This is a genomic window from Streptomyces enissocaesilis, assembly GCF_039533765.1.
GTDB classification, from domain to species: domain Bacteria; phylum Actinomycetota; class Actinomycetes; order Streptomycetales; family Streptomycetaceae; genus Streptomyces; species Streptomyces enissocaesilis.
In genome coordinates, this window is sequence record NZ_BAAAUD010000116.1 from 1 (window position 1) to 57101 (window position 57101).

Consider the following 57101-nt stretch of genomic DNA (forward strand, 5'->3'; position numbering starts at 1 on the left):
GCATGAAGAACAAGCACCGTGCACGCGAACGCACCGTCGGAAAACAGGGCCAACCGGACCTCACGGCAACCCTCACAAGCAGCAGAGCTGGATAAACGTCAAGCTTAGGCCACCCGTGCCCAGTCCATACCGAGATCGGCGAGCGCGGTGAGCTGGGAGGTGCCGAGCCGGTCGCGGCGGGCCTCGATGTTCCCGATCCAGATTCCGGTGCGATGCTCGGTCCCATCGGGGAGGACCTGGACGACGGCGCGCCCCGGCAGGCGGCCCTCCCGCGCCACGCACTGCGCGAGGGCCGCAAGGCCCGTCCGGAACGCCTCACCGCCCTTGCCCGGCCGGGGGACGGACGAAGCCGCTTTCGCCGGGGCCTTACGCGCCCGTACGGCCTTTCACGCCCAGCCCCGCTGCTCGGTGTTCAGCCGGTTCCAGTCCCGCCGCTGGGGGCCCGGCGGACGCCACGGCTGGCGCAGACGGCACCGGGTCGTGCCGGCGAGGCCGCGTACGACCCGGTTCTTCCTGCGGGCACCGCATCGCGCGGATGACACGAACAGCGAAGACGAAGGACGAAGGGGGAGCGGGTAACCATGGGGGAGAGGCAGCCGATGAAGGAGGACCTCCAGGAGACTCTGGGCTGGGCACGTCAGCGTCTTGAGGAGCTGGGCGTTTTCGCAACGGAGGACGGGCTGCGGTGGGCAGCGGCCCACGGGCTCGTCCTGTCCGTGTGGCACAACGGCCCGATTGAGGATGCGCACGCCTCCCCTCCGACCAGCCGGCGCGAGGCATTGCACGACGGGACGATGTTCGCCCACAACACCTGGCTCACCCGGTAGGCATTCGACGTCCTGGGCTCCGACGACCGGTTCCGCCTCCATGCGCTGGAGGACCTGGTCCTGGACCGGGACATGGTCTGGCCGGGATGCGAGGAGACCCTGACGGACTCCGGCCGGGAATTCCTCGGAGAGATCAAGAAGCAGGTGAAACAGCGTATCGACATGTTCAGGCACTTCGAGAAAAGACTGCCGCCGGACGACTTCCTCGTCTTCGCCGGCGCTCCCCGGATCGGGACCTGCGACGGCCATTGCGGTATGCCGAAATGGCCTGCCTGCGTGGAAGCGGCGATGCGCCGGCTGCGCGGCGAGGACGAGGAGTTTCTTCACGAATGGGGCGACTTGATGACCCGTATCGGTCCCGCTCCCGCTCCCGTCACCGCGGACCTTGAGGGAACCCGGAAACTGCTGCTGGAGTCGCCGTGGGAACTGAACGCCGGGAACCTGAACTGGTTCGCCTGGAACCCGGTCCTGCAAACCACCTGGCACGACACCGTAGGCGCGGCGGCAGCAGTTGCCGCGGCGGCACACGGCCAGATACAGCGATAGCGAGATCGCGCCGGGAGAATCCACTCGCGGAGTGCCAGTACGTCATGTCTCGCAACTTCCGTACCGCACCCCTGCGGTGGTCGAGGACATGGTGGTTGTTGCTTTGCGCGTGCGAGTCGGCGCGGTCACCAGGCGGCGGGCTGGGACAACCGTTGTCACGGACAGGGGGGCTCATCTATGCCGATCCGGGCCCGGGCACCGCACGACGCAGACGGTCCACGATCTGCCGCCACTGGCGGGCATGGTCGTGTGACGGGAACCACGCCTCGGCCCGCTCGTGGTCCAGGCCGGTGAATTCCTCCAGTTTGGCCACCACGTCCGGCTCGCCGGAGCCTGCCCCGAGATGACCGCACTGACCGGCCAGATCCGCACCTTCGCCGGCCTCCTCGTCCCTGCCGCGGGTAACACCGAGCAGCTGACCACCCGGATCACCCGGGCCCGTGCTGCCGACCTGCCCTTCCTGCACTCCTTCGCCACCGGCCTCGAGCGCGACCGCACCGCCGTCGACGCCGCCCTCACCCTGCCCCACCACAACGACCGCACCGAGGGTGTCAACTGCAAGATCGAACTCCTCGAGCACCAACGGTACGGCCGCGTCGGTCACCCCCTCCTGCGCCGGCTCATACTGCTCAACTGACCGACAGCGGCACCGATCAACGCCTACGAAGATCTTGGAAGGCCCGAACGATTTACAGTCCCGGCTGTCCAGGTCAAGGTTCTGCGCGGAAGACTCGTCACAGCGGCCGTTTCCTCGCGCTCCGTTGCTCGATATCTCGAAGCGCGAGGACGGCCGCACCTGCCATCCGGGGAATGGCGAACCCCGGCGTGAGACAAACGCGCCGGGGTTCAACGACAGGTTCAGTACCGCGTGGGGAACAGTTGGAGTTTGGCCTTGTTGCCGGAGACCGACTTCACCCAGATCTTCAGGTTGTTGAACTTGACGGTACCGCCCGGGCTGGTGCTGCCGCTGAGGCGCCCGTCGGCGGCCGACATCTTCACGGATCGGGAGCTGATGCTCGTGATTTTCAACTTCCCGAACCCGAACTTGCGGCTGTCGACCTTGATGGTCTTGGGCGCCGACACGGTGGTCTTGCACCGCCCGTCATAGCAGGGCCCGTTGGCGGCAGACGCCACCGGCGTCATCACGCCGAACCCGAGGGTGCCCGCCACGGTCAGCGTCACGGCAGTCGTTACGGCCCGCCGGCGCATACCGGCGGTGGTCACCAGAGTGACTGCTGTCAGTCGGTGGGTACGGTTCACGTCATCGCCCTTCGGTCGGTCGGAAACGGTACGGCGGGGAGTTCCTGCGCCACCGGAGCCCAGGCATTCTGTGCGCTCGGATCCGAGTCGGCCGGCCGGTGCCCCGCTGCACCGATTCCAGCACCCGCCTGGTTGTTCAGTAACCTGATCCATCCCCCTGAACAAATCGCGGTTGCGCCCGTGACGGGGCGGCGCTGGCAAGCGCGCGACAGCACCCAGGGTGGGAGAGGACGTCACACGGTCCCGCCCCGCCCCACCTCGTCCCGTCTCGTGCCGTTCTGTGCTCAACCTCCCCTACGTTCTTCTGCGGGACCGGGCGAGCCTTTCGTACGGTTGGCCCACCCAGAGGCGTCGGGTGTGGTTTTCAACCTTGTGCCGCTTGTGTCTTCCATCGATTGGCCGCCCGACGCCCCACGACGACTCGGCTGCCCATGAGGGACTGCGAATGACGCGGGGCCTCCTCCTGAGTGGTGGACACGCTGATACTGGATCTGCTTGATCCTGAGAAAGCGAGAAGACCGCCGACGACGAAGGACTACTCGGACGAGTTCAAGGCCGATGCCGTGGCCCTGTATGCGTCCACACCCGGGGCGACGTACAAGAGCATCGCGGCTGACCTGGGCGCCAACCGGGCGACCCTGCGTGAGTGGGTGCTGCGGGACCGTGAACGCCGTGGCGTCACCGCCGCGGGTGCGAAGCCGGCCGCCGGATACCGGGCGGCGGTGCCGTCCGGTATCCGGACGAGCGGGTCTGGAAGCTGGAGGCACGGGTGGCCGAGCTCGAGGCCAGTGAGCGCAAGCTCGCCACCGAGCGGGACATCCTCCGCAGGGCGGCCAAGTATTTCGCCGGGGAAACGAACTGGTGAGGATCCGCTTCCAGTTCGCCCGCGACCACCGGGACGCCTACGAGGTGAAGCGGCTCTGCCAGATCCTGGACGTGAACCGATGGAGCTACTGCAAGCGGCTCGCCGGCGCCGAGGCCGCCTGGAAGGTGCGGTTGAACGCGGGCGCATCCTGATGGAAGCGGCCGAAGTGCCTGGTGCCGAACGCTCGGCCGTACTCGGAGTTGACCTTGGCGACGAGTTCAACCAACACCTCAGGGCATCGACGCAGGCCACCGTCGATGTGCACAAAGCACAGGTGGCGGCCGCAGCCAAGTTGTGGCGCACAGCGGCAGCGCTCAAGGACCGCGGCCTGTCCGGCAGGGACATCGCGCACGTCTTGGGAGTCTCGCCCCCAGCGCGTCCCGCAACTTTTCAACGACCCGCACGCTCGTGGTTGGAATCGCAGCGGCAGGCCGTCCTCATGGGTACGCCGACCTTCCCCCAGAAGATGCCCACGCCACGTCCCTGGCCCAATCGCAGGAGTGCTTGTGACCTAGATCGGTCACCAGGAACCCTCCCCGTCCCGCGATCGCTTCCTGGGTGCGTTCCGGGAGCTGGAGCACGGCAGCCCGGACGGGCCGTCCTTGCACGCCTGTGTGCGCAGCAAGGGGGTTCCGCACGAAGCGGACCTTGTGAGCTATCTGCGTGTCGGCTCGGTATTTGCCGCGACCGGATCAGGTGTCTATGACGTTCTCAGCCCGGCGAACGAGCTGATGGACCACCTTCGAGCTGATAGACCACCTTCACCTGCTCACCGATGGTGAGTGGTCGCGACGGCCGGGCCCTTCGGTGGGCACCTGGGCTCTCTGTCGCTGCCGGGGCCGATTACCTCGCCGCCGGACACGCGGAAATCTGTGACGACCGGAGTAGACATTGAGTGGTGGTGTGGTTATGGTTTCTCTCGTAACGCAGAGAGACCGCAGGGCCTGGCAGAGACGAACTGCCGGGAAGCATTACCGCAGTTGTAGTTCGCAGGGCGGTGCGGTGGTGGAGTTTCGAAGCCAGGGTTGTTGCAGGACGGCGACGGGACTGACGACCGGACCGGGTGGCCCGCAGTGATCAGGGGCGGCCGTGAGCAGGACCGCAGTGGCAGTACCCGCAAGTGCAGTTCGCAGTACCCAGCAGTGAAGTTGGTGCGCAGTACCTCGGTGAAGGCGTCGGCTGCGGGCGCGCGCTCCGGGAGGTTCGGCAGTGGGGTTCTAAGCCAGAGCAGACGCAGGAGGGGCGACGGGGCTGACTGCCGAAGAGTGGCGCTTTGACAGGCCACCGAGCAGGTCGAATCACCAGCAGTACGCAGTACCCGCTTGGTAAGCAGTTGATCCCAGAGGGAAGAAACGGAGGAACGAGGCGCCATCAGGATCGCCCGGGCGGAAGTCTTGGGCCCGGGTACCGCAGGACATCGATAGTGAGGTGGTCTCCGGTCAAGCAACCGCGATCCCCGCACCCCCGACAGCAACTCGGTCGGGCGGGCGGACACAGAAGGCCGGCGCAGTACCAGAACCGGCAGATGGTGTAGCAGTTCCTTCGGGGCCCTGGTGCCAATGGCGCCAGGGCCCCTCCATGCGTCCCACCGAGAGGTGTGATGACCGCAGGCGACTCCTCCGGCCGTCTCGACGACGACTACCCCGCCTGCACCACGGGCCGTGCCGCCGACATGCTCGGCACCACCCAGGTCTTCCTCCGCGCCATCGCCGGGGCCCGCCTCATCACCCCTCTGCGCTCAGAGGGGGGTCACCACCGCTACTCCCGCTACCAGTTCCGTATCGCCGCCCGGGCCCGGGAGCCCGTCGATCAGGGCATCCCCATCGAGGCCGCGTGCCGCATCACCGTCCTCAAGGACCAGCTCGAAGAAGCCCGGCGCATCGACGCCGAACACCGCCGCACCGCCGAAGTGCCGAGCCCAACGGCCGCGGTCTGATAGGCCTGAGACCCGCAAACCTGTCCCAGTGCTTCTCGGCTGACGCCCGCACCGTCTGCCCGGGACGCAAATCGTTCCGGGCACCGGGGGGTCAGGTCCCGGGCCGCCCGCACCTTCTCCTCGGCCGTCACCGGCTGGTCCAGAAAAGATCGGTGTTTGAAAACCTCCACACGGTGCAGACGATCGTTAACACCGACTTTATTCACCGAGGTAGGAGACACATCATGGGCATTCTGGCTTGGATCCTCATAGGTCTGCTCGCGGGCTTCATCGCCAAGGCACTGATGCCGGGCAAGGACCCGGGCGGCGTCATCATCACCATGCTCATCGGCGTCGCCGGCGGTCTGCTCGGCGGCTTCCTCGGCAAGGTCATCTTCGGCGTCGACTCCATCGATGGCTTCTTCGACCTCTCCACCTGGATCGCCGCCATCATCGGCTCCGTCATCCTCCTCGCCGTCTACCGACTGGTCACCGGCAACAAGCGCCACCACAGCCACGCCTGACGCAGCCTCACCCCGGACGGAAAACGGCTCCCCCTCTGCCGAGGGCGGAGCCGTTCCGCTGCTGTGACCCTCAGGCCGGCGCCGGACACCAGGTGAAGGAACGGCCGCGTCAAGTTGCGGCGACGGCAGCGGTGCCGGCTGGAGACGAGCAGGCCCAGTCGCCGTCCTTCTGCCTGACCCGCGGACATGGGGTGAACCGTTCCGGTTTCGGTGGAGATTCGATCGTTTGAGAGGATCGAGTCATGGCACGTTCTTCCCAGTACCTGCTGGAGCTGCGCCGTCGTGCGGTGCGGATGGTCACCGAGGTGCGGCCTGACTATGACACCGAGTGGGCCGTGATGAAAGTGGTCGCTGTGAAGCCCGGTAGCGGTACGACCGAGACGCTGCGCATGGGGACTCCCCTGCTCGAACGTAGTTGAGAGCTTGGGGGAGGGGTCGGTCAGGACGAGATCGACGCGGGGAATCGCCCGGGGGCGACGACGGAGGAGTCGGCCGAGCTGAAGCGGCTGAAGAAGGAGAACGCCGAACTGAAGAGGGCGAACGAGCCCCTGAAGTCCGCAGCGAGTTTCTCCGCGGCCGAGCTCGACCGGCCACATACACGCTCGTAGCGTTCATCGACGAGCACAGGGGCCGCTTCGGCGGCGTTGCACCCGTTCCCCGCGACTCCGGCAAGATCAGCGGCAACCTCCGCCGCCCACGCCGTTACAACCGCCGGCTCCAACGCGTCTTCTCCATCTCCGCGTTGTTCAGCATCCGTCACTGCGAGGACTCCCGCCGGTTTTACGAACGCAAGCGCGCCGAAGGCAAGCACCACATCCAGGCCGTCCTGGCCCTGGCCCGCCGTCGCGTCAACATCCTCTGGGCCCTCCTACGCGACGGACGGCCCTACGAGGCCGTGCCTCCCACTGCCCAGGCGGCTTGACGATCGGCATGAGGAATCAGTGTCCGAGAAAACGCGCTCGGCCGACCGAGCAGCCGGTACTCAGGGAAAGAGGGAGGCGCCGCGACTCAGGGACCATCCAGGCACCGGGTCCTGTCGCGCGTGTTCGGCTCCGCCGCCGGTGCGCTGTGAACGCCTGTCCGGCACCGCGGGTGACAGGGGTCAGTTGCGGGGTGCGGGAACCATCTCCCCCTCGAAGGCGGCCGTGGGGGCTGGGAGCTCCTCGGCGGACACAAATGAGTGTCGGCAGTCGGGTGCCTGGCCCTGGCGCAGGCCGAACGCGAAAGTGTCGGCATAGGCGGTGCCCTCGGCCGGACGGGGGAAGAGGATCTCCAGGTGAGTGCCTGCCGGGATCTGGCTAGGGTGGATGGAGGCGGTGATGGCGCCGTTGCGGTGCTGGAAGCCGATGGCTTTGAGAGTGGTGTTGCCGAGTTCGGGATCCTCGCCCTTGTCCAGCGGGCAGGTGGGGTCGTCCTGGTAGACGCGGGCCGGCACCCCCATGCGCTCCAGATCGCGCTGGAGCTGGGGCAGGTCGGGCTGCGCACCGGCTTCGCGAATGGTCACCGTGACAGTTCCGCGGCGCTCACGGTTCAGGGTGTAGGCCACGGTGGAGATCCGCTCGGGGAGGCTACCCGCGCTGGCACGGTCGGTGGCCGCGACCGGGGATGCCGTGTGCGAGCTGCCCTGGTAGACAGCGAGCGAGATCCCGGCCAGGCAAGCGGCCAGGGCCACAGGGGCTGCCAGGCGCACGGCCAGGCCGCGGTGCGGGCGGACGGGACGGGGGTCCTCGGTGACGTTGCTCATCAGGAAGTCCTCAAGCAGGCGTTGGCGGTCGTTGGAGAGAACCGGATCGCCGGGCGCCGGCAGCAGCCGGGCCAACTCCGTGTGATCCAGCGGTTTCTGCCGCCGCCACGGATTGAAGATCATCGGTTCCTCTCCTTGTTCGACCGGGCCGCTTCGGTGCGGCCACCCCGTACTTGTCCGCCTCCTGCCGCCGGTTCCCACTTTTCTCGCTCGGCCCGCCTCTTCCTCAGCTCCAGCTCGGCAAGCTTGCGCAGTCTCGACCGCGCACGGGCAAGCCGGGAACGGACCGTTCCCACCGGAACGCCCAGGGCCTGTGCCGCCTCCGCATAGCTGAGGCCGGACCACACGCACAGCGTGAACACCTCCCGTTCGGCCCGGCGCAGCTGCGCCAGCACTGCCTGTGCCGCGGCAAGCTGCTCAGCATCCGCCATCCGGCCGATCAGCTCGTCGGCAAAGTCCGGCACGGTCTCCGTCGCCGGCATACGTGCCACCGCGCGATCATGCCGCCGCGCCGCACGTGCCGTGTTACGCAGCACATTCGTCGCAATGCCCATCAGCCAGGGCCGCGGGGTGTCTCCCTCGTCCCGCAGCTTGCCACGAAGCCGCCACGCCTCCAGAAACGTCAGAGAGACGACGTCCTGGGCCACCGCCCAGTCACCGCTCGCCCGCACCGCATGGCGATACACCATCTGCGCATGATCTTGGAACAGCTCCCTGAACGCCTCAGGGTCTCCCGCCCGGATCCGGGCGTGCAAAGAAAAATCCACACCTTGTCTTGTCCGCCACCCCTCGGGCGTCCCAGTGATCCGCACCACATGCCTCCCGATGGAACCACCGCAGTTCATCATCCCGGTCGACTCCTGCTTCCGAGTGGGGCCGGCGCCGCTCCCCGCCACCTTGCCGTAGTTGTACGAGAGCCCGCCCGGGAGATCCTGGGCGGCCTTCGTGCTGTCCAGGCTCCCTGAGCGCGGACTGTGCCCTATGGCCTGGTGCCCAGCAGGTCGCGGCGGGCGGTGACCAGCTGATGCCACCGTGCACGGGTGGCCGGTTCGCCGTCCAGCCAGCGGGGCGGGGTGTGACCGGAGGGGAGAGGGAGGCCGGCCATGAAGTGGGCGATGTCGGTGTAGTAGCTGTGGTCGCCGCTCTGGGTGAGGTCGCGCAGTCGGGCGATGGCGGCGGTGAGTGCGTCGTGGTCGCCCAGGACGGCGTGGTGGAGAGCAGCGGCCAGCTCGAGGGTGGGTGCCGTGGAGGTGAGGCCGGCACTGTCGAGTTCGGTCCCGCGGGGCGCTGACGCGGTCGTCGACGGCAGGGCTGCCGGCATCGCGGAGCAGGGCGGCGATGTGCGTGGTGAGGGTGGTCGCGCGCAGGTCGAGGCATGGGAGGAGCTGGTGGGCCAGCTCGATCTCGTCGTCGGCTTGGCGGGGGTCGTAGAGGGCGGTGGCGAAGGCGAGCAGCGCCTGGTTGTGGGCGGATTCGTCGGCCTTCGTGTGCTGTTCGGCCTCAAGGCGTCCGACGAGGTAGGCGGCTGCGCGTTCCGGCTGCCCCTGGGGCCACCCACCGACCCCGCCCTGAAAACCTCAGTGACAGGCCTGCGCGAGAGCGCGGTGCGGCTCGCCGTGCCCCAGTGCACGTAACGTTGGTCAGCGGCGCATCGGAGAATCTACGCACAAGAGCGGTGGACCTTGGGTACAAGTGGAAGGCAGTGCGGTGAGCAACTCGCCGACACCTGCGCTGAAGCCGGACGGTGCTGGCTGCATCCCATCGGCCGGCTCCGGAGCACCGCCTCCCGCACACCCCATGCCGCCACGACGTATGCGCGTAGCCTGCCCGGCCGGCATGACATCGCCACCGCGCTGCGGCGGACACCGGCATCGGTGTGGAACGACAATGTGACGGACTGCGCCGCCGCGCTCACCTATTACGCGGTGCTCGCGCTTTTCCCCACCCTCCTGGTCACGGTCTCGTTGATCGGGATCGTCGGCCCCTCGGCCACAGAGAACCTCATCAGCAATGTGATCGCTGTTGTCCCGGCCGAGTCACGCCCGGTAATGCACAGCACGCTCAGGAGCATGGCCGACCAGCGCACAGCTGCCTGGGTTCTGGCGGTCTTCGGCACGATCGGAGCTCTGTGGTCTTCCTCCAGCTACCTGGGAGTCTTCCGCCGGGCCCTGCACGCGATGCACGGCGTCGAGGACCTCCGCCCCGCATGGAGGACCGCACCACGACTGGTGATCACCGCTCTGGTATTGCTGGCGCTCCTGGTCACCAGCGCCCTGGTGCTCATCCTGACCGCCGAAGCGGCCCCCGCCCTCGGCCGGCTCGTGGGCATGGACAGCATCATGGCCGGCACCGCATGGAACGTACTGAAATGGCCACTCCTGCTGGGCCTGGTCGCCGTCCTGGTGCTGGTGTTGTTCCGCTCGGGCCCGGCCCAGACGCGCGGCGTGCGGCAAAGACTTCTGGGAGACGCTCTGGCCATAACCCTGTGGCTCGCCGCCTCCGCCGGCTTCGCCCTCTATGCCTCGCAGGTCGGCAACTACAATCGGCTGTACGGCTCCCTCGCCGGAATCGTCGTCTTCCTGGTGTGGGTCTGGCTGACCAACCTCGCCCTGCTCATCGGTGCCCAGTTCAACGCCGAACTAGCCAAGATCCACCGCTGACAAGAACCTGCACGCCCCAGGGAAATCCGATGGCTGTGCGGTTCGGCCCAGGGTTATCAAGGCGGTCCGACTGGAGAATGCCGACCGTGTTGCTCGCTTCAGGCTATGGGGTGGCCAGGTCCGTTGTGGCAGCTGTCGCGGTCGCCGCTGTTGTCGAGTGTCACACTGCCGTACTCTCCGTCGGCCACCCACTCGACCTTGGCCGAGATCCGGATATCCCGCTCATCGGGATGGAGCCTGAGGCGTAGTTGTTCTGGGGTGTCGGCCGAAGGTATGAAGGAGAAGCCTCTCCGGCCGGGCTCAGCGTTCTTGGCTGCTGGCTCTACGGGGCGAGCGCCTCCAGCCGCTCCGCCAGGGTCACCGCGCGCTCCGGGTCCTTCCCCGGGCCGGGGTTCGCCGACCAGTTCGGTCTCGATGCCCTGGGACCGCGACCCCCAGCGTCACACGGTGCCCAATCGAGGCTCGTCGAAGGCGACAGCGACCTTGCGCCATCCTGACGCGTGCACGAGGCGGTCGTGATCCCGTCTCCACTGGCTGGGCCACCGGCTGCGGTCGCCAACAGGAAAGACCAAAACCACCCGGGCGTCGCGCCCGTGAACCCGGCCATGACACAATCAAAACTGATCCGTAGGTGGTCAATCTCCGCCACGGTCTCTGAGGTACCCGACGACGCGCTGTTGCGCCGCCTGCTCGCCCACCGTCTCCTGGGCGGGTCGACCTGTACGGACACGCCGGCGGGCAGGGTACGGTCCCTGCGTGAACCGCCGCGAAGCGCGCCGTTCCACAACGCGGGTATCGGAACGTCCAAGCAAACTACCCCTGGCTGGGAGCTCGTAATGGCGCGGATAGTCCTGCGTAACAAGAACGCGAAGAATTCTGGGGAGCGGGTTCCCGGAGAACCTCCCCTGTCTACGCTCGGCCGGGTGCTGGCCATGATGCTGGCCTTCGCGGGGACGGTCGTATTTGCGGTGATTCTGGCCCGGCTGACTCTGGAATCCTCGGCAGCATCCGTGCCGTTGACGCACACCAATCTGCGCCCTGGTGACTCCATCCGTGCTTATCTGGCACATCCCATGGCCCCTGACACAGTCAAGCAGCTCGGCGGCAATATCGTGATGGGGATACCGTTCGGTGTGCTGCTGCCGGTACTGGTACCCCGAACGCGAGGACTGGTCCGCGTAGCGGCCTCCACCGCCCTCGTGATGATCCTCGTCGAACTCGTCCAAGGCGCCCTCATTACCGGGCGCGCCTTCGACGTCGATGATGTTCTGCTCAACACCTCGGGTGCCCTCATTGGTTACCTGCTGATCGGCCGCCGGCTGGGTCGCGCAGTGCATCCCCGACGCCACCACTGGTGGCACCGGTTCACCAAACGCCAGGTGACTGCCGAAGACCCGGCATAGGTACGCCGTGCCGCGCCGCCTGTTCCGCCGCCCCTCGCCGGGCGCACCATGGCGTCATGGCGTCATGGCGTCATGGCGTCATGGCGTCGAGGAGCGAGCCGGGCGAGGATCCGGCCAGGCAGGTGGTTGGCCGGGCGGATGCGGTACGACTGACCGAGCAACTGTGGGCGGCGAGGGCCGCAGTGGTCCTGACACAGCGGGTACGGGACGCGCGCCGGGCGCGAGTGTGGATACCGCTTGGGCATAGCGGCGGGTGGGGTTGGGCACGCGCAAGCCGAACTCGGGATCAGCAGGGCGCAGGCGTACCGGCCCCAGGACCGCGAGTGCTGCCGCGCGGCCAAGGCCCCCGACGGCCGGAAGTTCGCCACCAAGGGCGAACTGGCCCGGCGCATGGCGCTGCGTGCCCTCGCCTCGCCGCTGCCCGTCCGCCTGGGTCACTGCGGATTCCGCCTACGGACAGGAGAGCCGTTTCCGCCGGCTACTGGAGCAGTCGGGCATCGGCTATGTGCCGGCCGTGCCCAAGTCGCAGTCCACCGTGGGGTGTCCGCGCATCGAGGGGCTGTTCGCGCAGGCCCCGGCCGAGGCGTGGGAGAAGGTCTCATGCGGCAACGGCGCGAAGGGACCGCGCGTCTGCCACCGGGTGGCGGTGCGACTGCCGGCTGTCGCCGAGTTCGACCACCAGGGCGAGGGCCCTCATCGGATGCGGTGGGCGCTGACCCGTCGCAGCATCCGCAAGCCCGACGAGATCGCCTACTACCTCGCCTACGCCCCCTTGGAGGCCACCGCCCAGGAGCTGGTGCGGATCGCCGGGACGCGCTGGGCGATCGAGGAGAGTTTCCAGGCCGCGAAGAACGAGTGCGGCCTGGATCAGTACGAAGTCCGCCGTTGCCCGGGACGGTACCGGCACATCACCCTGGCGATGCTCGCGCACGCCTTCCTGGCAGCCACCGCGTACCGGGCCCGGGAAAAGGGGGCACAACCGGTGAGGCAGCCGGGACCATCGAGCTCACAGTGGTGGAGGTTCGGCGACTCCTGGCAACTTGTCGGCCCGGGCCCCCCGCGCCTGCGCGGACGTCGAGGCCGACACCACGCGGTGAGTTGGTCGGACTGGTGCCGGCGACGCCAAGCAATCGCTCGCCGCTGTCATTACCTGCGGCGTTGTCGCACGGTCGGGGAGCGGCAACCATGAAACCGCCCCTGACCACTCCACCCCCGCTGCACTCCAGCTGCCCAGCGAAACCCGCAGGTCAGACGGCGAGATCCTGCTGGAGTGCTAGCCCCATTCCTGCTGGGTTGGGTGACAGTAGCGCCGCCCAGAGGTGGGGAGTATGCGCCGTCTGCGCGGGGGTGGTGCGCTAATCGAGGGTGGTTGCGCCCCCTTAGGACGAGAATGGCGGGCAATTCTTAGAAAGACCGGATCGGTTGCTCTGGCGAAGCTGTGACCAGGGAGCCGGACGCTGTCGATGACGCGCTATCGGCGGAGGCTGTGAGGACTCCTCCTTGCAGCCGTAGCACAGGAGCCGCAGCATGACCACATACCTGCTCACTCCACCGGACGCCCCTCTCGCGCCGGTTCCCTGGACCCGCACCTGCCGGCCAGGCATGGCAGGGTTACCCCACAGGTGCTGGCCGAGTCGGCGCAGCGGGAGCATCTCCATTTCGAGGAATACGGCTTCACGAACCTGAAGTTCGCCGTCAAACACCACGATCCGCTGACGGCACTGCCGGTCGGCCAGGCCAGAGCCGGCTGCCACAGCTTGTCCTCGCTCGGCCCGCCCCCGCGGATTGTCGATCATTTCCTGTCACGGCTGCGGACACCCAGGCCGGCATCGACCGGCTCACCGCCCGTGGCGAGGCCGTCTTCGAGGATTTCCCGCACCCGCGCGTTGACGTCATGGGCCGCGTCGTCAACGGTCCCGGCAAGGTGCGTGATACGGCCATCGATGTCTCCTGCGGCAACGGCAAGGGACAGGTCATCGTACGGGGCGAGGTAGTGGCCAACGTTCACGAATCCGCGTCGTTGCAGCCCCTCGGACGAGGGACTCAAACTGACCGGCACCCCCGCCGCCCCCTGCCTGCACCCGTCCCGTCGGCCATGGCCGGAAGAACGGAGGAGCGATGACCACCACCGTCCCACGGCCGCCCACCGCACAGCACAGCAGTATCGAGAAGATCCTGCACACCTTCCTCAGTTCCCCCCACTTCACCGACCCCGAACTCGTTCGAGCCTCCAGCCTGTTGCGCGACTTCGTCCTGAACGGTGGCACGCGGATCCGGCCGACCCTGTGCTGCATCGGCTACAGCGCGGTCACCGGCCGGGACCCGACGGTGCCGGTCCTGCGCGCGGCAGCCTCCCTCGAACTCTTCCACGCCTTCGCCCTCATCCACGACGACGTCATGGACCAGTCCGCCGTCCGCCGCGGCGCCCCCACTCTCCAGCACAGCCTCAGCCCGGACGGCACCGTGCACGACGGGATCTCCCGGGCCATCCTGGTCGGCGACATCGCCTTCGCCTGGTCCGACCAGATCCTGCACTCCAGTGGCCTGAGCCCCCAGCAACTGCAGGACGTGCGGCCCATCGTGAACGCAATGCGCACCGAAGTCATGGGCGGCCAGTACCTCGATGTGGCCGCTGCGGGCCAGGACGGCCGTGACCTGTCGGCGGCGGTGCGCGTCATCCGCCACAAGACCGCCAAGTACACCATCGAGCGCCCGCTTCACCTCGGTGCCGCCCTGGGGGGTGCCACCTCGCAGCAGCTGCAGACGCTGAGCGACTGCGCCCTCCCGCTGGGTGAGACTTTCCAACTGCGCGACGACCTGCTGGGCGTGTTCGGCGACCCGGCCGTCACAGGGAAATCCCGCCTGGACGACCTGCGCGAGGGCAAACGCACCGTGCTGATGGCGCTCGCCCTGCGCGACGCCGCCCCCGCCCACCAGCTGCGCTTGCAGGCCCTGTGGGGAAAATCGGACCTGACCGAGGGCGAAGCCGAACAGATCCGCAACATCCTCATCGTCTGCCACACCCGCAAGCAGGTCGAAGCCATGATCGAGCAGCGGCGGCGGCAGGTCCTCACCGGCCACGACGGATGCAGCTCCCTGACGCCGGAGGGGCTCGCCCAGTTGTGCCAGCTCGCCGACTCGGCCACCCGGAGGACCTGGTGAACAACCACCACGTGCGACCGCCCCATGGGCAAGGAGTGATGAGCGTGCGCACCGTCGAAGGATCCGCCGAGCACGTCGTGGTCATCGGGGCGGGACTGGCAGGACTTGCGAGTGCTCTGCACCTGGCCGGAGCCGGCCGCACGGTCACCGTCCTGGAGCAGGGCTCCCAGCCCGGCGGCAAAGCAGGGGTGTTCACCCGGGGCGGCTACACCTTCGACAACGGGCCCACCGTCCTCACCATGCCCGACCTCATCCGCCAGACCTTCACCGCGGTCGGCGAGAACATGGACGACCACCTGGAGCTCCTGCCCGTCCACCCCGCCTACCGGGCCCGCTACCACGACGGGAGCGGCCTCGACGTCCACACCGATCCCGAGGCGATGGCCCAGGAGATCGCCACGGTGTGCGGGGCCCGCGAAGCAGCCGGCTACCGGCGCCTGCACAGCTTCCTCCACGACCTGTACACCGCGGAGTTCGACCACTTCATCGACCGCAACATCGACAGCCCCCTGCACCTGTCCCTGCCCGCACTGGGGCGCCTGGCCGCCATGGGGGCGTTCCGCACCATGGAAGGCAAGATCCGCCAGTACCTTCACGATCCCCGTACGGTAAGGCTGTTCTCCTTCCAGGCCCTGTACGCAGGAGTCGCCCCGCACCGGGCTCGTGCCCTGTACGCGATCATCTCCTACATGGACACCGTCGCCGGGGTGTTCTTCCCCAAGGGTGGCATGCACGCCGTGCCCCGGGCCATGGCGCAGGCAGCCGAACGCCACGGCGCCACCATCCGCTACGACACCGCCGTCGAACGCGTCGAGACGACCCTGCACGGCCGTGCCCGCGCGGTCCTCACCACAGACGGAGAACGCATTCCCGCCGACGCGGTCGTCGTCACCGCCGATCCCTCCCTGGCCTTCCCCCAGCTCCTGGGCCGCACCCCGGCCAGGGTGCGGAGGCTGCGCCACGCACCGTCGTGTGTTTTGCTGCTGGCAGGCGCCGCGGACCACGGCCCGCGTCCGTCCCGGCCCCCGGCCCACCACACGATCCACTTCGCACGTTCCTGGAGGCGCGGATTCCAGGAGATCATCCGCGACGGCCGCCCCATGAGCGACCCCTCGTTCCTGGTCAGTACGCCCACCCTCACCGACCCCACCCTGGCACCCGAGGGGCACCACAGCCACTACGTGCTCTTCCCCACCCCCAACCTGAGCACCGGGCCGGTGAACTGGGAGCGCCACAGCCCCCGTTACCGCGAGGAGATCCTGGCCACCCTGGACGCCCACGGCTACCACGACCTGGCCCGACACCCGCAGGCGGAACACCTGATCACCCCCCGTGAGTGGGCGCAGCGAGGTTGCCCGGCCGGTACTCCCTTCAGCGCCGCCCACACCTTCTTCCAGACCGGCCCCTTCCGCACCCGCAACCTCGTGGGCGAGAACATCGTGCTCGCCGGAGCGGGCACCCACCCGGGCGTCGGCATCCCCATGGCCCTCATCAGCGGCCGTCTGGCAGCCGAGCGCGTCACCGGCCCCGTCCGCCGGCGCCCGCACACCCCGGCAGGAGCCATCCGGTGAACCCCGACCGGTACCCCGTCGACCGGCGCATCCTGGACGCCGCAGGCATCCACACCCCCCAGCTCCGCAGGGCCTACGCCTACTGCCGTCGCCTGCACGCCCGCCACGGGCGCACCTACTACCTCGCCACGCTGCTCCTGCCGCCGGCCAAACGCCCCTACGTACACGCCCTGTACGGGTTCGCCCGTTACGCGGACGAGATCGTCGACAACGAACCGAACGCCACCCGCGGCCCTCACTTCGCGCGCTGGTCCGCACAGGCCCTGGAGAGCGTCACCGCGGGCACCACCACCGATCCCGCCGTCCTGGCGCTGCGGGACACCATGCGCCGCTGGGACATCCCCCTCGCACACATCACCGCGTTCATCACGTCGATGGAAGCGGACCTGACCGTCACCGACTATCCGACCATCGAGGACCTCAACGGGTACATGTACGGGTCGGCGGCAGTCATCGGCCTGCAGATGGTGCCCCTGCTGGAGCCGCTGTGCCCCGAGGCGTACCCCCGCGCACCGGCGATGGGGGAGGCATTCCAGCTCAGCAACTTCATCCGCGACGTCGCCGAGGACCTCGCCCGTGGCCGCGTCTACCTCCCCGCCCAGGACCTCGTCCAGTACGGAGTCACCCGCGCCGACCTCGCCCGCATCAGGACCAACCGGGCCGTGCGCGAACTCCTTCGCTTCGAGATCGACCGCACCCGCAAGCGGTACGCCTACGCCGTCGGCGGCATCCGCATGCTCCACCCCTCTAGCCGCCCCTGCATCGAAACCGCCTACACCCTCTACAGCGGCATCCTCGAAGCCGTCGAGGACGCCGACTACGAAATCCTCGACCGACGCGTCCACGTCGGCCTGTCCACCCGGCTCAAAGTGGCCCTGCCCGCCTACGCCCGGGCCCGCCGACTGCGGAGGAGCGCGGCATGACGTACCTGCAGTTCCTCGCCATCTTCCTCGCACCCCCGCTGCTGGTCACCGCACTTCTCGCCAGGTACGCGCGCCGGTCCCCGGCAGCCGACCCTCGGCTGTGGCGGACAGGTCTGAGCGTCCTGGCCCTGCTGTGGGTGGCCGCCTGGATCTGGACCACTCCCTGGGACAGCTGGATCATCCACCGCGGCGTGTGGACCTACCCCGAGGGCCGTGTGTTGGCCACGCTCTTCCGTATCCCGCTGGAGGAGTACGTGTTCATGGCCGCCCAGACCCTGACGGTGGGGCTGTGGACCCTGTGCCGCATCTCTGTCACCCCGGCCACCACCCGCGGGAGTGGCAACAGCCGCCGCCCGCGCGCGCTTTGGGGCGGCGCCTGGCTGCTCGCTGCCGCGGTCGGCACGGTCCTGGCCCTCCAACACCCCTCCGGCACCTACCTCGGCTCGATGCTCCTGTGGTTCGGGCCCCTCCTCACCGTGCAGAACCTGGTCGGCGCCGATGTCCTGCGCGACTGCCGCCGGGTGCGCCTGAGCAGTCTGCTGCCCGTCGTCGGCTACCTCTGGGTGGCCGACCGCATCGCGATCGGACTCGACATCTGGCGCATCTCCACCACCCGTACCTACGGCCCCACCATGCTCGGCCTGCCGCTGGAAGAAGCCGCCTTCTTCCTCCTCACCAGCCTGCTCGTGACCAACGGCCTCGTCCTGGCCGCCCACCCCCGGATCCAGCAGCGCATCCACCTCGCTCCGGCGGCCCGCGACCTGCGAGTGCAGGTGGCGCCATGACACCTCTCGACTCCGCCGTCCCGCGTACGAGCCCGTTCCTGCAAGGCGCCTTCGCTCCCGTCCACCACGAGAGCACCGCACACCACCTCCCTCACACGGGGCACCTGCCGCCTCAGCTCGACGGCCTGTTCACGCAGATTGGCCCCACCCCGTTGCGTCCGCCCCGGCACACGGCCATCGACCGTTATCCGTGGTTCACCCAGGACGGACTGGTCTGCGGAGTACGGATCGAGAACGGCCGGGCACGGTGGTACCGCAATCGCTGGATCCGTTCCCGGCGCGCCAGCCGCGCCCTGGGCGAGAAGCGTCCGCCCGGGCCCCGGCACTTTCCCATTGACACCGTCCACACCAACCTGGTCGCCCACAACGGCCTGCTCCTGGCACTCGTCGAAACCGGTTGCCTGCCCGCCCGCCTCAACAGCCACCTCGACACGGTCGAGTACACCGATCTCGCCGGGCGCCTGCCCCGCGGGTTCTCCGCCCACCCCAAACTCGACCCCGCCACCGGCGACCTGCATGTCGTGGCGTACTCACCCCTGCGCACCTGGGCCGAGTACCTGGTCCTCGCCCCCGACAGCACCGTCCTGCACACCACCCGCATCCCGCTGGGCGGCCGGCCGATGCTCCACGACATCGCGCTCGCCCCGCACCACGTCCTGTTCTTCGACGCCCCCGTCCGCTTCACCTACACCGCCGCCGTCCGCGGTGCCTTCCCGTACCGCTGGCACGAGGCACACCAGACCCGCATCGGCGTCCTGCCACGCCCCGGCACACCCGGCGGCCTGCGCTGGTTCGACGTCCCCTCCGGGTTCGTCTTCCACACCGTGAGCGCCCATGAACCCACCCCCACCACAATCGAACTCACCGCGATCCGCTACGACCGGCTCTTCGACGGCACCACAGAGGACCCGCTCACCGGGCAGGGCAACCTCTGGGTCTGGACCCTGGACCTGACCACCGGACACGTTCGCGAATCCCAGCTCGCCGAACGCCCCCACGAACTGCCCCGCAGCGACCCCCGACGGCTGGGACAGGCACCCCGCTACTACTACGCCGTCACCGCGGACAGCCGCCACGCCCTCGACACCCACCAACCGGACGCCCTCCTCAAGCACGACTTCGGGACGGGCACCCTCCAGCTGCGCAAGCTCCCGTACGGAAGTACCGCGGCGGAGGCCGTCTTCGTCCCCGCCGACGGGAGCACCGCCGAGGACAACGGCTGGCTCCTCTACTTCGAACACCACGAAACGTCCGCCACCAGCACTCTGGTGTGCCTCAACGCCCAGGACATGGCGGGCGATCCGGTGGCCGTCATCGATCTTCCCGCCCGCGTTCCCCTGGGCTGCCACAGTTCCTGGATCTCCACGAGCGACCTCACCCACACCGACACGGCCGCGCGGACCTGGCCGCTCCCGCCCGCCGACTGACCCCTTCCCCTCTCCGCCAAGGAGCGGCATGAGCACAGCCATCAAAATCGCGCAACGAGTCATGAGCGGAAAGACTTTCAGGACCTTCGCCCCCTCCATGGCCCCCGCCCTGGACCGGCTCGTCTTCCGCCTCACCCGCGGCAAACGCATGTTCCTCACCTCCGCACGCCCCGAGGTAGGCATCATGCTCACCACCGTGGGCGCCCGCAGCGGCGGGCCGCGCACCACGCCGCTGGTCTGCATGCCGGAAGGCCCCGACGGCCCCTGGATCGTCGTCGGCAGCAACTTCGGCAAGGCCCACCACCCGGCCTGGACCGCGAACCTCATCAAGACCCCCCGGGCCACCATCGGCTGGAAGGGACGCTCCCACACCGTGGAGGCCCTTCTCCTGCAAGGAGCCGAGCGCGAGGCGACCTGGCAGGCCGTCACCGAGTCCTGGCCGCCCTACGCCGTGTACCAGCAACGCTCCGGCAGGCAGCTGCGCCTCTTCCGCCTGCGACCTCTTGCTCCCGTGCGGACGGAGCAGCCGTGAAGCAGCGAGTACCGGTGTCCGTAGCCGTCATCGGCGCCGGGGTTTCCGGCCTGTGCATGGGCCTGAAACTCAAGGCGGCCGGCATCGAGGACTTCGTCATCTACGAGAAGGCCGACGACATCGGGGGAGTCTGGCGCGACAACACCTACCCCGGGCTGTCCTGCGACGTCCCCTCCCGCACCTACTCCTACTCCTTCGCCCCCAACCCCCAATGGAGCGCCTACTTCTCCGACGGGTCCGAAATCCTCCAGTACCTGCGGACGGTCGCCGCCGATCACGGACTGCGCCCCCACCTGCGTACGGGCACCGAAGTCACCAAAGCGACTTTCGTCGGCAGCCGATGGATCCTGGAGACCTCCACCGGTGAGACGCGGGAGGTCGACTTCCTCCTGTGCGCCACCGGGCTGCTCGTCCAGCCGACCGTGCCGGACCTGCCAGGGCTCGACTCGTTCCGGGGCCGGCTCTTCCACTCGGCCCGCTGGGACCACTCCGCACCCACCGCCGGCCAGAAGATCGCCGTCATCGGCACCGGCTCCACCGGCGTCCAACTCACCTGCGCACTCACCCCTCAGGCACAACGGCTCATGCTCTTCCAGCGCACCCCCCAGTGGGTCTTCCCGAAGCCCAACAAACGCATCTCGGCCGTGGCGAAGGCAGCTCACCGGCGATGGCCCGTCATCGCCCGCCTCACCGACCCCCTCTGGCGTCTCGCCTTCGAGAAGACCGTCAGCCAGGCGACCGTCGCACCCGGCTGGCAGCGCACCCTCCTCACCCACGGCTGCCGCCTCGTCCTGCGGCAGATCCGTTCCCCCGACCTGCGCCGGCGCATGACCCCCGACCACCCACCGCTGTGCAAACGCCTCGTGGTCGCCAGCGGCTTCCACCGCGCTGTACAGCAACCCCACGTCGACGTCATCAGCACGAAGATCGAACGCATCACTCCGCACGGCATCCGCACCGAGGACGGGCACGAACACGAAGCCGACCTCATCGTGCTGGCCACCGGCTTCCGCGCAGACGCCTACATGCGCCCCCTCCACATCACCGGACCCGACGGACACACACTCGAACAGGAATGGAGCCGGGGACCGCGCGGATACCGGACCGTCGCCCTGCCCGGATTCCCCAACCTCTTCACGCTCGTCGGCCCCAACAGCCCCTTCTCCAACGAAGCGGTCATCCGTACCGCCGAAACCCAGGCCGACTACATCCTGAAATGGCTCGACCTCTTCACCCAAGGCACGATCTCCCGGACGACCCCCACCCGGGAAGCCACCGACGCCTTCAACACCGCCGTCGCCACCGCCCTCCCCGCCACCACCTTCACCGGCTGCACCTCCTGGTACCAGGACCAGAACGGCATCCCCCTGGTCTGGCCCTGGCCCGTCCGCGAGCACCGCACCCTGCTCTCCCGCATCGAACTCGCCGACTTCCATACGCTGCCCGGCCCCCACGCCGCACCCACTGCGCAGGAACAGCCGTGACCACCTCCCACAACCCGATCTGCCCCAACCACACCGGCGGCACCTGCCTGGCAGCCACCCCGCGCGACCCTGTGGACGTGACGCTGCTGTTTCTCCACGGCATGGGCGTCACCGCCCGTTCCTGGGACCAGGTCAGACAGCGGCTCCCAGCCGACTGGCGCACCGTCGCCTACGACCAACGAGGCCACGGCCACTCCGCGTTCGGCCTGCTCCCACCCACCGGCCTCGCCCAACTGGGCGCCGACCTCGCCGACATCCTCACCCACCCCGGCAGTTGCCTGCCCGGCCCCGTGGTCCTCGTCGGCCACTCCGCCGGCGGGATCGTCCTCATGCACTGCGCGGCCACACACCCGGACCTCTTCGGCACACGCGTCGTGGGTGCCGTCCTGCTCAGTACGACAGCTGCCCCCGTCGACCTGACCTGCGGTGTGAAAGGCCCCGCAGGGCTCCTCCTCGGCCGTTTGTTTCTCCAGGCCGCCGGTGCGCCGCCGGACAGAATCACGGCGCGGACCTCCCTCGCCGTACGCCTGTCCTCGCTGCTCGTACGGATCATGACCAGGAGCCGCTGGCCGCTCTACGGGCACGCATCGACACCTGCGACCCGCCGCGCCTGCTCCGAGATGATCAGCGCCACCGAACCGGCGACCCTCAGCGCGCTCCTGCACCAACTGTCCGCGAACCGAGGCCCCGAACCGACCGGTTTGTCCCGTGTCCCCGTTCTCATCGGCGTGGGCAGCGAGGACAGGCTGACACCTCCCTCCCACAGCAGAGACCTCGCCCGGCGACTGCCCCACGCCCACCTGTTCACGGCCCCACGAGCGGGCCATGTGCTGCCGCTGGAAGCCCCGGATCTCGTCACACGCAAGATCCGAGACCTGCTTCCCCTGCCGCGACGGGAATGACCGAGCCGAGGACCGCGGACGCCGGGCCTGACCGGCGCACCCGGGAGGCCGGCGCGGGCTCAGCCGGGTGCCCTCCGGTGAGCTGCTGCCGGTGGGCACAGCCGGGGGAAGAGCCGCGATGAGGCTTCCCCTTGATGTTGGACATCTGGAGACCGGGACGTGAGGTTCCAGAGGAAGTAGTGCCGGGTGGGAAGTAAGAGCAACCGCAGCAGGCGGTACTCGGAGGAGTTCAAGCGCGACGCGGTCGCGCTGGTCCGTTCCTCCGGCAGGACCGTCACCGAGGTGGCCCTGGAGATCGGGGTCAGCGCCGAGGGACTGCGCAACTGGATCAGGCAAGAACATGCCCTCGCAGCGTAAGCATCGCGTGTCTCCAGCAGTCCGTATCGCAAGCCGGCTCGCGTCTTTCGGGGCAGAGGTGGCGAACTGGCGGGGTTTCAGCCGGTAGGTCCCGCCTCTCTCTCCAGCGCTGACAGCCCCTCCAGCCACAGCCGTGGCAGTTCCTGGCCCTCCGCGAACGCGCGGTCGTGGACGACGGTGATCCGCCGGATCGCCGCATACCCGGTGAGGCAGACGAAGCACAGCAGGCCGCGGGGCAGGGCGGTGAACATGGCCGCCGCGGTGACACGGTCGCGGGGGAGGCCGATCTCCGCCGCGAAGGACACGTTGCTGACGTAGACCGGAGCGCCGGGGGGCAACATCATCGGCATGATGAGGCGTTCCGCCAGGGGCGTCGGCACCACTCGGAAAAGCAGGCGGGCGGCGTCGCGGCGGCCTTCGCGGGTGGCTTGCGTGGTCTCGTGGCGCAGGCGGCGCAACTGAACCGCGGGCTCGGGCGTGTCGCAGGGCAGGGCGAGCCGCATGGCCGCCAGGTGGTTGCCGGGATGCCGTTCCTCTCCCGCCCGTCGGGTGGACATGGGCATCAGAGCGGGCAGGGGAGGGGCCGGCGCGGCGGAGGTGCGGGCCCACAGGGCCTGGAAGGCCCGGGTGAGGGCTGCCAGGTAGACGACGTTGACCGTCACGTCCCATGTGCGTGCCAGGGCCTTGAGCCTCGCCACGGGGGCGTCGGCGTGGCCGAGTTCGAGCTGCCCGGTGGGCGGGACGCACAGTCCGGGCCAGGTGCGCGGGGCGCGGTGTGCGGCGACCAGGTCCGTCAGTGCGTTCCGAAAGGCGGCCGCAGAGGGGCGGGAGGGGACATGGAGGAGGGGCCCCGGGGCCGGGCCTGTGCCCGTGCCCAGCAACGCCGCCACGGTGTGCGCCGCTCCCACGCCGTCGTGCAGTCCGTGGTGGATGCGGAAGCACAGTTGGTAGGAGTCCGGTGTCGTGTGGTGCAGCAGCCACAGGTCCCATGGCGGCCGGCCGCCGGTGGGCAGCGGGGTCTGCAGGATGTGCGGGCCGGCGCGCCCTGCCGGCACGGTCGCTTCCTTCACGTGCGCGGACACCCGCACCGCCGGGTCGCGCCGGGGGCCTTCGGATGCCGGCCCCGGGTGCCGGTGCAGTACGGGAAGATCCGGCAGGCGTGCGCTGACCCGGGCCCGCAGTTCCTCAATGGTGGGCGCGGTGCCCTTCACGTCGAGGAGGCAGCCCATCGGGAGGTTTCCGCCGGGGGCGGAGTGGAGGAAGAAGCGGTCGACCGCGGCGGCGGCGGGCCGCGGCTTCACGAGCGCTCCAGCAGTGGCCGGGGCGGGCACGGATGCGCCGGGTCCGGCGGTGGTGCCAGGGCGGCGCGCAGGTAGGTGTCGGTGAGGGGTGCCGGGGCGGACAGGTGCCCGGTGGCCGCCTCGAAGGCGGCACGCTCGTAAGTGCGTTGCAGACCGGTGTAAGCATGCGTGCCCTGGCTGGCGCGCAGCAGCAGCGATTCGAGGGCGGTGGGCTGGAACCGTTCGCCGGTCATCGACAACCGGATCCCGGGCAGGTGGTGTTCCACCGCCTGGACGACGGCGCCGACGCGTGTCCCCCGCGGGTGGACGACATGGAAGGTGTGCGCCTTTCCCACCTGCTTTTGTGGCCGGGAGCAGGCGATGTGGACCATCGCCTCGCTCGCGTACTCCACTTGGAGGAGGTTCACTTCGGCTTCCGGATCCCCGCTGAGGCGCAGGGACAGTGGTGGGCGCGCAGGCGTGGTCTCATCGGCCGAGTGGGCCGCGCTGTCGGTGAGGTAGGTGCGCAGCTGCCCGAGCCCGGCGCCCACGGCGGCCAGCGTGTGGCGCGGGCCTTTCGCGGCGAGGGGGCGGTCGCTCACCAGGACACTGGGCCGCAGGACGGCGGTGGGGCGGCCGGTCTCGGCCGCGTACCGGTGCACCAGCCGTTCGGCGTGGAACTTGGATTCCTCATACGGGGTCAGGAACTCTTCTTCGCCGAGTTCGTCCTCCGGGACGCACACACCGGTACGGGCCCCGGCGACGTAGGCGGTACTGGTGTGCAGGAACCTGGTGCGGGCGTTGGAGGCGGCCAGCTTCAGGATGTTCCGGGTGCCCTCGACGTTGACGCGGCGCAGCCTGTCGGCCGGCGCGTCGAGTTCGATGCAGCCGGCCAGGTGCCACAGCACGTCCGTGCGGCGGGCGAGGGCGGCGTACTGCGGGTGGGACAGGCCGAGGTGTTCGTCCTCCAGCGTGATGCGGAGGGGGCGTACCCGGGAGTCGAAGTCCTCCGGCACGGCACACCCGGTGGCGGCGACGGCGGTTTTGAGGCGATGGGCGGCTACGTCGTCGGGGTCGCGGCCGAGGGCCACGACCTCCACGGCGGGGTCCCGGAGGAGGCGGGCCAGTACATGGGAGCCCAGGAAGCCCGTCGCTCCGGTGAGAGTGATCAACATGTCGGGATCTCCACGCGATGAGAAGGGTGGGACAGCAGGCGCGACAACACGAGGAACAGGGGCGGCCGGCCGATGCCGCCGCATGGCGAGTCCGTCGCACACCATCTCCCCGGTGCTGCCGAGGGGCGTGCGGTACGGCCTGGTGGTCAGGGGGTTCTGCGGTGCGCCGCCCACCAGCCCACGGCAACGGCGGCGATCAGGGTGCGCACACCGTGGCGCAGGCGGGCGTCCATCCGGTTCTCGACCAAGGACAGCTTCCGCTGCACCGCGTTGGTCTGCACCGTCATGCTGCCGGTGGCCAGACTGTGGACGATGCTGCGCAGATCCCCCACGGCTGTCTGCGAGGCGGTGAACAACTCCATGAACGACTGCACGAGTTGCTCCTCGCTCACCGCCTCACGCGCGTACGCGAAGACGATCGTGCGCATCTGCTCGGTGAAGACATCGGTGACCGACAGCTGCGGGGCCAGGTAGCGCACGGAGCCCTCGATGTTGGCGAAGGACTTGCCGAGCAGGGCGATCATCGGGCTGGTCTGGATACCGCGTTGGGTGGAGTGGGCCAGCACGGCGCCGAGCGAGGAGCCGAAGTTGAGTCGTTCCAGGGAGGCGGCGGCGATCCGGGGGACCATGACGGCCATGTCCTGCTCGAAGCCGGGGAAGTCCGCCCAGGGCGTCGGGCGCCCCATGTCACCCCACGCGCGGGCGACCGTCTGGCCGTCGTTGCGCGCGAGTCCGAGGAGGACCTGGACCAGGGAGGTGCGCATCCGTCGGTCGACGCGTCCGACCATGCCCCAGTCGATGACGGTGGTGGGGCCGCCGGGACACACGAACACGTTGCCCGGGTGCGGATCGGCATGGAAGGTGCCGCTGACGAAGTAGCCGCGGTACATGAAGGCCAGCAGCTGCGTGCCGATGGCCGCTTTCTCCTCGTCCTTGAACGCGGTGGGATCCGCGTCCCGGATACTGGTGCCGGGGGCCATGGACTGGATGAGCACCCTGGGTGTGGCGTGCAGGACGTGCGGCACCTCGATGCCGGGGAAGCGCTCGGCGTCACCGCGCGCCTGATCCATGTTCGCGGCTTCCTGGGTGAAGTCGAGCTCGGAGCGCATTGCCTCGAACACGACACCCAGCATGGCGTCGACATCCATGGAAGCGCTGAAGACCGGAGCGCCCTTGCCCACCGTGCGCGCGGCGAACCTGAGCAGACGCATGTCGTCACGGAGAACGGCTTGGATACCGGGCCGCTGCACCTTCACCACCACGGCCCGGCCGTCATGCAGCACGGCCCGGTACGCCTGGGCGAGCGAGGCGGTGCCCAGGGGAGCACCACGGTCGAACTCCGCGAAGTCCGCCGCCCAGCCGGCACCCAGCTCCTCGGCGAGCACCCCGGCCATAGAGCCGAAGGGCACCACCGGGACGCGGTCGTGCAGGTTCTCCAGCTCCTTCGCCAGACTCGGGGGAACCAGATCGGGGCGCGTCGAAAGGATCTGCCCCATTTTGATGTAGAGCGGCCCCAGCCTCTCCAAGGCGCGACGGATCTCCACAACCCGCTCGTGCGTCCGCCCTTGTCCCTCCTGCGCCGCCCGCCCGCCTCCGGGCAGCTCCCGCACCGCAAGCCGGGCGACGACCTGCGTCAGCAGCCGGGCGCGCCGGCGCATCACCGCTCCTCGTCCTCGTCCGCCCCGGCCTCCCGCCCGCCGTGGCGGTGCCCGTGCCGGCGCCCGGGCGAACACATGCCCCGCGGCAGACCGGCGGCGACGCGGTCGGCGACCACCTCCGCGAGTACGGAGATCGTGCAGTCCTGCCCCGTACGCTCATCCCGCACGCGAAACGGCCGGTCGGCCTGGAGGTCGCCCACCAGTTCCGGCAACAAGAGCGGGCGGCCGCTCCGCTCGTCGAACAAGCGCCCGTCAGGGTCCCGGCGCAGTTGCCGGCAGGCGGGCGTGAGCAGGACCGGCGGCGAGGGGGCCGGTGCTTCTGCGCCGCGCGGGGGGAAAAGGCTCATTCCGTACGTTCCTGGGGCTTCTTGTGGCGGCGGGGGCCGGATTCCGCGGGCGCGCGCTCCGCCTCGGTCGCCAGCAGGCGTTCCACATCATGACCGAGTTCGCCCAGCCTGCTTTCGAGGCGGTCGAGAGCACGGCCGACGGAACCCTCACCCCTGGCGCGATCACGCTTGTTCCGGCGGCTGCCCCTGTCACGCTTCTTCGGAGAGACGATGCGGCTGCACGCCTTCCGTGAATCGCAATTCGCATCCCAGGTCCGTTGAATCACCTCGTCGAAAAGGTCGGCCGTATTGTCGACCAAATCCCCCAGAAGGCTCGGAATGCCTTCTTTCCTTTTCCTTGCCATGAGCGTTCCTCTCTTCTGCCACCGGGGGCTGATCAAAAAATTCCCGGCGTACGCGCCGCACAGAGAGCGGCAAGGATAAGATTCCCGCCGAGATTGCAGCAAAACGCGGTATCCGGCCGAACGCATGGTTACCTATTTCCCTGTTGCCTCCGGTACCCGCAGCACCCATAGGCGGCGACGCTTCAAGCCCCAGCGCCTGCACGCCGACAAGGCGTACGACATCCCCGAGCTGCGGAAATGGCTGCGGGGCAAGCGGATCGGCGTGCGTATCGCCCGCAAAGGCATCAAGTCCAGTGAACGCCTGGGACGCCGCAGACGGGTCATCGAGCGGGCCATGTCCTGGCTGACCGGCTACCGCCGGCTCAACCACCGCTACGAACGCACCCCCCGCAACTACCCGGCCTTTCTCCGCCTCGCCGCAGCCCTCTGCTGCTACAAACGACTCCTCGAACCCACCACACAGGACACGGTCTTACGGACCCCTCCGAAGCCCAGGACCAGAAACCCGAGCATCAAGAGCACCACTGCTGCCCCCGCCCGTCACCGGACACGTCGTAGCCAGCCATACGAGTCGGGCACTCGCCCGTACTGGATGTCGAGTACCCGCTCACGAAGTGCCAACGCGAGCTTGCCGGGGCCCCCCTCGCCGATCGAGAAGGCGTATCCGTCGCCTTTGATCCCAGTGACCGGGGTGATCACCGCGGCGGTACCCGTCGCGAACACTTCTGTCACAGTCCCGTCTGCGATCCCAGCGCGCAGTTCCGCGAAAGTCACTTGTCGCTCGACCGGCGTCAGGCCGAATTCGGAGGCCAGCGCCAGGGCGGTGTTGCGGGTAACGCCTTCAAGGATCGTGCCGAGCGCCGGCGTCACCAAGTCGCCTTGGGCTGTGACGAGGAAGAGGTTCATGGCGCCGGATTCCTCGATGCAGCCGTTCTCACCCGCGCCGTCCAGGTAGAGGACCTGGTCGCAGCCGTTCTGCTCGGCCTCGGCCTGGGCGGCCAGACTCGCACCATAGTTGCCCCCGCATTTCGTGGCGCCGGTGCCTCCGACGGCGGCGCGCGTGAAGGAGGTGCTCACCCACAGAGTCACACCCCCGTAGGCGAAGTACGGCTGCGCGGGGCAGGCGATCACCGAGTACACGACCCTCCGGGCCGGGCGTACCCCGAGAAATGCCTCTGCGGCGAACATGAACGGCCTGAGGTAGAGGCTCTCCTCTCCTGTCGGCTCCGGCACCCACGCCTCATCGGCACGGACCAGCGCCTCGACGCTCTCGAGGAAGTCTTCCTCCGACAGTGGCGGCAACCCCATCCGCTCCGCGGACCGTCTGAAGCGGCGTGCGTTGATTTCGGGCCGGAACAGCCAGATGCTCCCGTCCGCACGCCGGTACGCCTTCAGCCCCTCGAAGATCTCCTGGGCGTAGTGCAGGACGGCCGCGCTCGGATGGAGGGAGAACGGCTCGAGCGCCTGGACCTTGCGGTCATGCCAGCCCGCCTCCGGTGTCCAGTGGGCGAGGGCCATGTGATCGGTGAAATGCAGGCCGAATCCGGGTGCGGCCAGAATGGCGGCACGCTGGTCATCGGGTACCGGGGCGGCCGTGCGCGCCAGCGGGAACGCGGAAGTCATCCTCAACTCCAATGGTCGAAAAGCCCCGTGGGGATGTAGCTGGGGTACAGCTGGGGAGAGCACGTGGCGGGTGGGCTCAGACATCACTCAAGAGCACACTGGGACGCTCCACACAGTCCGCCACATAGCGCAGAAAGCCGCCGGCGACGCCTCCGTCGCACACCCTGTGGTCGAAGGTGAGGGAGAGCTGGGACACCTTGCGCACCGCGAGCGCGCCGTCGAGAACCCAGGGCTTTTCGGCGATGCGGCCGACGCCGAGGATCGCGGCCTCGGGGTGGTTGATGAGCGGCGTTGAGCCGTCGACCCCGAATACGCCGTAGTTGTTGAGCGTGAACGTGCCGCCGACCAGGTCCTTCGGTGGCAGCTTGCCGGCGCGGGCGAGCTCCGTCAGCCTGGACAGTTCGCCGGCCAGCTGGGCGGTCGTCATTCGATGGGCTCCGTGTACGACGGGGACCATCAGGCCGCGTTCCGCCTGGGCGGCGAAACCCAGGTGGATATCGGACAAACGGACGATCTCGCCGCGTTCGAGGTCCACCGTCGAGTTGAGCTCCGGGTACCTGCGGAGCCCGGCGACGCAGATGCGGGCCAACAGTGCCAGCAGGCCGATCCGTCGCGTCGGTTCGGCGGATTGCAGAGCCTTTCTGGCGTCGAGTAGTCCGGTGGCGTCTACATCGACCCAGGTGGTGGCGTGGGGGACTGCGCTGCTGCGGGCCAGTTTCTCCGCGACGGCCTTCCGCAGGCCGCGCAACGGGACACGTTCGTCGACGAGGGCCCGTCCCGCTTCCGCCGCGGGCGGACCGGCAGGCCGCGCGGCCTGTGCCATGGCCGCCTGCTCGACGTCACGGCGCAGGATGACCCCGTACGCCCCGCTCGGCCGCACCTTGGCGAGGTTCACGCCATGCCGCCGTGCCAGCGCTCGGACCAGGGGGGAGATCACCAGTGGTGCGGCTGCCGGGGCGCCGCCGCCGGCCTCGGCTGAGGGAGACGCCGTCCCCACAGGTGCGTCCGGTGACGCGGTCCGACGGCTGCGCCGACCACGCCCGGGGCCGGCCGGGCTCGTCCCATAGCCGACGAGGACGTTGCCGCTGCCGTCCTGTGAGGTTTCGCTGTGCTGTTCCGGAGCCGACGCAGCGGCGCCGAGCACTTCGGAAGAGCCACCGCCCACGGAGATCAGCGGTGCTCCCACCGGGAGCACCGCACCGACAGCGGCGTGGAGTTCCAGCACGGTCCCGGCGTACGGCACGGGCACCTCGACAGCGGCCTTCACCGTCTCGACCTCGACCACCACCTGATCGACCCCGACGAGATGGCCGGGAGCCACCCGCCACGCCACGACTTCCGCCTCGGTCAGCCCTTCGCCGAGGTCGGGCAGCCGGAACACCCTGGCTTCGGGCGCGGTGGTCATGAGGTCTCCGGCGCGAGGTACCGGACGTCCGGCTGGTCGTCGAACTGCAGACGGTGGACAGCGTCCAGCACCCGGTCCACGCCGGGCAGGTACGCGTGCTCCAGCTTCGGCGGCGGGTAGGGGATGTCGAAGCCGGCGACCCGCGACACCGGGGCCGCCAGCGAGTGGAAACAGCGTTCCTGTACGCGTGCCACGATCTCGGCGCCCACGCCCGCGAAGCCCTGTGCCTCCTGGACAACCACACAACGCCCGGTACGCCGCACCGCCGCCGTCACCGTCCCGTCGTCGAAGGGAACCAGCGAGCGCAGGTCCACCACCTCGACGTCGATGCCGCCCCGTGCCGCCTCTCCCGCAGCCTCGAGCGCGACGGGAACGGACGGCCCGTACGCGAGCAGTGTGACGTCCCCGCCCGGGCGCCGGACCACCGCTCGCCCGGCCGGCGCCGCGCCGCGCCGCTCCAGGTCGGCGTCCTGCTTGGACCAGTACAGTTTCTTCGGTTCCAAGAACACCACCGGGTCCGGATCGTGCACCGCGTCCCGCAGGAGCCAGTAGGCGTCCTCGACCGTGGCCGGGGTAACCACCTTCAGGCCGGGAGTGTGTGCGTAGTACGCCTCGCTGGAGTCGCTATGGTGCTCGACGCCGCCGATCCCGCCGCCGTAGGGGATGCGGATCACCATCGGCAGCGCGACCCGGCCCCGGGTACGGTTGCGCATCTTCGCCACGTGTGAGGCGATCTGCTCGAACGCCGGGTAGGCGAAGGCGTCGAACTGGAGCTCCACCACAGGCCGGAACCCGCCCATGGCCAGGCCGACCGCGAATCCCACGAGCCCCGATTCGGCCAGCGGCGTGTCGAAGCAGCGCTCCGCACCGAACTCGTCCCGCAGTCCGTCGGTGATGCGGAAGACGCCGCCGAGGCGGCCGACGTCCTCCCCGAAAGTCAGCACGCGCTCGTCCTCGCGCAACGCGTCCCGCAGTGCCGCGTTGAGAGCCTGCGCCATCGTCACCGTACCCACGTCAGGCCTCCGCGCCCTTCAGCTCGGCTTCCAGCGAGCGCCGCTGCTCCTTCAGCTGGGGGGTGGGTTCGGCATAGACGTGCTCGAACAGTTCGAGCACGTCCGGTGAGCTCTCCAGCGCGATCCGGCTCCGCAGGTCGGCGGCCAGCGCCTCGGCCTCCGCGTGTGCGGCGTCGATGTCCTGCTCGGTCAGCGACCCTCGCCCGTGCAGCCATGCCTGGAGCCGCTGCACCGGGTCCGCAGCGGCCCATCGCTCGACTTCGGCTTCGTCTCGGTAGCGGCCGGGGTCGTCGGCGTTGGTATGGCCGTCCAGGCGGTAGGTGTGCGCCTCGACGAGGAAGGGCCCGCGCCCGGAGCGGGCCTGCTCCACCGCTTTGTCCAGCACTGACAGCACGGCCACCAGGTCATTGCCGTCGACCTGCTCGGAGCGCACCCCGTAGCCGACTCCCTTGTACGCGAGGGCCGGTGCGGCGGTCTGCTCGGCAAGCGGCACGGAGATCGCGTACTGGTTGTTCTGGATGAGGAAAACCACTGGGGCGCCGAAGACCGCGGCGAAGTTGAGCGCCTCGTGGAAGTCGCCCTCACTCGTGCCCCCGTCCCCCACGAAGGCCATCACCACACCGTCCTCGCCCTTGCGCTGCAGGGCGTCCGCCATTCCGACGGCGTGCAGCAGTTGTGTGGCCAGCGGTGTGCACAGAGGCGCTACCCGGGTTTCCATGGGGTCGTAGCCGCAGTGCCAGTCGCCGCGCAGCAGGGTCAGGACGTCGATCGGATCCACGCCGCGTGCCAGCACGGCCGCGGTGTCGCGGTAGGTCGGGAAGAGCCAGTCCTGCGGTTGCAGGGCGAGGATCCCTGCGATCTGGCACGCCTCCTGCCCTCGGCTCGACGGATAGACGGCGAGCCGTCCCTGTGCGGTCAGCGCGGTTGCCTGCTGGTCGAACCGCCGTGCCATGATCATCCGCCGGTGGGCCTCGCGCAGCCTTTCGTCGGAGGGTGCGGTATACCCCGACGGTGCGTCGGCCGCGGTCCCCGCCTCCGTAACGAAGCGCACTGGAACGGGCGAAGGCAGCAATCCTTTCGTCACCGGCTGCGGACCCTTCAGGGTCACGTCGGTTGTGGTGGGCATGGGGAGTGCTCACTTTCTGTACGGATCGGGGGCGGCCGGGTTGCTGTCCTACGGGCGGACCATGCCCGGTCCAGCCGCTTCTCCGGCCGGCTCGGGCCGCGCACCCTCCGAGGTACCTGCGGGCTTTCTGTTGACCCAGGTGCGCTCCAACTTGGCGACCACGTCCGGGCTGTGCATCCGGGCCGACTGCTCCAGCGCATACCGGCTCATATAAGTGCGGAAGAGGTCGTCGGACTCCTCGGCCAGGTGCAGCATGCGGCGGTTGCTGGGAACCGCGGGGTCGGAAAGTCGGTCGGCCGACGCCGCCACGGCCGAGTCGACCGCATCCGGTGCGACGACCTCGTCGCACAGTGCCAGGGCCTCGGGGCTGTCGGCCGCAACGTGCTCGCCGAAGAAGATCAACCGCTCTGCCATGCGCCGTCCGACCACCCGTCCGAGTCGCAGATTGGCCGCCCCGGGGATGATGCCCTCCGTGAGGGCGGGGAGCGAGAAGTAGGCGTCCGACCCGGCGATCACCCGGTCGAGGACCAACGCGACCTGAGTGGCGCCTCCGATGGCGAAGGTGTCGATGGCCCCCACCCACGGCTTACCGCCCGGAAGGTGGAGCAGGTCGCCCGCCGGCCCGTGGTGCAGCCCGTGGATCAGTTTGCGGATGTACCCCAGCTCGCGCCGGAGCATGAAGTCGATGAAGGATATCTGCCCGGTGTAGAGGTGGGTGAGGTTGATTCCCGCGCCGAAAGCACGCCGGCCGCGGTACCGGGGATGGGACAGGACGCTGCCCCGCAGCACGCCCACCGACACCGAGTCGTCGAGCAGGGCCAGATCGACGGCCGTCTCCAGGGCCTCGACGACCGCGTCGTCCTCGGCGTTGAGAACCTGCTGGTTGCAGATGGTCACCTCAGCCACAAAGCCGTCGCGGTGGACTGTCGCCTGGCCGAGGTCCAGATGGCCGGTCCTGCGGAACTCGGGGAGCAGGTCCAGCGCACGCGGTGTGGGCGCCAGCATCGACTGCATGAGGTGCTCACCCGTGTCGCGCCGATTCAGCAGGTGCGCGAAGAGGACCCCCTGGTCGACCTCCCCACTCGACTTTGCGGCCTGCGGCAGCAGACGATCGGCAGCCACCTGCGCGCGGGTGGGGACCAGCCCCGGGTAATTCTCCGCTGCAGAGAACGCAAGCTCGTCCAAGCGGACCTGGCGCTTCCGGCCGTCGGTCAGCTCGTCGTAGACATGTCCGGCGTGCGCCTTGAGGAAGGCATGCCGGGCATGCCGTGCCGCCTGGCCGACGTGGCCGGCGTCGCTGTTCTCGGCGCCGGAGCGCTCGGCCCGCGGCGGCAGGGCCGCGGTCAATTCGTCGCAGGCTTCGGTGTAGGCGCTCAGCAGCCGCACGTCCGCCTCCAGCGCGCCGTGGAACTGCGGCATCGCGGGCAGACAGGCGCCCACCGCACCGGACAGCTGCGTCGGTGCGGATGCTTGGGTTGACACAGCTGTGTCCATGCCGGGGTGTCTCCTCATCGTTGTCGTCACGGCGAAGTGTTCGTCGCGCTGTCGCACACGCTCAGCCGCCGGCCAGACCGGTGCGCACGATCGCGGTGAAAAGGCCGCCGGTTACGTCGTAGACCGCGTAGTGATCGCCGGGGCCCCGTTCCATGCCGAACTCCCCGCCCGCGTACTCACGCCAGCCCTCCATGACCGCCGGCGGGACCACAGGGTCGTCGTCGGCCGCGAAGATCTGAATCGGGCAGGGCAGCACCGCCCCGGGCGCGGGACGGTACTCGGCGGCGATCCTCAGGTCGCGACGGAGCACCTCGAGGAGTCTGCGCACGAACTCCTCGTGTTTCAGAAGAGGTTCGGCTATTCCGTTGGTGGCGCGCACATGGCTGAGGAGCTCGTCGTGGGGAAGGGTGTGGTACGAGTCTTCCGCGGTGACATGCGGCGGCCGGGCGCCCGAGATCAGCAGTGTCCGTGGCAGCGGATGCCCCAGCTCGTACAGCCGCCTGGTCACCGCGTACGCCAGCAGTCCGCCGAAGCTGTGCCCGAAAAGGACGTATGGCGGACGCAGCATCGGCGCAAGCGCCCGGACGGCCCGGTCGGCCAGTTCCTCCATCGTGTCCGGCATCGGCTCAGCGACCCGGTTCTCCCGGCCGGGGAGCTGCACCGGGCAGCACTCGACCGAGGCCGGCAGCCGTGCCAGCCAGGGCCGGAAGGCGCTCGCGCCACTTCCCGCGTGCGGGAAGCAGAAGAGGCGTTCGCCATCCGTGCCGGTCCCGGACCTCCTGAGGATCCAGGGCGTCGTGCTGTTGCTCACGCGCCGCCTCGCGATCGCTCGATGAGCGCGACGATGCGCGCGCCGGAGCGGTTGTCCATGAGGTCGAGGAGGCTCAGGCCGCTGTCCGGAACCAGCTTCTCCAGGCGGGTGAACAGGTCGACCAGCAGCAGCGAGTCGCCGCCCAGCTCGAAGAAGTCGTCCTCCGCACCGACGGCCTCCCATCCCAGGGTTTCGGCAATCGCGCCGAGAACCTGCGCCTCCAGCGAACTGCGCGGTCCGTCGCCCGGGACGGCGCTGGTGCCGAAATCCGGGGCGGGCAGGGCCTTCCGGTCCAGCTTTCCGTTCGTGGTCAGAGGGATCTCGTCGAGCCATACGAAGGCCGCCGGGATCATATGGCCCGGCACCCGGGAGCCCAGGTGCTCCCTCAGCTCCGCGTCACTGGGACGTCGGTCGCCCACCAGATAGGCGGCCAAGGCCTGTCCGCCGGGCGCGTCGTCGCGGACCGTGGTGGCTACTGCGCGGACGTCCGGGTGTGCGGCCAGCACCACGTCCAGCTCGCCCAGTTCGATGCGATAGCCACGGATCTTGACCTGGTCGTCGCTGCGTCCGAGGAACTCCAGGTCGCCGTCCTGCAACCAGCGTGCCAGGTCACCGGTGCGGTAGAGACGGCTTCCGGGAGGTCCGAACGGATCGGGCAGGAAACGCTCGCGGGTCAGCTCGGGCCGGCCCAGGTACTCGCGCGCCAGCCCGTCGCCGCTGAGCCACAAGTGCCCGGGAACCCCGACGGGCAGCGGCGACAGGTCCTCGTCCAGGACGTACGCCTGGGTGTTGGCGATCGGACGGCCGATGGGAATGGTGGCACGGGTGGTGTCGACCGTCTCGATGGGCTTCCAGGTCGCGAAGAGCGTGCACTCCGTGGGCCCATAGACATGGAGGAAGCGCGTGTCGCCCAGATGGGGCAGCAGCTGGGCCGCACTGGCCGGTGACAGCACGTCACCGCCCACCAGCAGTTGGCGGAGACGCCCCAATTCCTCCGGGAACTGCTCAACCGCCACGTGCAGTTGGGGCGAGACGAGGAGAAGGGTCGTGATGCGGTGGCGCTGCAGCGCGGCCTTGAGCTGATCGGGAAACGGAAGCCCGGAGGGCGGCAGCACCAATGTGCCGCCGTTGAGCAGCGCCCCCCACAGCTCGATCAGCGACGCGTCGAAGGACAGCGGTGACAACTGCAGATGCGCCTCGTCCGGGCCGAGCTCGGCGTAGTCCGCGCCCTTGACGAGTCGGGCGAGAGCCCGGTGCGAGACGGCCACCCCCTTGGGAGCACCCGTGGAACCCGAGGTGTAGAGGACGTAGGCGAGGTGTTCCGCTGTGGCCGCAACCACAGGGTCGGTCTCGAGGCGTTCGACGTTCCCGCCCGGGAGCTCCCCCTCGTCACGACGGAGCACACGGGCAAGTGTGCCCTCGAAAGCGGCCGCGTGCTCCGTGTCCGTGACCACAACATGGGCCCCGGCGTCCTCCACCACATGGGCGAGCCGCCCTGCGGGGTAACCGGGATCGAGCGGAAGGTAAGCGCCCCCGGCCTTGAGAATGCCGAGAAGGCAGACGACCATGTCGACCGACCGGGGCAGACAGAGGCCGACGGGCTGATCGGGAACCACGCCCAGCCCGATCAGCTGGTGAGCCAGGCGGTTCGCCCGCGCGTTCAGCTCCCCGTAGGTGAGCGTGATGTCCTCGTGCTCGACCGCCGTCGCCGCGGGATCGCGCCGGACCTGCTCCTCGAAGAAGGACGCGGTGGTGCGGTCGCGCGGGAAGTCGCGCTCCGTCCGGTTCCAGGCCGAAACCACCAGATCACGCTCCTCGGGCGGGAGCACGGGCAGGGCCGCGGCGCGGGCGTCGGCCTTCTGCGCGGCCGCCGTGAGCAAGTGCTCGAGGCGACGCACCAACCGCCGGGCGGTGACCGGGGCAAACAGATCGGTGTCGTACTCCAGCGTTCCGTGGAACTCACCTTGGCGCAGCTCGAAAACGAAGGTGAGGTCCCGCGCCGCCGTGCCCAGATGCAGATCGACCAGGCTGCACGAGGCGCCTGCGTAGTCCGGCAGCCCGGCGGTCCCGTTCCGGACAGCTGCCTTGGCGGGCACCGCCTGGCGGCCCGGGTCCCCGCACTCCCCGGTCAGTTCGGCGAGCGCGCCGGGCGGAAGGGCGGACACGTGCGTTCGTGCCAGAGTGAGTTCGGCCTCGGCCTGGGCGACCAGCTCCCGGAACGTCGGGTCGTTGTCCAGCCGCAGGGTCACCACGACGTCGGTCTCGGGCCGGCCGACGAGGGCGCCCCTGTCGTCCGGGGACGGTCGCACCGGCACCAGGAGAGGGACTGTCGGCTGGCTGGTGTGGCGGGCGAGCAGCACGGCGGTGGCGGCATAGACGGCAGCGGTGCCGTCCGGGGTTGCGGACAGTCCGCACAGACTCCCGGTGAGGTCAGCCGACAGGACGAAGCGCTCCACCGCGCCGCCGCGGGTCAGCCGGGGCAGACGTGGCCGGTCCGTGGGGAAGTCGAGCACAGGAAGGGCCGCAGCCCGGGTCTGCCAGTACGCGCGGTCTTCGGCCGCCTGCTCGGCGGAGGGGCGAAGCGGCTGGGGGGCCTCCGCGTCGGCAACGTGCTCGCCTCGGCGTATCGCGGTGTAGGCGTCCGCGTGCGCACCGAGGAAGATCTCCAGCCCGATCGGGTCGAGGAGCGAGCGATGCGCGACGGCCAGCAGGAGGTGCTCGCGGTCGGAGATGCGCAGCGCACGAAGCCTCAGCAGCGGGCCGCGCGTCAGGTCGAAGGGCACGGCCGCCTCCCGCACAGCCGTCTCGACCGCCTCGGTCGCCGGTACCTGCAGCTCGGCGAAGTCAACGGGTGTCGGGTCCGGCGCGGCCGGCAGCGATGGCACGGGCTTGTCCGAAGACGAGGGAAAAAGGGTGCGCAACGTGGTGTGACGAGCCGTCAGCAGGCGAAGGGCATTGCATGCGGCTTCGGCATCGAAACCGCCCTCGATCCGCAGGCACCGGAACACGTGGTGGGACGGGTGTGAAGTGCGGTCGGGTCCGTGTTCGTGCGGTGCGGTCGTCGGATCTGCCGGGGTCGTCACAGTGCTTCCTCAGTAGTGGTTTCGCCGAGTGGCATCAGGTCTCGCAGGCCGCCGCCTTCGGGCCCCAGTACGGTCCGAACGGGCAGGCTCTTGATACCCGCGATGAACGTGGAGTGGAGGTGGCGGGGCTCTCCGGCAAGTTCGAACCGCTCGAAGTTCTTGGCGATCTCCTCGAAGAGAACGGTGAGGGCAAGCCGGGCCACATGCGCCCCGATGCAGCGGTGGGCCCCGACACCGAAGGCGATGTGGCGGTTCGGCTTTCGGTCCACCGAGAAGCGGAACGGCTCGTGGAACACGCTTTCGTCCCGGTTGGCCGACCCCAGCCACGCGGTGACGGGCTGCCCGGCGCCGATGCAGCGGTCGCCGACTCGTACCTCACCGGTGGTGTGGCGCAGCGCGTGGTTGGCCGGTGAGGTCCAGCGCAGGATCTCCTCCACCAGCGTGGGCGTGTCCCCCGTCTCCCGCCACCGGCTGTACTCAGCGGGGTTCTCCAGCAGTGCCAGGAGACCTCCGCTGGCCGCGTGGGACGTGGTGACGGTCGCACCGATCAGAAGGCTGTAGGCGTTGAGGATGACTTCCTCGCGGCTCAGTGCCTCGCGGTCCGGGGCGGCGCGCAGGAGCGCCCCGATGAGGTCGTCGGCATCCGCCCGTCCGGGCCGGGACACCTCGCGGTGGAAGTAGAGAAAGATCTCGGCATGGGCCCGGCTCAACACTTTCGCCCGGGAGGAACCCGGGGTGGTGTAGTCCGGGTCGGACTCCGCCACCGCCGCGTAGGTGAAGTGCTTCAACTGGTTCCAGGCCGACTCCGGGATACCGAGCAGCAGCCCCGCGATGGCGATCGGGTAGAACGCCGCCTGGGCCGCGAAGTCCCAGGTCTCCTGGTGGGCTCCAGGAGAGAGCAGCCGCCGGGAAAACTCCCGCAGCGCGGGCTCGAATGCGCGGACGGGCTGCCGGGCCAGGTGCGGGGCCAACGGCTCCTTCAGTCGCTTGTGCAGTGGCGGATCGGTGACCGCGAGCATCTTTCCGCCGGCTCTGTCGGTCTGCCCGAGCGTCGTCAGGATGTTGCCCCGTGATGCCGTGAACTCATCGTGCCGGGCCAGCACCCGTGATACGTCCGCGTGCTGGGTGACGGCCCAGAATTCCGGTTTTCCGCCCACGGGGCACTGCCGGTGGACGGGATCTTCGGCACGCAACCGCGTCCACACCGGGTGTGGGTCTCCGGTGCCGTAGAACTGCGGATCGGAGAGGTCCGGTCCGGGGCCGTCCTCGGCGGCCGAACCGCCCGAGGTTATACGCATTCGTCAGCCTCTCTCTGCCACGCGTGGACACACCTGGACGGCTCCGCTGGAGCGGCTCAGATGTACTCTTCGGCGCCACCGGCCCGGACCGTGTCGAGGGTGAAGCAGTGGAAGCCGCCGCCGAAGAGCCGACGGTGGCGGTGCTGGACCGGAACAACCGTGAAACGGTGCTCCTCGAGCGTCCGGATAAGGGTCTTGCAGGCGTCGTTGACCATGACCGTGTTCTCGTCGATGGACAGGACGTTGAGATCGATGTACGGGCTCGGCGGGATGGGGTCACCGTTCGGGTACTGCGGGTAGTCGTCGATCTGCGGGGTCGGCGGGACGATCACGTCCCACTTCTGCAGCGACGCGGGCAGGAAGTCCCGGACGTCTGCCGAGCGGACCAGCAGGGTTCCCGGCCTCAGGGCGACCACGACGCTGTCGATGTGGCTCTGGGTCAGCTTGTGCATCCGGTGCACGCGGAAGCGACCTGCCAGGTGCCGCTCCAGCCAGTCGCAGGCCAGGGCGTGGTTCGCGTTGGAGATGTTGACGATCAGGTCCCGCCCGAGTCGCAGGCAGTTTGCGGCGTCGATCATCAGCTCCACGCCCGCGTCGTACGGTGACGGCTGCGGGTTCTCCGGCATTTCGATGTTGGGTGCCGCGTTGTCGTTGTCCGGGTCGAACGAGGCGTCCGTCATGACCGGCCGGGGCATGGCTGTCCACCGCGCACCCTGGGCGAAGTAGTCCATGAACACGGGCTTCAGGAACTGGTTCTCGAAGTACCGGTCACGCAGGGTGGGCGGCGTCTCGATGATCTCGTCACCCATGATCAGGGTGTTGTCGCGGACGTTGAGGGGCGGCACCACCGTGGCGTCCCAGGCCGGGGTGGTGACCTTGGTGAGATCGGGGGCCGGGTTGACCGGCCGGTAGACCTTCACGGAGAGGGCTTCCAGTTGCTCGGCCACCCCGTCCACGTCCTCGATGAGCTCCGTGAGCAGGCGCTCCTTGAGCGCCAGGCGGTCGGGCTCGTTGCGTCGGGCCCTCGCCTCGCTCTCGCGCCATGTCGACAGGCTCGGGAAGTAGCCGCGGGTACCCGACAGGTTGTCGCTGATGAACATGTCGAAGGAAAGGTCGAGGATGCGGTCGGCGTATCCGTCCGCGGAGCCGACGATGATCTCCTTCAGCGGAGTGAAGTCGTCGAAACTGTTCAGTCGCATATCAGCGGCATCTTTCTGGGCAGTTGGCGTCAGGAGTCGGCAGCCGCGATGGCCTGCACCGGGCAGCGGCTGACAGCCTCTTCCACTGCGTCGTGCATCTCGCGGGGCGGTGTTTCATCGAGCAGGATGACAAGGCCGTCAGTGTCGTCCTGGTCGAACACCTCGGGCAGGGCCAGGGCACACTGCCCAGACCCGATACAGCGTTGCGTATCTACGGACACGTGCACGTCGGTTCTCCGTTGTGGTCGGCGTCACCAGTTGACGGGCAGACGGTGCACTCCATACACGCTCATGTCGGTGGAGAGAGGGACTTCCTCGGCAGGTACGGCCAGGGCGAGCGAGGGGAAGCGCCGGAAGAGCGCGGGCAGGGCCGTACGCATCTCCATCCGGACCAGGTTCTGGCCGAGGCACTGGTGGATGCCGTAGCCGAACGCCACGTGTCCGGTGGTGCGCCGCCCGAGGTCCAGCTGGTCCGGCTCGTCCTGGAACCATCGTGGGTCCCGGTTGGCCGCGGACAGTGAGACGGTGATCGAGTCCCCTGCCTTGAGCTGTTGGCCCGCAAACTCCAGGTCCTCCAATGGGGTGCGCGGGACCCCGAAGTGGAAGACCGTCAGATAGCGCAGCAGCTCTTCCACCGCGTTGTCCGTGCCCGCCGGTTCGGCTGTCAGCCGAGCGCGCTGTTCGGGGTGGGACAGCAGGGCGAACACGCTCAGCGCCAGCGATCCGGTGGTCGAATCGTGCCCTGCGGTGAGCAGCAGAACCCCGACTCCAGCGATCTCCTCCGCATCAAGGGTCCCGTCTTCGGCCAGCGCCTGCAGTAGCCCGGGCACCTCGTCCGGCGCCCTGCCGCCGGCGGCGGTCTTACGGATGGTGCCGTACAGCCGCTCCAGGGCCGCAGACGTGTCCGCCGCGGTCGACCGGAGGTCGAAAAGGACCCTGCTGGTGCGCTGGAACTCGGCCCGGTCACGGGACGGAACTCCCAGGAGCTCGCAGATCACTTGGGAAGCGAGGGGCAGCGCGAAGGACTCCACCAAGTCCGTTCCCGGACCGAGGCGTTCCATCCGGGACAGCTGCTCGTCCACGATTCGTTCGAGCTTGGGACGCAGCTCCCGCATGCGGCGCGCGGTGAACTGGCCCGCCAGCTGCTGTCGCAGCCGGGTGTGCTGCGGCGGGTCCATGTCGACCAGCCATCCGGGTGCCGCCGGTACACCGAAGAACGACTCAGTGCCCGGCCGGTCCACCGGTGCCCGCTTGAACTCCGACCGCGCGCTGAACCGGGGATCAGTGAGCATCGCACGGGCCAGCTCATGACTGGTGACCACCCAGCCGACATGTCCGTCGGGGTAGCTCATCCGCCGCAGCGGCTCACTGGACTGCCATTCCATCAGTTCCTGGGGCGGATCGAACGGCTGGCTGCGCTCGGTCGGGTGCGAGGACACGATTTCCGCAGACAAGGGAAGACCTCCTTCGGTGCGAGGTGGGCTGCGGACGCTTCAGTCGAGGTAGTCCTCGAGCCCGCCCTCGCGCACGGTGTCCAGGGTGAAGCAATGGAAGCCGCCGCCGAACAGCCGGCGGTGACGGTGGCGGACCGGGACAACGGTGAAGCCGTGCCGCTCGAGCTTGCGCATCAGCTCGGGGCAGGCCTCGTTGACCAGCACGGTGTCCGGGCCCACGGAGAGCACATTGAGGTCGATGTACTGGCTGGTGAGGATCAGGTCGTCGTCCTCGTACTGCGGGAAGCCGTACGTCTCCGGCGTCGGGGGGATGATGACGTCCCACTTCCGCAGGGGCTCCGGCAGGAAGTCCAGCACCGCCTCGGAGCGGCACAGCAGCGTTCCCGGGCGCAGCGCCAGCACCATGCTGTCGATGTGGCTGTCGCTGAGTTTGTGGACGCGGTGGATGCGGAACCGGCCTTCCAGATGCCGCTCGAGCCAGTCGACGCCCAACTCGTGGTTGCGCGTCGAGATGTTGGCCACGATGTCACGACCGAAGCGCAGGCACTGCGCCGCGTCGAAGAGCATCTCGTGCCCGACGTCGTACCTGGAGGGCTGAGGGTCCTCGATCGGCTCCATCGGCCCGCCGGCCCTGCTGGAGCGCGCGTACGACAGGTCGAACGAGGCGTCGGTCATCAGTGGCCTGGGCATCACCGACCAGCGGGCGCCGCGCCGGAAGTACTCCTGGAACACCGGCTTGAGCAACTGGGTCTCAAAATATCTGGAGCGGATCATCGGAGAGGTTTCGATGATCTCGTCACCGGCGATGAGGGTGTTGTCCCGGATGTTCAACGCCGGCACCACCGAGGCGGACCAGGCCGGGGTCCGCATCTCGACCGTCGAAGGGTCGACATCGGTCGGCCGGTGAACCGTCACCCCGAGCGAAGTGAGGGTGTCGACCAGTCCTTGCAGGTCTTCGTTCAGCTCGGCGACGTAGCGAGGCTTCACCGGAACCCGCGTGCCGCCGGAGGGCGCCGCTCCGCCGCGAGAACGCAGGCGTGGGTAGTACCACTCAAGCCGGGCAGCATCGTTGTCCCCGGCGATATTGTCGTGGAAAAAGAGCTCGAAAGAAAGCTCGCGCTCATGTGAAATATAATTTTCGGCCGAGCCAACGATTACTTCTTTGAGTGGCGACCATTCGTCATAGCTATTCAGCGACATCGCCGATCCCCGTACGTAAATCGAGATAACGAGCAAGTGTGATGCAGGCGGACGGTGTTCATGCTTGCACGAGCCACGGACCTGGCGCAATGCCGAATCTGACGGTCCAAATGTTACCTGCGCCACATCGTGATCTTGTTGACTGTCCGCGACAAGGACGTCAATACTGCCGTGGCGTAGCAGCTGCTTCACGAGATAGCCCGATACGTACCGAATCAACCGGAACCCACAGGTTTCCGGGACGCGGAGGCTCGAAGTAATGCCAAGCCAGCAAAAGAGTGGCCCGGAGTACCAGCAGTTCGACTTCCTCATGAATGCGCCGGCCCTGTTCAATGCCGCTGCCACTGCGGCAGAACTGCGCATCTTCATCTTCCTGTCGGAAAACCCGGATTCAGATTTCGAAACCATCCGTGAGTTCACCGGCGTTCCGGCGCACCAGCTTCGCGTCCTGCTCCAGGCCGTCTGTGCGGCCGGCCTGATGCAGCGGACCGACGGCAAGTACCGCAACTCCGTGGTCGCCCAGGACCTCTTGGCGTCCGACGAGCCGGACAGCTGGGCCCATACCCTCATCGGGTGGAAGGAGATCTACTATCCGGCGTTCGGCCAGATGACCAAGGCCCTCAAGGCCGGCACGAACACCGCTCTGGAAAGCTACCCCGGCGACGAGCCGACGCTCTACAAGCGGCTCACCCGCAACCCCGAACTGGAAGCCGTATTCCACAAGGCTATGGCGGCGTTCACGCTGGCCTCGATCAACGACCTGGTGGAACGCGAGGAGTTCGGCACGGTAAGTCACCTGCTGGACATCGGTGGCGGCGACAGCACCACCACCGCCCGGCTGCTCGAGCGCTACCCCCAGCTGCGTTCGACCGTCTTCGACCAGCCGAGTGTGTCCCAGCTCGCCCACGGCAAGGAAGCGCAGAAGTACCTCGACCGGATCGACCTCGTCACCGGTGACTTCTTCGACACACCCTTCCCCGAGGGCGCGGACGCGGTGCTCTTCAGTCACGTCCTCGGCATCTTCTCCCCGGAGCAGATCGTCACCCTCCTCAGGAAGGCTTACGACGTACTGCCGTCCGGCGGCCGGATCTTCATCTACGACTACAACGTCACGGATGACGAGACCACCGGGATCTACGGTGCGCGACTCGGCCTCTACTTCAACATCCTCGCCAGTGGCACCGGAATGGCATACCCGGCCGAAGATTTCGAGCGCTGGCTGACCGAGGTCGGCTTCGAGAACCCCAGCACCGTATCCGGACTCGATTACGAGCACGGCTTCCACATCGGCACCAAGCCCTAACGCATAAAGCATGGCGGCGGGTGGCGCGGGCTGCAGGTCCACCAGACTGCGGCCCGTGCCGCCCTCATGGGTCAAGCAGCAAAATGGCGCGCAATTTCCTGAAGCGGTGCTCTTTCTCGCCATTGCAAATGGGCTCCCGACGGCGTTTTCGAGAACGTGTCGCCCGTTGCTTTACGCAATGGATCGGCTCGGCGATGAAGTGAGGGCCCACAGGAAAGGCCGACTCCGAGTGGGGGGCATGCCGGACTTTCGCCCCCATCACCGGCGGTAATCCGTCAGCACAGCATGCCGGTCTGCAGCCGGAGAGACTATCCGAAAGGGGTGGGAAGAGTGGTTCTCGACAACGCTCTTGTCCAGTACTACGAAGAGATTCGTGCGGCACTGCGGGACCTTCTGGGCGACGAGGCACGAGGTGGCACCGACGGCTTCACGCCGGGTGTCGAACTGCCCGAACTCACTCCGGCCATGCACGAGTACCTCGCGGTCTCCGGTCTCGCCCTGGCCGAGATGCCCTCGTACCAGGGCCGGCGCCTCGCACTGCTCGACCTCACCCGGAACCCGGCCACCATGACGACCAAGACCTTCGCGTCGCTGGTCATCGTGGCCAGGGCGATCCGCTACATCCAGGACACCGGAGAGCGCGTCACTATCGTCACTCCGTCCTCCGCCAACAAGGCCATCGCCATGCGCGACGCGGTACTCCGGGCTGTCCGGACCGGCCTGGTCACCGCCGACCAGCTCAACGTCATCGTGGTGGTCCCCGAGGGCTCGGTAGCCAAGCTGCGTACCTCAGACCTGTTCACCGACCCCGAACTGCGTGCACGCAACCCGATCGCGGTCTACAGCGGCGAGCAGCCCGGAACGGTGAAGACCATCGCGCTCGGACTAGTTGACCAATTCCGGGACGTGATCGGCAAGGAATGCGAGACCAACCTCTGGTACACGCTGCGGTTGGAAAACTACCTGGCCGCAGACGTGGTCAGGGCCCTGGCCGAAACCGAGCTGTTTCCCGCGGCACCCGGCGACCCCCGGCTGCACGTGCACGCAGTGTCCAGCGCCTACGGCCTCCTCGGCCACGCCTACGGCCGCAGCCGGCTCCCCGCGGACGTCCGTTCCCGGACCGTACCGCCCCACTACTTCCTGGTACAACATCTGGGCGCTCCCGACATGGTGCTCAGCCTGTACAACGACGACTCCACCGACACCTGCAACCTTCCGGCGTACGCCTTCGACGACGCGACGGGGTTGTACAGGCAGGAGACCGACCCGCGGTACCCCACGGAGACCTGGGACCCCCGGGAGACTCTTGACCCCACCTTCTATACGAGGAATCCACCCACCTCCCCCCGCATGAACGAACTCATCCGCACCCAAGGCGGCGGCGGCATCGTCGTCTCGCTCGCCGAGTGCCTGAATCGCTACGGCCAGGTGCGCGCACTGCTCCGGGAGGCCGACGTGCACCTGCCCGCCAGCCCCACCGCGCTGCGGGAGTGGTCACTCGCCATGGCGATGACCGGCATTCTCAATGCGATCGACCGAGGACTCGTGCCCGAGAACGACATCCTCGTGCACGGTTCCGGCAGTTACTCCGCCACGGACTACGGCCACCTGACCGTCCGTGACCTGCACCCCGTGGCCAACTCCGAGGACTTGCGGCACGTGGTGCTGAATGCCACAGCGTCTTCGTAACCATCGCCCCGAGGCGCTGTACCCCCCTACCGCTCCCATCGCCCGACGACATGCCAAGGTGGTCCTCCGTGCCCTCCGCCGCCCCGCTTCCGCGCTCTCCGCTGCACCAGCGGCTGCGCATGCATACCGGCTACCACTGGCGCAACAGCGGCAACTCGGCACTTACCGCCGCGCGAACAGCCTGGGACACCCGGGACCGAGCCGAATTCCCGGCCGTCCGATCGGAGGTCGGCGGTCTGTCGGTGAGCTATGCGGGCCTCGCCGAAGGCCTCGCGTACACCTTGGAGTTCACCGAACTCCGGCGTGACGCCGACCATCACCGAGTCGACCGCTCGACAGGGCGGCTCACCGGAGCCGGCCTCCGGGCACCCGAGCGGCTGCCCGAGGCGGACATCGTCATCGTCGGCACGAGCGCCGCGCGGGCACGGCAACTGCCGCGCGAGGCCTCCCTCATCGTGCCGATGCGCGTGCACTTCGTGATCGACTTCGACGGAGACCCCGACAGTGCCCGGCAGCGCATCTCCAAGCGGGAACGCCAGCAGTTCAACCGCAGCCTCCGCGAACACGCCTGGAACTGGGGACTCGACCGAGACCCCGCCTGGTTCGACCGCTTCTACGACCGCTACTACCGCCCCACCATGTTCCAACGCCACGGGAGCCGGGAGCGCACGGAGACCAAGGAAGTCTCCTACGAGTGTCTCTTCCGCGGCGGCCTCATGTTCGTCCTCTCCGAGGGCAACGCAAGGATCGGCGGAGCCCTCTGCCACTGGGACCGGGCTTCGAGGACCGTGACCCTGCGCCTGCTGGGCGTGCTCGACGGGGCGCAGGAACACTATGACAGGGGCGCCTTCAAGGCCATTTACCACCTTCTCATCGACTGGTGTGCCCGCCACGGTGTGCGCCGCCTCGACTTTCAGGGGACCGAGCCCTTCCTCAGCAAGGGCACCTACCAGTGGAAACGGCGCTTCGGCACCAGTGTGGTAATGCCGCCCAACCACTTCGGAAACAAGCGGCTATGGCTCCAGGTCCGCCGTGACACCCCCGAAGTACGGGACTTCCTCGTCGCCAACCCGGTACTGGCCGAGAACCCGGACGGGTTCCTGGAAGGGGTCTACTTCCGCGATGCCCAGCGCGCGCCCCGGTTCGACTACTCCGCCAAGTCCCCGGGAGTGACAGCCGTACACGAGGTGGACCTCGATGAGTTCCTCACCGGTGCGGCCAGGCACCCCACGAGGAAGGTGCGTCCATGACCATCCCCTGGTACGGCACCGCACCCCCGCCGCTCGGCACGCGGCTGGAGCTGCCTGCCGTACAGCACGAGCTGACCCGGGTGGAGGACGGTGAATACGCTCACGTCGTACCCACCGCCGTATCGATGCGCCCCGTCATGCTGCCGCACACCTCCTACAACGAGCTGATGACAGCCACCGCGGCGCTGCTGCGGATGCTGCGCCGGACGCTGCTGGAGAGTGCCCCCACGGCAGCGGGAAGGATCGACGCCCTCGGGGCGGACGAGGAGATGTATCCCCTCGTCATGAATGGGCCGGCGGAGGAGGACTACGCCACCTCCATCGCCCGCCCCGACGTCATGGTGAGCTCCACAGGCCCCAAGTTCGTGGAGTTCAACATCGGCTCCGGTATCGGCGGGGTGGTGGACACCGCGCTGCACACCGCCGCATGGGTGGCGGCGTTCGGCGGTCCCGAGCGGATGCCGTTCCGCGCCGTCAATCCACTCTCGGTGCGTGACGACCTCTTCGTCCGCGCCGTTCGGGCTCTGGATGTACGACCCGCAGTCGCGATCGTCGGCACGCTCCGCGACCTCGGAGGACGCCCCAGCCGTTACTTCGAGATACAGGCGGAGTCCCTGCGCCGTCGGGGCCTGGAGGCCGAGATCTTCGAGCCTGAGGACCTCCTTGACGGGCTGGGCCTGCCGGGCACACCGCGCTACCAGCTCGGTCTGCGCCACTTCACCATCCTCGAATGGCGCAGTCACGGCATCGACCTCACTCCCGTGCGGGCGGCCTTGGACGCCGGCGTACACCTGATCGCAAGCCAGACCGCCTACATGATCGCCAACAAGAAGGTACTCGGCTGGGTGTCCGAGGGACAGCCGTGGATGACCGACCAGGACAGAGCGATCGTCGATCGGTACCTGCCGTGGACGCGCGTAGTCACGGACCGTCCGGTGGAACGGCACGGCCGAGTGGTGCCGCTCCCGAATCTGCTGCTGGAGCGGCAGGAGGATTTCGTGCTGAAACCCGCCATCGGGATGAGCGGCCAACAGGTCCTCGTGGGCCATTCATGCCGGCCGGAAACCTGGCACGCGGCGGTGACCTCGGCCGTCGCAGCGGAAGACCACATCGTGCAGGAACGGGTGGAACCCGCGCCGTGCCGGATGGAGTTTGCCAGTGAGGACGGCTGCGGCAGTTACGAGGCCGATGTGGCGCCCGTCTTCAGCCCCTTTCTGTTCGATCAACGGGACGCCGGCTGCATGGTGCGCTATCTCCCTCCCGGCCGGGAGGGAGTGGTCAGCATCCACGGTCACGGGGCCCTGTCGAACGTGGCCCTCGCGCTCCGATGACTCCCATTCGACTCCCTCGGAAGGAGACGGCATGACGACCTACTCCCAGGCCCGCTACGGACCGGTATCCGTGTCCTACACAGCCGAACTCGACGGCGGCGGCAACACCTTCGGCCGGGCCTACGACCCCTTCGTCCGGTCCCGGTTCGGTCGGGTCGGGTCGGTCTTCGAATTGTGTGCCGGCCCCGGATTCATCGGCTTCTCCCTCCTGGCGGCGGGCCTGTGCGACACGCTCGACCTGGGCGACGTGAACCCCGACGCCCAGGCCGCCGTCGAGCGGACAGTCGAGGAAAACGGTCTCCACGGGAAGGTCCGCTTCCACCTGTCCGACGGATTCGGCGATGTACCCGAAGATCTGCGCTGGGATCTGATGGTCGGCAACCCGCCGCACGTCAACGCCACCGCGGCCACCTCGGACTACCAGCGCGCCCACTCCGCGCTCATCTGGAAGGACACCGACTGGGCCATCCACCGCCGCTTCTACGCAGAGGCGGCGCAACGGCTGCGGCCCGGCGGATCCATCGTCATCCAGGAGAATCACCGGTTCTCCACCCCTGAGGACTTCACCGACATGGTCGAGAAGTCCGGTCTGGAGGTCGTGGGAGCCTTCGCGTGCGGGCCCGGCTACGAGGACTACTACTTCCTCTGGTCCCAGCTGCCCACGATCCCCGACGCGTAGGACCCGCCCGTCGACGCCCGCCATCACGGCCGTTCGAGATCAACGCCAACTCATCTCATGACAGCGCAAGGAGGGACCGCGCCATGTTGCGTTCCATGATGAAGTCCAAGATCCATCGGGCGACCGTGACCCAGGCGGACCTTCACTACGTCGGTTCGGTCACTGTCAGTGCGGAGTTGATGGAAGCGGCCGGCCTGCTCCCGGGTGAGCAGGTCGACATCGTGGACATCGACAACGGTGCCCGGCTGACCACCTATGTCATCGAAGGACCCCGCGATTCCGGGGTCATAGGCATCAACGGTGCCGCCGCCCGCCTGATCAGCCCCGGGGACCTGGTCATTCTGATCGCGTACGGGATGGTCACGGAGGACGAGGCCCGCTCTCTTAAGCCGCGGGTGGTCTTCGTCGACGGGCACAACAAGGTGGTGAGCCAGGGCAGCGATCCCGCGGAGGTGCCGGACGGCTTCGGCCTCCGCCCCGGCAACCATGTGTCCCCGTAGCGGACGGCCCCTTACCAGCGAGAGAAGGACATGCGGCGCATGAACCCCATGATCACATGGATATACGAGTCCGAAGACGCGGATCCGACGGAAGTGGAGGCATTCGAGCAAAGCATCACACAGCGATACTCGGTGCTCTCCCACCCCCGCGGCTTCGACTTCCGGGTGGTCAGAGCAGCGGAGCTGGTACCAGCCTCCGTGAGTGGGCCGAAACTCCGCTACCGCGGTGAGGACCTCCTGGAGCAGCTGCAGTGCTACATAGTCGAAGACATGGCCACTGATCCGCAGGGGCTGCAGGCGTTGCGCGCCATCTACCGGACCATCCAGGCCAGCAGTTCCGTCCTGCTCAACCGCTCGTTCGACGGCCCCGACTACCTGGAGCGCGACAAGGTCGCGCAACTCCAGCACGCCGGCTCGCTGGGCATCCCGACTGCGGGAACCATCACGGTGCCAGCCGGCAAGTACGCCCGCCGGGTGATCGCTGAAGTACGGCGTGAACTCGGCGACGGCCCCTACGTCGTCAAGCCGCGCGAGATGACCGGGGGTTACGGTGTACTGCGGGTCGATTCCGATCAGCAGCTCGCCGCGACGATCGACATCGTCGCCCACACCGGGGCCGGGTACATCGTGCAGCCGCTGGTCGAGCACCACGGTGACATGCGCGTATTCGTCGCCGACGGAGAGGTCGTGTCCTCCCTGACTCGCCGTCCCCGGCCTGGGGGTTACCTGGCGAGCGTCAGTCAGGGAGGGACCATAGAGGTGAACCAGGACCACCTGCAGGTCGCTGACTTCTGCGGTCGCATGGCGCAAGACCTGCGGGCCGAATGGATGTGCATCGACTGGCTGATGACGGACTCCGGTCCGGTGCTCAACGAATGGAGCACAGCCCATGGCGGCTTCACCATGATGCCCGAGCCGGAGCTCGGCAAGGTGGCCGATGCCTTCTTCGGCTGGATCCGTCGGCGGTTCGACGCGGCGGCGCCCCGCCGCTGAGAAGGGGCGTTCCGTCCGGGCGAACCTGCCCCGGCCCGAAGCCGGTCCGGGCCGCGCCTACTGATCAGCAGGCGCGGCCCGGACCGGCTTTCCGCGGCCTATGCCTTCGGGGACGGTCCCAGAAGCCGACCCAGCCGTACCGTCCAGACGACCACGGCGGCCAGGGCGATCGCGATGACGGCCGTGGCCATCCCGGCCCTGATGCCGGCGTACACGGTGACAGTGCTTGCCACCACCGCGCCGAGCGGGACGCCGAGACCCGAGGAGAGCATCCGGCGGGTGGTGTTGACCCGGCCTTGCAGTTCGGACGGCGTCACTTCCTGGGAGTAGGTCATCGTGTTCACCAGGACGACGAGGTACGCCGTTCCCCACACTGCCAGGGCCACAAGTGCGACCCACCAGATGGTGGTAAGGACGACAACGAGGCCGAGGAGAGCCCCGGCCGGCAGCACCCAGAGCAACAGGGGGAAGGCGTCGAAGCGTCGCCGGAGCCGGGGCAGCAGCAGCGACCCGCCGATTCCACCGGCGCTCCAGGCCATGTAGAGCAGACCGATCCGCCCGTCGGAGCCGTGGATGCCGAGCACACGGTCGGCAAAGACGACCAACTGACCGACAATAGCGCCGCCGGAGAACGACTGGAGCGTGCCGACCACCGTCATGATCCGCAGCGTGGGGTGACCGATCAGAAAACGAAGCCCCTGGCTGATGGACTCCTTGAACCCGGGCCGCTTGGAGCCCGAGGATGCGGACCGGGGCGCGACACCGGCGACAGCCCTGATGAAGAGCGCTGAGACGACGAAACTCAGGGCGTCGAGCGCGAGCGTACCGGCGGGGTGGAAGAGCACGATGAGCCCGCCCGCCAGGGCGTTGCCGGCAATACGGACGACGGTCTCCGCACCGTAGATCGCACTGTTGGCCTGGGCCAGACTGTCCTTTCCGACGATGTCCGGTACGAAGCCATACAGGCCCGCATCGAAGAAGAGGGCGAGCGTGGACGACAGGAACGCCACCACGACGACATGTCCCGCAGTCAGCGCCCCCATGGCCCAGGCCACCGGAATCGACGCGAGGAAGAGGGCATTGAGGCAGTCCGTCGCGATCATCAAGGTGCGCCGGTCCACGCGGTCCGCGACCGCGCCTGCGATCAGGCCGAAGGCCAGGTAGGGCAGGGTTCCGGCGGCCGCGACCAGGGAGACCAGCAGAGGCGACTTGCTTTCCTGGAAGACCAGGACGGGAAGGGCGACCGTGGTGACAGCCGACCCGAGGCCGGAAAAGACACGTGACAGCCAGAAATTTCGGAATCCGGCGATACGGCGGAGTGGAACGACCTGTGAAGTTGACATGTTGATATCGGTTTCATTTCTGCGGCAGCGAAGTGGTGCATCGGTCGGCTTGACGCATCAGCTGGTCAAGTTGTCTCCTGCATAAGGTTTTTCAGTACATCCGGCAGTGGGCCAGGATGCAGTACGTGCAAGCTCTGACTGGCTCGGGTCAGCGCCACGTAGAGGTCACTGAGGCCCCGTGGCGCGCCGTCCAGCATTCCCTGGGGATCAGCCACCACGACGGAGTCGAACTCCAACCCCTTGGCCTGCCGGACGTTGAGGACGACGAGGCTCTGCTCCAGATCGACATCAGTGCCCCAGGAGGTGCCCGGGCTCTCCGCGGCGATGGCAGTGGCGAGCCGTTCCAGCTCGGCGGACGGAACGATCACGGCAACACGGATACCCCCGCCACCGCGCGCCGCCTCGGCCGCCACCGTTGCCAGTCGGGCGGGGAACTCCTCGGGGGAGGTGCGTTCGCACCGCGGTGGAGCCGCCCCGTCACGGACCGCCCGCGCCGCTTCGAGGTCCGGGGCGATCGCCTTAAGCACCTGGCGGGAGGCTGACACGATCTCCGCGGGGGTGCGGTAGTTGATGGTGAGCTCCTCCCGCCGCCAGCGCGCCCCGAAGAAAGGTTCGAGTGCCTGCTGCCAGGACGTCGAGCCGGCGGCGTCGCTGGACTGTGCCGCATCGCCGACGATGGTGAAGGAGCGGGTGGGGCAGCGGCGCACCAGCAGGCGCCACGTCATCGGCGACAGATCTTGCGCCTCGTCGACGATGACATGTCCGAAGACCCAGGACCGATCGGTCGCTGCCCGCTCCGCGACCGTGCGCAGATCGGCCGACGCGTGCCATCCGGCAAGCTGTTCGGCGGTGACCAGGTCGGCGGCATGCAGCTGTTCATCCACATCCACCGTTCCGCCCACGCCTCGGGAACCGCGCACGATGTCCAGGACGCCTTGCGCGTAGTCGTGCTGGGCGGCCCGCCGCGCTGACTCCCGCTCGGTCTCGGCACCGTCGTCGAAACCGAGCAGTTCAGCCGCCTCGTCGAGGAGGGGCACATCGGAGACGGTCCAGGGCGCCGTCGGCTCGCGCAGCAGCAGCGCACGCTCGGCCTCGGTGAGCTGCGGCGCCGATTGAGCGAGGCGGTCCGGGTCGGAGAACAACTCGGTCAGCAGCCGCTCCGGGGTAAGGACAGGCCACAGTGAGTCCATCAGCTTGCGGGCCGCCGGGTCGCGAGGCAGCGCATCCAGCCAGTTGGCCTTGCGGTCGGCGAATTCGACAGGTTCCTGCGCCCGGAAGTCGTATGCGGACACGTGATCCCCGAATACACCGGCCAGATCCTCCTGTACGGCGCGTTCGAGGGCGGAGACGTCAACTTGGCCGGCCAGGACCTGCTCGAAACCGGCCTCGATGTCGCCGATGACACGGGCCAGCCGGTCGGCCAGTTCGTCGAAGAGAGCCTCGCGGAAGGCGGGACGGGCGAGGTTGTGCTGCACGCCCCCCTCGGTGGCCCGGGCCGCCGCATCGGCCAGGAATCGACGCTTCAGCCGAATACACTCACCACCGATGGCCACGTCGACCGGGCCGGTAACGGCCGCCTGCCGAGCTCGTACGGCCGTCGCCAGGATGTCGGCCATGTCCAGTCGGCCCTTGATCTCGGCAGCGCCCGGAGGCTCCTCGGCCCGCGCCAGGATGCCGGGGTACAGCCCGCCGACGGACGAAAGCAGCACACTGGTCTCCCCGAGGCCGGGCAGGACTTGGCCGATGTAATCGAGGAAGACGGAGTTGGGGCCTACGACCAGGACACCGCTCCGCTCGAGGCGTTGGTGGGTATAGAGGAGGTAGGCGGCGCGGTGGAGGGCAACAACGGTCTTCCCGGTGCCAGGGCTGCCCTGGACGACCAAGACACCGGCGTGCGGCGATCGGATGATGCGGTCCTGCTCGGTCTGAAGGGTGGCGACGGCGTCCTGCATCCGGCCCGTCTTGTTCTCTCGCAGGGTGGCCAGCAGTGCGGCCTCGCCAGACAGCTGGATGTCCTCGGGAACGGTGGAGATGTCGGCGAACAGTTCGTCGTCCACCCGCAGGACGCGGCGATTCCGAGTGTGCAGATGGCGACGCAGCCGTACACCTTGGGGAGCTGCAGCAGTGGCGGTGTAGAACGGCCGGGCGGCAGGAGCACGCCAGTCGATGAGAAGGGGGTCGTCCTCCGGCGCAACGCCCGGCACGCCGATCCGCCCGACGTAGAGCCGGTCGCCGACCACGCGGTCAAGCCGACCGAAGCACAGACCGTTCTCGGCAGCCTCCATAGCGGCTAGTTGTCGGGAGAGCCGTCCCGCCATGACCCCGCGCTCCACCTGGCCCTGGGCAGTGCTGATGGACTCGCGCAGCACCGTGCGCAGCTCCCGCCCGATTTCCTCACGCAGGACATCCATCCGATGGTGGAGCAGGTCCAGGTGGTTCTGCTCACGTTGAACATCTACCTGCTGGGCCGGTCGCTCCGGCGAAGAAGACGGCATGAAGGACTCCATGGCGAAGGGACCGACGTGCGCCGCGGCACACGCCAGCCTGGTGTGTCGCAGCATTGCTGCGGTCGGGACAGGTGACGTCTTGGCATCGACGTACTGCCGGTGCCAAACATGAAAATGGTCGGTATCTGTCTCCCCACCAGGGTGGGGAGACAGATACCGACCGGAGAAGACCGCGATTTCCCGTATGCCGGGAAGCGGGCGTGCTGTTCTGCTGCGTCTTAATGCGCTGTCCGCTGCGGCACATCCAAAAGCGGAGGCAGAGCTGGAGCGTGTGCGCTGCGCGGCTTCATCAACTCAGTACGAATCCGGAGCGAGGGTGGTGCGCCCTCGTCGCGCTGAAGCAAAAGGCCCAACGATCATGTACTGCACGGCATCATAACACGTCCCGATGAGATCAGGCGACACGCCTCCGGTGATCTCCTCGCCGGGCCCGGTGCCCGCCCGGCCGTGGCTGAGGCCGTGACTGCGCTTGTTCCGCTGTGACGGACACCATTGGTGTGGTGGGCCACTGCTGGTGAACCTGTTCCGTGAACCGCTGGGCGCCCCCATGACGCCCGACGCGACGGGCGAGCTGTTCGAGCGCCTGGGCAAGCGGGCCAAGCTGTCGCGGAAGGTGGGCCCTCACATGGCCCGCCGTGCGTTCGGCAACAACGTCCGATACCTCGATGACCTTCTCCGCAGCCGGGAACGGCTGATGTCAGCCTTCGAGGCCGACGACTGGGCCCGCAGCGAAGCGGCGCCCTCCGAGGAAGAGATCCGCCGGGTCCGCCGCCTGATCAACCGGGTCAAGGCAGACCTCGACGACCTCTCACCCGGGGAACGCTCCCAAATCGAGGAAGCCGTCGCCGTGGTCCGCCGAAGCCCCACCGTCATGCTCGGCATGCCGCGAATCGCTCAGCCCATGCCCGACGTCCGTCCCTGGAGGCTCCCATGAGCCCCACCATGCGAGACGGCCGGCAGGCCAACTCCGAGCGTCGCCGCCGGCGAGTGGCCACCGCGATCAAGAACGCCACCAGGAACGGCACCCCGATCAGCGTTTCCGCCATCGCCCGGCAAGCGGGAGTGGACCGCACGTTCCTCTATCGCCACCGCGACCTGTTCGAACCTGTCCACGCGGCCGAACGCGAACCGCGAGCTCAGGACTCGGCCGGCGGCTCGCCAGTGAGCCGGGCCTCGCTCCAAGCCGACCTCGCCAACGCCCAGGCCCGCAACACCCGCCTGTCCGCCCGCATTCAGCAACTGGAGAAACGACTGTCGCAGGCGCTGGGAGCTCAGGCATGGCACGAGTCAGGGCTCAAAGACCCAGCCGACATCGACGAGCTCCAGCGGAAGATCACGAGGCTGGAGCAGCACAACGTCGAACTTTCCTCCGCACTGGAGGAGGCCCGGGCCGATCTCGATGCCGCGGGGGCGACCGACCGGGACCTGACCAGAGCTCTGAACCAACGCGGCTGAGCCAACGGCGCTGTGGCGGAACGTCTTTCTGCTCTTCAGGAGCATGACCAGACAGGGGGAGCCAGTGGTTGTGGTGGGTGCCTGGCGTGATGTCCATCCGGCTGGCACCCGTTCAAAATGGGGCGTATCCCGGATGGCTGGTGACCCTTGCTGTTCCTAACCTCGGATCATGATCTTTCGTCGTTCGTGGTTATCAGCCGCGGTGCTGGCGCTGGCTGTGTCATCTCTGCCGGCCGTTGCGGCTTCGGCCGCGCCACGCCCATCCGGCACAGCGTGGTCTGTGCAGCGTGACGCCGACGCACTGCGGGATACCGGGGTCACCGGGGTAGCGGTTCGCCTGGAGACCCCGCGCGGGACGGTCACCGCCCGCTCCGGGGTGGGGGACCTGGTCACTGGCCGCCCGGTTCCGAAGGACGGCTTCCTGCGTCTGGGCAGTACCACCAAGACGTTCGTCGCCACCGTCATGCTGCAACTGGTGGGCGGAAAACAGATCTCCCTCGACCAGACGGTGGAGCAGCTGCTGCCCGGGGTCGTGTCCGGTGCTGGAAACGACGGCCGGACCATCACGCTCCGCGACCTGCTGCAGCACACCAGTGGCCTGTCCGACTACATCTATGATGTCTTCCCCGACCCCGGTACCCAGACCTACTTCGC

At 68.4% G+C, this 57101-nt stretch carries 55 protein-coding genes and 4 pseudogenes (1 of these 59 running past the window's edge); 33 read left to right on the forward strand and 26 right to left on the reverse strand.

Annotated elements, in window-relative coordinates; genetic code table 11:
* Window positions 1-104 precede the first annotated feature (104 nt).
* Window positions 105-278 (reverse strand): hypothetical protein, encoded by a 174-nt coding sequence (locus tag ABD374_RS34180; protein WP_344500983.1) that lies wholly within the window; start codon window positions 276-278, stop codon window positions 105-107.
* Between the two features lie 303 nt (window positions 279-581).
* Here ABD374_RS34180 and ABD374_RS34185 point away from each other — a divergent pair, with 303 nt between their 5' ends.
* Together ABD374_RS34185 and ABD374_RS34190 are read left to right on the forward strand one after the other, a co-directional pair.
* A complete protein-coding gene (locus ABD374_RS34185; RefSeq protein WP_344500985.1) occupies window positions 582-827 on the forward strand; it encodes a hypothetical protein in 246 nt (81 codons plus the stop codon).
* A 72-nt stretch (window positions 828-899) separates the two neighbouring features.
* Window positions 900-1373, forward strand: a complete 474-nt coding sequence (locus ABD374_RS34190) for a hypothetical protein (RefSeq protein ID WP_344500987.1) — start codon at window positions 900-902, stop codon at window positions 1371-1373.
* 175 nt (window positions 1374-1548) lie between these two features.
* Here ABD374_RS34190 and ABD374_RS34195 read toward each other — a convergent pair whose 3' ends face one another.
* Entirely contained in the window at window positions 1549-1689 is a 141-nt protein-coding gene (locus ABD374_RS34195) for a hypothetical protein (RefSeq protein ID WP_344500989.1), read from the reverse strand.
* Between the two features lie 27 nt (window positions 1690-1716).
* Between ABD374_RS34195 and ABD374_RS34200 the strand changes: the two genes are divergently transcribed.
* Window positions 1717-2010 (forward strand): hypothetical protein, encoded by a 294-nt coding sequence (locus ABD374_RS34200; RefSeq protein ID WP_344500991.1) that lies wholly within the window; start codon window positions 1717-1719, stop codon window positions 2008-2010.
* A gap of 221 nt (window positions 2011-2231) precedes the next feature.
* On the opposite strand, the gene ABD374_RS34205 is transcribed toward ABD374_RS34200, so the two are convergent.
* Window positions 2232-2633 carry a hypothetical protein gene (locus tag ABD374_RS34205; RefSeq protein ID WP_344500993.1) on the reverse strand — a complete coding sequence of 134 codons (402 nt, stop codon included), beginning with the start codon at window positions 2631-2633 and terminating at the stop codon, window positions 2232-2234.
* Window positions 2634-3103: 470 nt separating this feature from the next.
* Here ABD374_RS34205 and ABD374_RS34880 point away from each other — a divergent pair.
* The 6 genes and pseudogenes from ABD374_RS34880 to ABD374_RS34230 all read left to right on the forward strand — a co-directional run.
* Window positions 3104-3313 (forward strand): annotated as a pseudogene (locus ABD374_RS34880) (transposase); the annotation flags it as partial.
* Between the two features lie 181 nt (window positions 3314-3494).
* Entirely contained in the window at window positions 3495-3650 is a 156-nt protein-coding gene (locus ABD374_RS34885) for a hypothetical protein (RefSeq protein ID WP_425577431.1), read from the forward strand.
* A 1448-nt stretch (window positions 3651-5098) separates the two neighbouring features.
* Entirely contained in the window at window positions 5099-5434 is a 336-nt protein-coding gene (locus tag ABD374_RS34215; protein WP_344500995.1) for a MerR family transcriptional regulator, read from the forward strand.
* Window positions 5435-5658: 224 nt separating this feature from the next.
* Entirely contained in the window at window positions 5659-5937 is a 279-nt protein-coding gene (locus ABD374_RS34220; RefSeq protein ID WP_344500997.1) for a GlsB/YeaQ/YmgE family stress response membrane protein, read from the forward strand.
* A 242-nt stretch (window positions 5938-6179) separates the two neighbouring features.
* Window positions 6180-6356: a hypothetical protein gene (locus ABD374_RS34225; RefSeq protein WP_344500999.1), complete on the forward strand. Its 177-nt coding sequence runs from the start codon at window positions 6180-6182 to the stop codon at window positions 6354-6356.
* A 215-nt stretch (window positions 6357-6571) separates the two neighbouring features.
* Window positions 6572-6859: pseudogene (locus ABD374_RS34230) on the forward strand (transposase); the annotation flags it as partial.
* A gap of 180 nt (window positions 6860-7039) precedes the next feature.
* On the opposite strand, the gene ABD374_RS34235 reads toward ABD374_RS34230, so the two are convergent.
* The 3 genes from ABD374_RS34235 to ABD374_RS34245 form a co-directional block, all read right to left on the reverse strand.
* Complete coding sequence (locus tag ABD374_RS34235) at window positions 7040-7804, reverse strand: hypothetical protein (protein ID WP_344501001.1); 765 nt, start codon at window positions 7802-7804, stop codon at window positions 7040-7042.
* Window positions 7801-8448 (reverse strand): RNA polymerase sigma factor, encoded by a 648-nt coding sequence (locus ABD374_RS34240; RefSeq protein WP_344501003.1) that lies wholly within the window; start codon window positions 8446-8448, stop codon window positions 7801-7803. The genes ABD374_RS34235 and ABD374_RS34240 overlap by 4 nt, the downstream gene beginning before the upstream one ends.
* 212 nt (window positions 8449-8660) lie before the next feature.
* Complete coding sequence (locus tag ABD374_RS34245) at window positions 8661-9002, reverse strand: hypothetical protein (protein WP_344501005.1); 342 nt, start codon at window positions 9000-9002, stop codon at window positions 8661-8663.
* 67 nt (window positions 9003-9069) lie between these two features.
* Here ABD374_RS34245 and ABD374_RS34250 point away from each other — a divergent pair, with 67 nt between their 5' ends.
* The 4 genes and pseudogenes from ABD374_RS34250 to ABD374_RS34265 form a co-directional block, all read left to right on the forward strand.
* Complete coding sequence (locus ABD374_RS34250; protein WP_344501007.1) at window positions 9070-9315, forward strand: hypothetical protein; 246 nt, start codon at window positions 9070-9072, stop codon at window positions 9313-9315.
* A gap of 240 nt (window positions 9316-9555) precedes the next feature.
* On the forward strand, window positions 9556-10341 hold the full coding sequence (locus tag ABD374_RS34255; protein ID WP_344501009.1) for a YihY/virulence factor BrkB family protein: 786 nt from the start codon (window positions 9556-9558) through the stop codon (window positions 10339-10341).
* An 836-nt stretch (window positions 10342-11177) separates the two neighbouring features.
* A complete protein-coding gene (locus ABD374_RS34260) occupies window positions 11178-11744 on the forward strand; it encodes a VanZ family protein (RefSeq protein WP_425577430.1) in 567 nt (188 codons plus the stop codon).
* 312 nt (window positions 11745-12056) lie between these two features.
* A pseudogene (locus ABD374_RS34265) lies at window positions 12057-12798 on the forward strand (IS701 family transposase); the annotation flags it as partial.
* A 738-nt stretch (window positions 12799-13536) separates the two neighbouring features.
* On the opposite strand, the gene ABD374_RS34270 reads toward ABD374_RS34265, so the two are convergent.
* Window positions 13537-13752 (reverse strand): hypothetical protein, encoded by a 216-nt coding sequence (locus tag ABD374_RS34270; RefSeq protein WP_344501013.1) that lies wholly within the window; start codon window positions 13750-13752, stop codon window positions 13537-13539.
* A gap of 110 nt (window positions 13753-13862) precedes the next feature.
* Between ABD374_RS34270 and ABD374_RS34275 the strand changes: the two genes are divergently transcribed.
* The 9 genes from ABD374_RS34275 (at window position 13863) to ABD374_RS34315 (ending at window position 22887) form a co-directional block, all read left to right on the forward strand.
* Complete coding sequence (locus tag ABD374_RS34275) at window positions 13863-14906, forward strand: polyprenyl synthetase family protein (protein WP_344501015.1); 1044 nt, start codon at window positions 13863-13865, stop codon at window positions 14904-14906.
* 38 nt (window positions 14907-14944) lie between these two features.
* On the forward strand, window positions 14945-16477 hold the full coding sequence (gene crtI / locus ABD374_RS34280; protein ID WP_344501017.1) for a phytoene desaturase family protein: 1533 nt from the start codon (window positions 14945-14947) through the stop codon (window positions 16475-16477).
* The gene (locus tag ABD374_RS34285; protein WP_344501019.1) at window positions 16474-17400 is read left to right on the forward strand and encodes a phytoene/squalene synthase family protein; all 927 of its coding nucleotides are present in this window, start codon (window positions 16474-16476) and stop codon (window positions 17398-17400) included. Before crtI ends, ABD374_RS34285 begins: the two co-directional genes overlap by 4 nt.
* Window positions 17397-18185, forward strand: a complete 789-nt coding sequence (locus tag ABD374_RS34290) for a lycopene cyclase domain-containing protein (RefSeq protein WP_344501021.1) — start codon at window positions 17397-17399, stop codon at window positions 18183-18185. The genes ABD374_RS34285 and ABD374_RS34290 overlap by 4 nt, the downstream gene beginning before the upstream one ends.
* A complete protein-coding gene (locus tag ABD374_RS34295; protein ID WP_344501023.1) occupies window positions 18182-19612 on the forward strand; it encodes a carotenoid oxygenase family protein in 1431 nt (476 codons plus the stop codon). The genes ABD374_RS34290 and ABD374_RS34295 overlap by 4 nt, the downstream gene beginning before the upstream one ends.
* 28 nt (window positions 19613-19640) lie before the next feature.
* Window positions 19641-20144, forward strand: coding sequence for a nitroreductase family deazaflavin-dependent oxidoreductase (locus ABD374_RS34300; RefSeq protein ID WP_344501025.1), 504 nt, complete (start codon window positions 19641-19643; stop codon window positions 20142-20144).
* On the forward strand, window positions 20141-21628 hold the full coding sequence (locus ABD374_RS34305; protein ID WP_344501027.1) for a flavin-containing monooxygenase: 1488 nt from the start codon (window positions 20141-20143) through the stop codon (window positions 21626-21628). Before ABD374_RS34300 ends, ABD374_RS34305 begins: the two co-directional genes overlap by 4 nt.
* Window positions 21625-22530: an alpha/beta fold hydrolase gene (locus ABD374_RS34310; protein WP_344501029.1), complete on the forward strand. Its 906-nt coding sequence runs from the start codon at window positions 21625-21627 to the stop codon at window positions 22528-22530. Before ABD374_RS34305 ends, ABD374_RS34310 begins: the two co-directional genes overlap by 4 nt.
* A 186-nt stretch (window positions 22531-22716) precedes the next feature.
* The gene (locus ABD374_RS34315; RefSeq protein ID WP_344501031.1) at window positions 22717-22887 is read left to right on the forward strand and encodes a transposase; all 171 of its coding nucleotides are present in this window, start codon (window positions 22717-22719) and stop codon (window positions 22885-22887) included.
* A gap of 77 nt (window positions 22888-22964) precedes the next feature.
* Here ABD374_RS34315 and ABD374_RS34320 read toward each other — a convergent pair whose 3' ends face one another.
* The 5 genes from ABD374_RS34320 to ABD374_RS34340 form a co-directional block, all read right to left on the reverse strand.
* On the reverse strand, window positions 22965-24188 hold the full coding sequence (locus tag ABD374_RS34320) for a wax ester/triacylglycerol synthase domain-containing protein (protein ID WP_344501033.1): 1224 nt from the start codon (window positions 24186-24188) through the stop codon (window positions 22965-22967).
* Complete coding sequence (locus ABD374_RS34325; RefSeq protein WP_344501035.1) at window positions 24185-25342, reverse strand: SDR family oxidoreductase; 1158 nt, start codon at window positions 25340-25342, stop codon at window positions 24185-24187. Before ABD374_RS34325 ends, ABD374_RS34320 begins: the two co-directional genes overlap by 4 nt.
* A gap of 146 nt (window positions 25343-25488) precedes the next feature.
* Window positions 25489-27000, reverse strand: coding sequence for an ABC1 kinase family protein (locus ABD374_RS34330; RefSeq protein WP_344501037.1), 1512 nt, complete (start codon window positions 26998-27000; stop codon window positions 25489-25491).
* Window positions 27000-27347, reverse strand: a complete 348-nt coding sequence (locus tag ABD374_RS34335; RefSeq protein ID WP_344501039.1) for a hypothetical protein — start codon at window positions 27345-27347, stop codon at window positions 27000-27002. The genes ABD374_RS34330 and ABD374_RS34335 overlap by 1 nt, the downstream gene beginning before the upstream one ends.
* Complete coding sequence (locus tag ABD374_RS34340; RefSeq protein WP_344501041.1) at window positions 27344-27691, reverse strand: hypothetical protein; 348 nt, start codon at window positions 27689-27691, stop codon at window positions 27344-27346. The genes ABD374_RS34335 and ABD374_RS34340 overlap by 4 nt, the downstream gene beginning before the upstream one ends.
* A 166-nt stretch (window positions 27692-27857) precedes the next feature.
* Here ABD374_RS34340 and ABD374_RS34345 point away from each other — a divergent pair.
* A pseudogene (locus ABD374_RS34345) lies at window positions 27858-28151 on the forward strand (transposase); the annotation flags it as partial.
* 80 nt (window positions 28152-28231) lie between these two features.
* Here ABD374_RS34345 and ABD374_RS34350 read toward each other — a convergent pair.
* The 12 genes from ABD374_RS34350 to ABD374_RS34405 all read right to left on the reverse strand — a co-directional run bounded on the left by ABD374_RS34350 (window position 28232) and on the right by ABD374_RS34405 (window position 43397).
* Window positions 28232-29314 carry a branched-chain amino acid aminotransferase gene (locus ABD374_RS34350; protein ID WP_344501043.1) on the reverse strand — a complete coding sequence of 361 codons (1083 nt, stop codon included), beginning with the start codon at window positions 29312-29314 and terminating at the stop codon, window positions 28232-28234.
* 76 nt (window positions 29315-29390) lie between these two features.
* On the reverse strand, window positions 29391-30719 hold the full coding sequence (locus ABD374_RS34355) for a dihydrolipoamide acetyltransferase family protein (protein ID WP_344501045.1): 1329 nt from the start codon (window positions 30717-30719) through the stop codon (window positions 29391-29393).
* Window positions 30716-31732, reverse strand: coding sequence for an alpha-ketoacid dehydrogenase subunit beta (locus tag ABD374_RS34360; protein WP_344501047.1), 1017 nt, complete (start codon window positions 31730-31732; stop codon window positions 30716-30718). Before ABD374_RS34360 ends, ABD374_RS34355 begins: the two co-directional genes overlap by 4 nt.
* 1 nt (window position 31733) lies before the next feature.
* The gene (pdhA, locus tag ABD374_RS34365; RefSeq protein WP_344501049.1) at window positions 31734-32858 is read right to left on the reverse strand and encodes a pyruvate dehydrogenase (acetyl-transferring) E1 component subunit alpha; all 1125 of its coding nucleotides are present in this window, start codon (window positions 32856-32858) and stop codon (window positions 31734-31736) included.
* A gap of 48 nt (window positions 32859-32906) precedes the next feature.
* Window positions 32907-34352 carry an enoyl-CoA hydratase/isomerase family protein gene (locus ABD374_RS34370; RefSeq protein ID WP_344501051.1) on the reverse strand — a complete coding sequence of 482 codons (1446 nt, stop codon included), beginning with the start codon at window positions 34350-34352 and terminating at the stop codon, window positions 32907-32909.
* Between the two features lie 61 nt (window positions 34353-34413).
* On the reverse strand, window positions 34414-35163 hold the full coding sequence (locus tag ABD374_RS34375) for a thioesterase II family protein (RefSeq protein ID WP_344501053.1): 750 nt from the start codon (window positions 35161-35163) through the stop codon (window positions 34414-34416).
* Window positions 35160-38246 (reverse strand): non-ribosomal peptide synthetase, encoded by a 3087-nt coding sequence (locus ABD374_RS34380; RefSeq protein WP_344501055.1) that lies wholly within the window; start codon window positions 38244-38246, stop codon window positions 35160-35162. The genes ABD374_RS34375 and ABD374_RS34380 overlap by 4 nt, the downstream gene beginning before the upstream one ends.
* Complete coding sequence (locus ABD374_RS34385; protein ID WP_344501057.1) at window positions 38243-39544, reverse strand: cytochrome P450; 1302 nt, start codon at window positions 39542-39544, stop codon at window positions 38243-38245. Before ABD374_RS34385 ends, ABD374_RS34380 begins: the two co-directional genes overlap by 4 nt.
* A 56-nt stretch (window positions 39545-39600) precedes the next feature.
* The gene (locus ABD374_RS34390; RefSeq protein ID WP_344501059.1) at window positions 39601-40743 is read right to left on the reverse strand and encodes a glycine amidinotransferase; all 1143 of its coding nucleotides are present in this window, start codon (window positions 40741-40743) and stop codon (window positions 39601-39603) included.
* Between the two features lie 29 nt (window positions 40744-40772).
* Complete coding sequence (locus ABD374_RS34395) at window positions 40773-40970, reverse strand: ferredoxin (RefSeq protein WP_344501061.1); 198 nt, start codon at window positions 40968-40970, stop codon at window positions 40773-40775.
* Between the two features lie 24 nt (window positions 40971-40994).
* Complete coding sequence (locus ABD374_RS34400; protein WP_344501063.1) at window positions 40995-42197, reverse strand: cytochrome P450; 1203 nt, start codon at window positions 42195-42197, stop codon at window positions 40995-40997.
* A 39-nt stretch (window positions 42198-42236) separates the two neighbouring features.
* Window positions 42237-43397 (reverse strand): glycine amidinotransferase, encoded by a 1161-nt coding sequence (locus ABD374_RS34405; RefSeq protein WP_344501065.1) that lies wholly within the window; start codon window positions 43395-43397, stop codon window positions 42237-42239.
* A 259-nt stretch (window positions 43398-43656) separates the two neighbouring features.
* Between ABD374_RS34405 and ABD374_RS34410 the strand changes: the two genes are divergently transcribed.
* From ABD374_RS34410 to ABD374_RS34440, 7 genes are all read left to right on the forward strand, one after another.
* Window positions 43657-44700 carry a methyltransferase gene (locus ABD374_RS34410; RefSeq protein WP_344501067.1) on the forward strand — a complete coding sequence of 348 codons (1044 nt, stop codon included), beginning with the start codon at window positions 43657-43659 and terminating at the stop codon, window positions 44698-44700.
* Between the two features lie 330 nt (window positions 44701-45030).
* Window positions 45031-46389: a DUF6002 family protein gene (locus tag ABD374_RS34415; protein WP_344501069.1), complete on the forward strand. Its 1359-nt coding sequence runs from the start codon at window positions 45031-45033 to the stop codon at window positions 46387-46389.
* 68 nt (window positions 46390-46457) lie between these two features.
* Window positions 46458-47639: a hypothetical protein gene (locus tag ABD374_RS34420; RefSeq protein WP_344501071.1), complete on the forward strand. Its 1182-nt coding sequence runs from the start codon at window positions 46458-46460 to the stop codon at window positions 47637-47639.
* Entirely contained in the window at window positions 47636-48970 is a 1335-nt protein-coding gene (locus ABD374_RS34425; RefSeq protein ID WP_344501073.1) for a hypothetical protein, read from the forward strand. Before ABD374_RS34420 ends, ABD374_RS34425 begins: the two co-directional genes overlap by 4 nt.
* A 31-nt stretch (window positions 48971-49001) precedes the next feature.
* Window positions 49002-49649, forward strand: coding sequence for a methyltransferase (locus ABD374_RS34430; protein ID WP_344501075.1), 648 nt, complete (start codon window positions 49002-49004; stop codon window positions 49647-49649).
* 83 nt (window positions 49650-49732) lie between these two features.
* Entirely contained in the window at window positions 49733-50149 is a 417-nt protein-coding gene (gene panD / locus ABD374_RS34435; RefSeq protein WP_344501077.1) for an aspartate 1-decarboxylase, read from the forward strand.
* Window positions 50150-50188: 39 nt separating this feature from the next.
* Window positions 50189-51142 (forward strand): ATP-grasp domain-containing protein, encoded by a 954-nt coding sequence (locus ABD374_RS34440; protein ID WP_344501079.1) that lies wholly within the window; start codon window positions 50189-50191, stop codon window positions 51140-51142.
* A 98-nt stretch (window positions 51143-51240) separates the two neighbouring features.
* On the opposite strand, the gene ABD374_RS34445 is transcribed toward ABD374_RS34440, so the two are convergent.
* Both ABD374_RS34445 and ABD374_RS34450 read right to left on the reverse strand, forming a co-directional pair.
* Entirely contained in the window at window positions 51241-52485 is a 1245-nt protein-coding gene (locus ABD374_RS34445; RefSeq protein ID WP_344501081.1) for an MFS transporter, read from the reverse strand.
* A gap of 65 nt (window positions 52486-52550) precedes the next feature.
* Window positions 52551-54992, reverse strand: coding sequence for a HelD family protein (locus tag ABD374_RS34450; RefSeq protein WP_344501083.1), 2442 nt, complete (start codon window positions 54990-54992; stop codon window positions 52551-52553).
* Between the two features lie 514 nt (window positions 54993-55506).
* Here ABD374_RS34450 and ABD374_RS34455 point away from each other — a divergent pair.
* From ABD374_RS34455 to ABD374_RS34465, 3 genes are all read left to right on the forward strand, one after another.
* Window positions 55507-55926, forward strand: a complete 420-nt coding sequence (locus tag ABD374_RS34455; protein ID WP_344501085.1) for a hypothetical protein — start codon at window positions 55507-55509, stop codon at window positions 55924-55926.
* On the forward strand, window positions 55923-56447 hold the full coding sequence (locus ABD374_RS34460; RefSeq protein WP_344501087.1) for a DUF6262 family protein: 525 nt from the start codon (window positions 55923-55925) through the stop codon (window positions 56445-56447). The genes ABD374_RS34455 and ABD374_RS34460 overlap by 4 nt, the downstream gene beginning before the upstream one ends.
* 169 nt (window positions 56448-56616) lie before the next feature.
* Window positions 56617-57101 carry the 5' end (the start) of a serine hydrolase domain-containing protein gene (locus ABD374_RS34465; RefSeq protein ID WP_344501089.1) on the forward strand. 691 nt of this gene lie beyond the right edge of the window, so 485 of the gene's 1176 nt are visible here — the first part of the coding sequence; it begins with the start codon at window positions 56617-56619; its stop codon lies beyond the right edge, outside the window.

Bases quoted from the DNA above. Each gene is read 5' to 3' on its own strand.
- ABD374_RS34185 (WP_344500985.1), top strand. From the start codon at position 582: ATGGGGGAGAGGCAGCCGATGAAGGAGGACCTCCAGGAGACTCTGGGC.
- ABD374_RS34190 (WP_344500987.1), top strand. From the start codon at position 900: ATGGTCTGGCCGGGATGCGAGGAGACCCTGACGGACTCCGGCCGGGAA.
- ABD374_RS34200 (WP_344500991.1), top strand. From the start codon at position 1,717: ATGACCGCACTGACCGGCCAGATCCGCACCTTCGCCGGCCTCCTCGTC.
- ABD374_RS34215 (WP_344500995.1), top strand. From the start codon at position 5,099: ATGACCGCAGGCGACTCCTCCGGCCGTCTCGACGACGACTACCCCGCC.
- ABD374_RS34220 (WP_344500997.1), top strand. From the start codon at position 5,659: ATGGGCATTCTGGCTTGGATCCTCATAGGTCTGCTCGCGGGCTTCATC.
- ABD374_RS34225 (WP_344500999.1), top strand. From the start codon at position 6,180: ATGGCACGTTCTTCCCAGTACCTGCTGGAGCTGCGCCGTCGTGCGGTG.
- ABD374_RS34235 (WP_344501001.1), bottom strand. From the start codon at position 7,804: ATGATCTTCAATCCGTGGCGGCGGCAGAAACCGCTGGATCACACGGAG.
- ABD374_RS34245 (WP_344501005.1), bottom strand. From the start codon at position 9,002: ATGCCGGCAGCCCTGCCGTCGACGACCGCGTCAGCGCCCCGCGGGACC.
- ABD374_RS34260 (WP_425577430.1), top strand. From the start codon at position 11,178: ATGGCGCGGATAGTCCTGCGTAACAAGAACGCGAAGAATTCTGGGGAG.
- ABD374_RS34275 (WP_344501015.1), top strand. From the start codon at position 13,863: ATGACCACCACCGTCCCACGGCCGCCCACCGCACAGCACAGCAGTATC.
- crtI (WP_344501017.1), top strand. From the start codon at position 14,945: ATGAGCGTGCGCACCGTCGAAGGATCCGCCGAGCACGTCGTGGTCATC.
- ABD374_RS34290 (WP_344501021.1), top strand. From the start codon at position 17,397: ATGACGTACCTGCAGTTCCTCGCCATCTTCCTCGCACCCCCGCTGCTG.
- ABD374_RS34295 (WP_344501023.1), top strand. From the start codon at position 18,182: ATGACACCTCTCGACTCCGCCGTCCCGCGTACGAGCCCGTTCCTGCAA.
- ABD374_RS34300 (WP_344501025.1), top strand. From the start codon at position 19,641: ATGAGCACAGCCATCAAAATCGCGCAACGAGTCATGAGCGGAAAGACT.
- ABD374_RS34325 (WP_344501035.1), bottom strand. From the start codon at position 25,342: ATGTTGATCACTCTCACCGGAGCGACGGGCTTCCTGGGCTCCCATGTA.
- ABD374_RS34330 (WP_344501037.1), bottom strand. From the start codon at position 27,000: ATGCGCCGGCGCGCCCGGCTGCTGACGCAGGTCGTCGCCCGGCTTGCG.
- ABD374_RS34335 (WP_344501039.1), bottom strand. From the start codon at position 27,347: ATGAGCCTTTTCCCCCCGCGCGGCGCAGAAGCACCGGCCCCCTCGCCG.
- ABD374_RS34340 (WP_344501041.1), bottom strand. From the start codon at position 27,691: ATGGCAAGGAAAAGGAAAGAAGGCATTCCGAGCCTTCTGGGGGATTTG.
- ABD374_RS34350 (WP_344501043.1), bottom strand. From the start codon at position 29,314: ATGACTTCCGCGTTCCCGCTGGCGCGCACGGCCGCCCCGGTACCCGAT.
- ABD374_RS34355 (WP_344501045.1), bottom strand. From the start codon at position 30,719: ATGACCACCGCGCCCGAAGCCAGGGTGTTCCGGCTGCCCGACCTCGGC.
- pdhA (WP_344501049.1), bottom strand. From the start codon at position 32,858: ATGCCCACCACAACCGACGTGACCCTGAAGGGTCCGCAGCCGGTGACG.
- ABD374_RS34370 (WP_344501051.1), bottom strand. From the start codon at position 34,352: ATGGACACAGCTGTGTCAACCCAAGCATCCGCACCGACGCAGCTGTCC.
- ABD374_RS34385 (WP_344501057.1), bottom strand. From the start codon at position 39,544: ATGCGTATAACCTCGGGCGGTTCGGCCGCCGAGGACGGCCCCGGACCG.
- ABD374_RS34390 (WP_344501059.1), bottom strand. From the start codon at position 40,743: ATGCGACTGAACAGTTTCGACGACTTCACTCCGCTGAAGGAGATCATC.
- ABD374_RS34405 (WP_344501065.1), bottom strand. From the start codon at position 43,397: ATGTCGCTGAATAGCTATGACGAATGGTCGCCACTCAAAGAAGTAATC.
- ABD374_RS34410 (WP_344501067.1), top strand. From the start codon at position 43,657: ATGCCAAGCCAGCAAAAGAGTGGCCCGGAGTACCAGCAGTTCGACTTC.
- ABD374_RS34425 (WP_344501073.1), top strand. From the start codon at position 47,636: ATGACCATCCCCTGGTACGGCACCGCACCCCCGCCGCTCGGCACGCGG.
- ABD374_RS34430 (WP_344501075.1), top strand. From the start codon at position 49,002: ATGACGACCTACTCCCAGGCCCGCTACGGACCGGTATCCGTGTCCTAC.
- panD (WP_344501077.1), top strand. From the start codon at position 49,733: ATGTTGCGTTCCATGATGAAGTCCAAGATCCATCGGGCGACCGTGACC.
- ABD374_RS34440 (WP_344501079.1), top strand. From the start codon at position 50,189: ATGAACCCCATGATCACATGGATATACGAGTCCGAAGACGCGGATCCG.
- ABD374_RS34445 (WP_344501081.1), bottom strand. From the start codon at position 52,485: ATGTCAACTTCACAGGTCGTTCCACTCCGCCGTATCGCCGGATTCCGA.
- ABD374_RS34450 (WP_344501083.1), bottom strand. From the start codon at position 54,992: ATGGAGTCCTTCATGCCGTCTTCTTCGCCGGAGCGACCGGCCCAGCAG.
- ABD374_RS34460 (WP_344501087.1), top strand. From the start codon at position 55,923: ATGAGCCCCACCATGCGAGACGGCCGGCAGGCCAACTCCGAGCGTCGC.